A 57,671-nucleotide genomic window follows, 5' to 3' on the forward strand; every position below is an offset into this window, starting at 1 on the left:
CTTATTTAGAACAGCTTAATTTAGATACAGGCGAAACAGTTAATTTATCTATGCGTGATCATCATCATGCAGTGATGATTTATAAGCTTGAACCAACAACAGGTATGATGCGTACTCGCTCCTATATCGGTCAGCGTTTAGAACTCTATTGTTCAGCCATGGGGAAAATTTTTATGGCATATGAAAAAGGGCATACTTTAGATGATTATTGGGAGAAAAATGAAACGAATATTACACAATTAACGACCAATACAATTGTGACATCAAGTGCAATGGAGATTGAGTTAAATAAGATTCGAGAGCTGGGATATGCAATGGATAATGAAGAAAATGAAACAGGTGTAACTTGTTTAGCTTGCCCAATATTTGATATCAACGGCAACGTAGTTTACTCTGTCTCAATTTCTCTATCCACCGCACGTTTAAATCAGATTGGCAAAGAAGTATTGTTAACGCATCTTAAACAAACAACTCACGCTATTTCAAAAGAGCTGGGGGCATAGGGTCGTTATCAATTAAAAAAGACCTTTAACTCTTTGCAAGTTAAAGGTCTTGTTATTTTAAACTTATTGTAGTTCTGGTTTAATGCCCTTTATGGCTGGTGCTATAAAGGATTTTATCCGTATATGCCATTGCTACCGCAGAAACGAGAAACCCTAAATGGAGGAATAGTTGCCACATCATTGTTTTTTCATCCATATTTGCTGCATTGACAAACGTCTGCAGTAAGTGAATAGATGAAATACTGATGATAGACATGGATAATTTTACCTTCAGTACTGAGGCATTCACATGACTTAACCATTCTGGTTCATCAGGGTGGTCTTTGGTGCGTAATTTTGAAACGAAAATTTCATAGCCCCCTACAATCACCATCACCAATAAATTTGCGATCATCACTACGTCAATCAAGTTAAGGACCGCTAACATGATCATATTAGCATCCATGCTTTGTAAATTCGTCATCAACTCCCATAATGATTTCATAAATTTATATGCATAGAGTCCTTGTACAACGATTAATCCTAAATAAATAGGCAGTTGTAACCAACGGCTAGCGAAGATAATTTGGCTAATGATGTTAGGTGCATGACTTTGACGGGGTCTAGCGTATTGTTGTTTGATTTGTTGTGCTGATTGATGTTCAGGTTGTTGTTCCATATTGAATTCGTTTCAGTGAATGATAATAAGCTGTGAAAATTACCTGTTTTTATTGGAAAATTCAATTGATTTTTATGCTATCAGTAACAACCCAGATTCTTCAGCGATGTACTGATAGCTTATGTAACAATCAAATTTGTTTTAAGTCACATTGTTTAGTTTCATTAATTTGTGTGGTTGCAATAAAGGAAATCAAGGCATTTGCTGCCAGATAAATCCCCACGCCGATTAAACCAAAGTGAGCATTGATTTTTATCGCAACAATAGTAGCAACACTTGCGCCTAAAATACCTGCTAGATTGTAAGCAATGGATGCACCAGAATAGCGTACTTCTGTTGGGAATAATTCGGGCAATAAGACTGCCATTGGACCAAAAGACATCCCCATAATTATGAAACCAATGGTTAAGAAAGCAAACATATTCGTTGGTGTGGCTTCGCTTAAAAAGAGTGGTAGCGCTAGTCCAAAAATAAGTGTGGCAATGCTGACATATTGCATTAAACGGCGGCGCCCAATTTTATCCGCATAAATACCAGAGAATGCAATCGATATACCGAAAATCACAGAGGTGATCAATAAAAAAGCAGTAAAAGTACTCGCTTGCATCCCTAAGCCCATTGGGTGACCTGCTGATGAAAGTGTTGTTGGGCTTTTGGCATAGATTTGAGCAAATGCAGCCAAAATATAAAATAAGACATAGCCTGCAGTCGCTAAAAAGACACTCGTAATAAAGGGCTTGAGGTGTTGAGTAAAGACAGCTTTGATTGGGAAAGTATGGGTTTTACCTTGTTTTTCTGCTTCAAAAAAGACCGCACTTTCGTGGATTTTGGTACGCACATACCAACCGATAACCACTAATATGGCAGAGGCAATAAATGGAATACGCCACGCCCATTCTATTAACGCTTCTTGACCGAATACTTTGCCTACGGTGAAAAACGCACCATTTGCTAATAATAAACCGACTGGGGCACCAAGTTGTGGAAAAATACCATACCATGCACGTTTTTCTGGGGGGGCATTTTCAATCGCTACTAATGCTGCCCCGCCCCATTCACCACCTAAACCAATACCCTGACCAATACGACAAAGACAAAGGAGCATAGTTGCCCAAATACCAATTTGTGCATAATTAGGCAATAATCCAATGGTGACTGTTGCGATGCCCATCAGTAATAATGAGGCGATGAGCGATTTTTTACGCCCGATTTTGTCACCAAAATGCCCAAATAGCATCGCACCAAAAGGACGTGCGAAGAATGCGAGGGCTAAAGTAGACAAAGATGCAAGTTCGTTACTGACAGGATCGGCACTGTGGAAAAATTGATGGTTAAAAACCAATACCGCTGCCATCGCGTAAATATAATTATCAAAATACTCAATTGCCGTGCCAACCATTGTCGCGATGGCAACTTGACGAGGATTATTACGCATTCCCGAGTAGCTCCTGAACAGCTTTTTTGATGTTAGTTGATTGTGCGATAGCTGAAATGACAGCTACGCCATTAGCACCACGTTGACGTAGCTCTCCTGCGCTTTGGGCAGTGACTCCACCAATTGCCACGATGGGCTTATCGATCCCATTTTGGCGAATCGTGGACACAAACTCGACCCCTACAACAGGTTTTGGATCTTCTTTTGATTGGGTTGGGAAAATGGGACCTGTGCCGAAATAATCAATAAGCGGGTTAGCTTGTGCGGCAAGCCCTTGCTCAAGGGTATTGACGGAGGTACCAATAAAACATTTGCTATAACAAAGTGCGGCAACATCGGCGACTGCCATATCTGTTTGCCCAACGTGAATACCGTCAGCCCCAATTTCAATCGCCAGTTGCACGTCATCATTCACCACAAAAGGCACATTATATTGATGACAAAGATCGCGACATTTCATCGCCAATTCTTTCACTTTCGCGGGATCTTGTAAGGACTTTTTGCCTTTTTCGCGGAATTGATAACAAGTGACCCCCGCTTTTAATGCCTGTTCTAAAATACTCAATAGATTTTCAGCAGGATCTCCCCCTGTATTCGGGCAGTCTTGTGTGCCCGCGATAAAATACAGTCGCATTGCTTGTTCAATGTTGTTCATATACATCCTTTCAAAACGTTGTGTTTTTTGACCGCACTTTTGTGCAAATTCGATTTATTTTTTCACTTTGGAATAGGCCCAATGGTTTGTCGGCCCGTGTCCGTGACCAATGTTTAATGGATCACTAATCGCTGCGGTAATAAACGCCTTTGCGGTTTTTACTGCATCAACAATAGAATTATCTTTCGCTAATTCAGCCGCTAGACAAGCTGAGAAGGTACAGCCTGTACCGTGGGTATGTTTCGTTGGGAAACGTGGGCTGTCTAAGAAAAAGGTTTCGGTTGGGGTGAAAATCCAGTCACGACAAACGCTGCTTTGTGAATCTTCAGTGTGACCGCCTTTAATCACGATATTTTTTGCGCCCATTTGCTGTAATAAGGTTGCCGCCTCAAGTGCGGTCTTATCATCCACAATTTTAATGCCTGTTAAGGCTTCTGCCTCAGGTAGGTTTGGTGTAATCACTTCTGCCATTGGCACTAAATGCTGTTTCAACGCCTTCACTGCATTTTGTTGTAATAACGGTGCCCCACCTTTTGCAATCATTACGGGGTCTAATACCATTTTGCCAAACTGGTATTTTTTCAGTGCATTCGCTACACATTCGATAATTTCCGCTGTGCCTAACATACCGATTTTAAATGCCGAAATGTGGAAATCGTCCGCAATAGCTTTCAGCTGCGCTTCAATTGTTGTTAATGGAATCGAGTGAATGTCAAACACGCCCAGCGTGTTTTGTGCAGTAATGGCGGTAATCGCTGATGTGCCAAACACACCACGCATTTGGAAGGTTTTTAAGTCCGCTTGGATACCCGCACCGCCACCGCTATCAGAGCCTGCGATGGTTAAGGCTTGTGCAATATTATTCATAAGATACTCTCGCTAATTGTGAAATTTGTTCTGGGGAAATACTGGCTAATTGATCTAATAAGCCCACATAAAATTGTCCGTGTTGTGTATCGCTTAATTGTTTAGCGGCTAACTCGCCAGCTAAGGCATAAGTCGTACAACCTTCAACCATGGCATCAAAATATTCTTCAGGTTTCGCTACTGCTAAAAATGCGCCACAAACTGCACTTAATAAGCAACCTGATGCCGTAATTTTCGGGAATAGTGGTGTGCCGTTGTGAATTTGTGCGTGGCGTTTGCCATCACTTAAATAGTCCGTTTCACCGCTTATCATCACTACACAGTGATATTTTTCAGCAACAATGCGAGTAATTTCTGCGACATTAGCATTGCCGTTGCCTGCATCCACGCCTTTTGCTTGCCAATCCACATCTGCAATTGTGGCTAACTCGCCTGCATTGCCACGAATCGCGGCAAATTTCACTTCTTTTAATAACGTAGCGACAGTTTGTTTACGGAAACGGGTTGCTCCCACTCCCACGGGATCCAACACAACTGGAATACCCACTTGGTTTGCTGTTTTACCCGCTAACACCATTGCAGCGACTTCTTTCCCCATTAAGGTGCCGATATTAATCACCAATGCATTGCTAATACGTGGCACTTCCTCCATTTCTTCAATCGCAGCAGACATTAACGGCGAAGCCCCAATCGCAAGCAATCCATTGGCAGAGAAGTTCGCAGCCACCACGTTGGTGATGTTGTGGATGAGAGGGTTTTGAGATTTGATTTTTTGTAGGTATTTTGGTTTTAACATATTGGTTGTACTTCTATTTTGTGATGTTTTAGTTTTATCAGTTTAGTTCTATCGGGTTTCGCACGATGTGCGACCTACTTTTTCTTTGCTTGTGCAAAGCAAAAGTAGGCAAAAAGAAAACACACCCGACTAAGTTGCTTTTCCTCATTTCAAAGCCATTTTCTTAACGGAAAATAAGTTGTCTTCACTTCGCTACGCAACCTTATTTTCCTAAAAATGCCTTTTCCATTCGGGCAACTTACACGGGGCCTGGTTTTATCGAGTTTTTTAATTAAAAGTGCGATGACTTTTAACCGAATTTAAATTGTTCTTTAAAATCAGATTTATTTTCTTTTATTCCCTTATTTTTCGCCGTAGCGGTTGCGTTTACTTTTGAGAACAACTTTCCTTGTTTGAGCTTGCGAAGCAAGTGAGTTTGGAAAGTTAGTTCCAAAAGTTAGCAATAAGCGAAGGGAAAAGAAAAATCAGGGTCGCCTTTCTTTGCTTACTTTCTTTGGCAAAGCAAAGAAAGTAAGAAGCTATTTCACTTCTACCGCATAATCACTCAACGGTTTAACCACTTTCGTTAAGCCATTTTCTTTCAAAAATTCCGCCATTCTTTCATAACGGTGACCATCTAATGCTCTTGGTCGTAAGGCCAAACGAGGTAGAGTATCTTTCCACGCTAAACGGTTGAGGTCGTTATCTAATTCTTTTGGTTTGTATGCTACGAACGATTTCCACGCATCGTCAGGGTGGTTCATGGTGTAAATGGTAGCTTGCTCAAGTGCGGTTAAAAATTTGCTAATTTTTTCTTTTGGCATTGATGTTTTGTTTGCCACTAAAATTAACTCATCATATACTGGCACACCGTTTTCTTCTGGATAGAACGCACGACCAGGTTGTTTTTCTAATTGCATTTGGTTTAATTCAAAGTTACGGAAACCGCCGACCACAGCGTCCACTTGACCGCTAATTACAGACGGTGAAAGTGACCAGTTGACGTTCACCATTTCCACATCTTTTCCAGTCAAACCTGCGGACTTCAACATGGCTTTTAACAATGAATCTTCAAAGCCACTCACTGAATAACCAATTTTTTTGCCTTTTAAATCGGCTAGGGTTTTGATGTCACTTTTTTCTAATACAATCAACGTATTTAATGGAGTTGCTACTAACGTACCAACACGAGTGAGCGGTAAATCTTCTGCTACTTGGATTTGTAACTGTGGTTGGTAATCCACCGCTAAATCCGCTTTACCTGCCGCCACTAATTTTGGCGGTAGAGAAGGATCGGCGGGCTCAACAATTTCAACCTCTAAGCCATTTTGTTTAAAATAACCTTTTTGTTGTGCCACGATAATGGCTGCGTGATCAGGGTTCACAAACCAATCAAGTAATAAAGTTAATTTTTCTTTGGCAGATACAGAAAGGCTCACGCCCATTGCGAGCGCAACTGTAAGCGTATTTTTCACGAAGTTTTGCATGTATTTGTCTCCTTTTTTCTTGTTAGCTTAAATCTAATCCCATTTGCCAAAATGCAGATTCCATACGGGTTGCGGTATTAAAAATCTGTTGTAATTTAGCAAGTTGTGTATCGGTTAAACCTGCACATAACGCATCTAATGCTTCAATTGCATTTTGTGCAGCAGTTTGAAATTCCTCACCTGAATAAGCATCAATCCATGCCTGATACGGGTTGTTTTCGGGGCTTACACCACTTTCTACGATGTGTTTTGCAATCACTGCATAACCAATAGCGCAAGGGGCGATAGCAGTATAAAGCTCAGCTAGACCGCCAGTCATTCCAGCGTCTAACACATAACGTGTGTAAGCCACACAAGCGGCAGATTCTTCAGTGCTGAATAAAGTTTTCTCATCAATTCCCCAGTTTTCACAGAATTGAATATGTAATTGAATTTCGTGCAACAATGCGCCAATTGCCTCGTGAGCCGTTTTCATTTGGGCAAAATTTTCGGCTTTATAAATACCTAATGACAGTGCACGGTTGTATTGAAACAGGAATAAATAATCTTGTTTCAAATAGTGTTGGAAGCAGGCTTTTGGTAAGGTGCCATTTGCCATTTGTTGCACAAATGGGTGGTGGACATAATCCTGCCAATATTGCCCGGCATCGTTGATAAGTTGTTGTGTTGTTGACATTGTTGTGTTCCTTTTTGATTTTGTTTGTTCCTTTTTTTGTTTCACCAAAGAAAAGGAACCTAATTTACTAATGATGAAAGTGCGGTTGTTTTTTCAAAAATTGTTAAGCTATTCTTTTGACTGATTATTTTAAAAACCTCACCCAAGGTAGCCATTTGTTCAGTAAATAATCCACGCTGAAATACAAACACAAGCTGATAAGCATTAAAACGAATAACGCCGAGAACATTAAATCCACTTGCATTCGTGCGTTGGCGTGGAGCATTAAATAACCAAGTCCCTGTGATGAACCAACCCACTCGCCGACAATCGCCCCGATGGGTGCTACGGATACTGCAATGCGTAAGCCTGATGCAAAAGAGGGCAATGCGGCGGGTAATCTCACTTTAAATAACATCGAAAGCGGTGAGATTTGCATGGTTTTTGCCAGCTCTAGCCATTGGTTTGGCGTGTTGCGTAAGCCGTCATAACACGCAGCGGTAACAGGGAAATAAATAATCAGCACCGTCATTACGATTTTGGAAGCTAATCCATAGCCAAACCACAGCACCAATAACGGCGCGATCGCAAAAACAGGAATGGCTTGCGAGATGACTAATAAGGGTAATAAAAATGCGGATAAATGGCGCGATAAACTCAAAAGTAGAGCGGAAATCAGCCCTAATGTGACGCCTAAAAATAGCCCTAGCCCAATTTCTAATAAGGTCACTTGCGCGTGTTCCCACAATAAATCATAGCGGCTAGCAAGTTGGTTGAAGACTTCGGTTGGTGGTGGCAACATATAGCGTGGAACATCAAAAAAACTGACCGCACTTTGCCATAATCCAAGCAATAATAATGAAAGTAGCGTGACGTTAAGGAGCGTTTTGATTTGCATTATTCCGTCCCTTTCATTAACTGAGCAAGTAAATGCTGCTGCAATTGCCACAAATCATCTTGCACTAATTCACGAGGAGCCGTTCCAGTGGGGGCGATTTTCTCTGAAAGCGTCGCGGGATAATTTTGTAACACATAGATTTCATCACTTAATCGAATCGCCTCTTGTGGATCATGGGTGATCAATAAAACGGTCTTGTGTTTTAGCAACTCACAAGCGAGATTTTGCAATTGCAAACGGGTGACGGCGTCCAATGCCGAAAAAGGTTCATCCATTAAAACAATTTCTGCATCTTGCATTAATGTACGGGCAAGGGCGACACGCTGTCTTTGTCCACCAGATAAATGATAACAAGCCTTGTGTTGGTGCATATCCATTTTGACCGCAGCTAACAACTGCTGTGCTTTGGTTTGTGTTTCTAACGTTTTTGAATGGCTTAGATGTTGAGCTAATTGAACGTTATCAATGACAGACAACCAAGGATATAACGCATCTTGTTGTGCCATATAGCTGATTTTTTCATTATGTGGGAAACAAATCTCTCCTTGCGTTTTCGCCTCATTCTCAAGCCCTGCAATAGCGCGCAACAAGGTGGATTTTCCCACACCAGAAGCACCCAAAATACTTGTCCACTTTCCTTTAGGTAAAGCAAAATCAAACTCTAAGAACAAAGGTTCTTGGTTATAGGTCAATGTGAGTGAACGAATTTCAACTGCATTCATTGTATTAACAATAAATTAATTAGCGTTGAAATAGGAATAAGCGAGATAAGGAAGTTGAAAAAATCAAAGAAAATGAAAGTGTTCGCATAATTAGTTTCCTACGTCAGTATTAGCTGTATCAGGTTCACGGGTATCATCTCAGCTTTACGTTTTAACAACGTAAGGCACCCCGACTAAAGTGCGATAAGACTACCTTACTCTACTAAAAAGAGAAGATATTTGTTAAAGAAATGTGATCTTTGTCACGTTATTAATTTATATTGTGGCTATTTCTTGTCTATTTTTTCTTCAATTTTAACCACTTGCAAGCGTTCTACTTCTACATCATTGTGTAACAGTTCGACGTTTGGCATGACTTTGTTGGCTTTGGCGGAAAGGTCTTTGAAACGTTCAACTTTGCCGACTAAGCCTTGCTGACCAACTAGAGCCGTCACGGTGTTGTTATAGTGCGAACTTACAGTGGAAAGTGTGTTGCCGAGCTTGCTAAGACGTTCCGCAACGACGCAAATTTGATTGTAAATTTCTCCAGCACGAGCACTGATTTCTTTCGCTTCTGCATTGCCACGTTCGATACGCCATAAGTTTGCCACTGTGCGTAAAATTGGCATTAAAGTGGTGTGCGACACTAGAATCACATTTTTCTCATAGCCATAATTAAATAGGCTCGGATCCATTTTCATGGCTTCGATATAGGCAGGCTCAACTGCAATAAACATCAGTACAAAATTCGGGCTACGCATTCCAATCAAGTTGCTGTAATCTTTGCGCGAAAGATCATCAATGTGATTTTTAATCGCTTTGATATGTTCACGTAGTTTGCTCTGACGCAGTATTTCGTCATCAGAATTGACCGCACTTTCATAGGCTACCAACGACATTTTGCTGTCGATAATCAAATGTTTGTTATCTGGTAAATTCAAAATGAAATCAGGGTAATTGTGTTTGCCTTCGCTGTCTTTAAAATGCGCTTGTGCTTCGTAATGTTCGCCTTCAATCAAGCCCGCTAATTGTAACGCACGTTCTAATTGCACCTCACCCCAATTACCTAAGGTTTTCTTTTCACCTTTTAGCGCAGAAGCCAGATTATCCGCCTGCTGCGACATATTTAAGCCAATATCCAATACTTTTTTGATTTCCGCTTCTAAACCCGCATTGCCTTTTACTGACTCAGAATGAATTTCATTCACGCGTTTTTGAAAACCCTCAATTTGCTCACGAAATGGCTTGAGCAAACTGTCCAATGCGGTTTGATTGCTTTGGCTAAAGCTACGGCTTTTTTCTTCTAAAATACGGTTGGCGAGATTTTGAAATTCTGTGCTTAGTTGTTGCTTACTTTGCTCAATATTTTGTTGTTGCTCGGCAAAGTTTTTTTCTTTTTCCGCCAGTGTGGTTTTTAGCTCGGTAAATTCTTGTGACAGTGCGGTCAATTTTTCCACTAATTCACGATTCTCTTGCTCTTTGCGATAGAAATTGCTTTGGCTATGTTCAAGTTGTTTTTCTAAACTTTCCGCTTGCGCAGAAGCAATGCCAAAGCGTTCTTTAAGTGCGGTGATTTTTTCTGAAATTTCATTATGACGTGCTTGTTCTTCATCAAGTTCTTTTTGCAAATAACCTAACTTTTCATCACGTTCAATCAAACGTACTTGCAACCCTTCCGCATTAGTTTGATATTTCACCACTGCTTGTTCAAGTTGGCTTTTGGTTTGTTGCAATGCTTCAAATTTGCTTAATAATTGATTGAAATCTTCGATGGTTTTATTGAGATCTTGTTGCAATTCTTGGCTGTCACGTTTACGACGCGCGCTGATAAACAATAAAATGACACAACAAAAAGTCAGTGCACCAATAATCAGTAGGGATTGTGATGCGGTCAGTTCAAATAGCATAAAGTCTTTCCATAAGTTTAACGAAGAATTAAAGTATAAAGGAAAGTGGCGGATTTATCCTAACAGGTTATAATCTTTTTTATTTATCAGGTTGGTTTATGTCTCATTCCCAATTTTACCTTGCCTCAAGTAGCCCACGTCGTGCACAGATTTTGCAAAATCTCGGCTTTAAATTTGACGTGTTTTGCTGCGATATTGATGAAACGCCGCTACCGAATGAAAAGGGCGCGGATTATGTATTGCGTATGGCGATTGAGAAAAATCACGCTGCACGCCAAAAGTGGCAACAGGAAAAACTTGCGAAAAATGTACCGCACTTGCCCTTTCTTTCTGCGGATACCTCAGTGATTTTAGATGATAACATTTTAGGCAAGCCACAAAATGAAACTGATGCAGCACAGATGTTGCGTGCGTTGTCAGGCAGAGCACATCAAGTGATTACGGCGATTTGTGTTGCGAATGATCAGCAAATGAAAACAGCAGTGCAAATCAGCAAAGTTCACTTCAAACCCTTAACGGAGAAAGAAATTCAAAGCTATATTGCAACAGGCGAACCGATGGATAAAGCAGGTGCTTATGGGATTCAGCAATTAGGCGGTGCGTTTATTGAGCATATTGACGGCAGTTTTACGGGTGTAATGGGGTTGCCAGTGTTTGAAAGCGTGGCATTATTGAAGGCGTTTGGGGTAGAATTGTTTTAATTTAACTGAGGAGCACCAATGAGCGAACGCCTTTTTCAACATACAAAACAAGAAGAACATTGCCCTGTTTGCAACGCTTTATTGCAAGTCAAACAAGGTAAAAAAGGCTTGTTTTTAGGTTGTAGCGCGTACCCTGCTTGTGATTATTTAAGACCTTTACAATCACATTCTGAAAGCAAAATTCTGAAAGTGTTAGAACAGCAATGTCCAGAATGTCAGCATCCATTGGTATTAAAACAAGGACATTTTGGTATGTTTATTGGCTGCAGCAATTACCCAGAATGTCATTTTGTAGTCCATGATGAACCAGAGGAGCAGGTGCAAGAAACGGTTCCTTGTCCTGAATGCCAAAAAGGCGAATTGGTGGCACGTCGTGGGCGTCAAGGCAAAGTGTTTTATGGTTGTAATCGCTATCCTCAATGTAAATTTACGTTACCTAGTAAGCCGTATTTAGTGGCTTGTCCTGCGTGTGAAAGCCCAGTTTGTACATTGAAAAAAGAAACGGAAACTCACCGCACTTTTCAATGTGTGAACAAAAGCTGTCGCCATATTTTTGACTCGGAAATTTAATTTTAATGAATATTGAACAAATCGTTGCACAACTTAAACAAAATGACGTTGTGGCTTATCCCACAGAAGCTGTATTTGGTTTAGGTTGTAACCCAAATAGCGAAAGTGCGGTGCAAAAATTATTAGTGCTGAAACAACGTCCAATTGAGAAAGGGCTGATTTTGGTTGCGCCTCATTTAGACTTTTTATTGCCCTTTATTGAGACCGCAAATTTTGATGGGCAACACTGGCAACGCTTGCAGATACAATATGATAGCCCAATCACTTGGGTCGTGCCCGCAAAAAGTAGTACGCCAAAATTTTTAACTGGACAATTCGACAGCATTGCGGTGCGTTTATGTCAGCACGATGGGGTGAAGCAACTCTGTGAGCAAGCGGGTTTTGCGTTAACCTCAACTAGTGCCAATCTCACCACTTTGCCACCTTGCCGTAGCGCACAAGAAGTGCGAGCGCAATTTGGTGAGGATTTTCCTGTGTTAGATTTACCCGTTGGCAGTGCGACGAATCCGTCTGAAATCCGCGATCTTTTTACTCATCAACTCTTTAGGCAAGGTTAAACTATGGATACATATGCGGTGTGGGGTAACCCAATTGCACAAAGCAAGTCACCACAAATTCACAAAATTTTTGCTGAGCAAACTCAACAGCAAATGGAATATGTGGCAATGCTCGGCGATGAACAAGATTTTGAACAGCAGTTGCGTGTCTTTTTTGATAAAGGAGCGCAAGGCTGCAATATCACTGCCCCCTTTAAGGAGCGAGCTTTTCAGTTAGCAGATATTCACAGCGAACGTTGTTTGACAGCTGAAGCTTGTAACACTTTGAAAAAGTTAGATGACGGACGTTTATATGCTGATAATACGGATGGTGCGGGCTTAGTCAGTGATTTACAACGTTTAGGTTGGCTCAAACCTGAGCAAACACTTCTGATTTTAGGCGCAGGTGGGGCAACAAAAGGTGTGTTACTGCCCCTATTACAAGCTAAACAACATATTGTGTTAGCCAACCGCACACTAAATAAAGCGGAAGATTTAGCACAAAAATTTGCCCAATATGGCAAGATCGAGGCTGTTGAATTGGTCGATATTCCCGTGCAAAAATTTGATTTAATCATTAATGCGACGTCCTCGGGCTTACACGGACAGACCGTCAACGTCAATCCAGAAATTTTGCAAAAAGCCACCGCACTTTACGATATGCAATACGCCAAGGATATCGACACGCCATTTATTGCACTTTGTAAGCGGTTAGGTAAGCAAAACATCAGCGATGGCTTTGGTATGCTTGTTGCACAAGCTGCACATTCTTTTGAATTGTGGCGAGGAGTGATGCCAGAGTTTGCGGCGTTACTCAATGAGAAGCTCGTCTGAAACAAAGATAAAAAATACTGCATTTAATGTGCAGTATTTTTTTATCTAAATCGTTCAGTTTATAAACCTGGTGCTTTCCATAGTGAAGTTGTTAATCCACTATCGACCAGTTGTAATTGTTTAGCATAAACATCTGCCCATTTTGCCTTATGAGCTTTATAGAGTTCATGATTGTCTAAATTTGGCTGATGTTGCCGCTCAAATTTGACTAATTTTTTCCCTGCCTCACTTAATGATGGGTAAATACCCACGCCAACACCAGCCGCAATCGCACAACCGAGCGCGGTTGCTTCTTTTACCACTGGAATATTGACTACAAGCCCTGTTACATCAGATAGGATTTGGCTCCACAGTTTACCTTTGGCACCGCCACCAGCAAAAACAATCGATGTAAGTTTAACGCCAGAGAATTTTTCTACTTGATCAAGATTGCATGAAGAAACGATTGCGGCATTTTCTTCTAAGGCGCGGAAGAGGACAGGCTTATTACATTTTTCAGGATCAATAGATAAGTTGATAAAAGAGGGAGCAGCGTGGTACCAAGATTTAAAATGCATTGCATCTGAGAAAATTGGAATTACGCCATTAGCACCCGCGGGCACGCGTTCTGCCATTTGTTCTAATAAAGTATAAGCATCTGTACCTAGGCGTTCAGCTAACAATTTTTCTTCTGCACAAAAGGCATCTCTAAACCAGCGCATAGTTAAGCCAGTAAAAAAGCTGATTGATTCTGCCTGTACTAATGGGGCAATGACATGTGGGTTGATACGCACATTCATTTCAGGATCAGTTACTGCTTTTGGTAAATTGACCACTTGTTGCCAGAATGTACCGCCAATCACTGCGGCTTGTGAAGGTTCTGTGATCCCTAAGCCAATACAACCTAGTTGTACATCGCCACCGCCTACTACAACAGGTGTACCTGCTTTTAACCCCGTTTGCTGGGCGACAAGTGCGGTCACTTTTCCTAAAATTTCACCTGTTTCTTTTACTGGTGTGAGGATATCTGAATTTAACCCAGCCATATCTAGGAGTTCAGGTGACCATTGACGTGTTTTTAAATTCAGCATGCCAGTTGTGCCTGCATTAGACGGTTCAACAGCCAATTCACCACTTAGCATGAAGCCAAGCCAATCGCTGATCATTGTCATTGCTTTAGTTTGGCGGTAAATATCACTGCGGTGATGGGCTAACCAAAGTAAGCGAGGGACGGCACTTAAGGCAAGTGTTTGACCTGAAATGGTATAAAGCTGTTGTTCAAACGTATAGTTATACAGCGTTTTTAATTCATTAACTTCTTCTGTTGCACGTGCATCGACATTACCACAAGCCCAAATTGGCTCTTTATTTTCGTTATATAACACTATGCCTTCACGCATTGAGCAAGTAGAAATAGCAGCAATGTGTTCTGCTGGAATTTGCGATTTTTGTAATGCTTGTCGGATGCAATCACAAGCTAATTGCCAGTTGTTGTTTAAATCAAATTCCATCGACCCAGGGATGTTTGGATCAGAAAGGTGAGTCCATTCGCGTTGGGCAGCAACGATTTGATTTCCTTCGAGATCAAAAATCACTGCTCGTACACTACCCGTGCCCGCATCAAGTGCCATAAGATATTGATTGCTCATTGTATTCTCCTTTAAGTGAAGGAAGGAAAATGAGCTCTAACCGCATTAGACTAACGCCGCTAATATCATCCGAGCCGTTTTTTCTTCCGTTACTAATGAATTAATATGTTGTCCATAAAGTGCGCTTAAGATGGCTTCTACTTTATCTTCTCCACCTGCAATACCAATAACATGAGGAATTTTTTTCAAATTATCGAGAGAAACACTGATCAGTTCTTCATGTAGCGGCATATCAGGTTGGAGAGATCCGTCTTTTTGCATGAAATAACCGAGAATGTCACCAACGGCACCTTGTTCGCGAATTAAATGTTGCTTTTCTTCAGTAATGTAGCCTGTGCGTAATAAGGTGGCTTGTCCCTTTTGTCGAGTCGCGCCAATACCAACAATAGCAGCATCTGCATTGCAAGCCGCAAGCATAATGTCCCTGACGCAAGCTTCACGTTTAAACAATTTTGCAGCCTCAATTGAGGAGGCACGCAATGGAGCTGGAATAATACTGACAGAACAAGAACCATCAAGCTGTCCAATCCCCTTCATATAAGCACCCACTCCACCAGATAAAGTAATGAGTTTGATATTATTATGCGTAATAAACTCATTACTGTGCTTGATGGTTTGCATAATGGTTTCACCAAAACCAATTGCTAGTAGCTGATTAGGTTTGAGCATTGACATCAACATCTGTGCTGCACCGACACCTAATCGTTGATTAATTTCATTTTTTTCTAATGCGGGCAAAATACGAATATGTTTAAGTTGAAAGCGTTCTTTCAGCGCCTCTTCTAACTCAAGACAACCTGTAAAACGAGAGTTAATTTGTACTTTTATAATGCCTTGTTGGCGTCCTTTTTCTAACAAACGTGATACTTTTAAACGTGGCAACCCTAATTTTTCACCAATTTCACCTTGTGTTAAGTTATCGTGATAATAGAACCAAGCAATACGCGCTAATAATTCTTCTTCTGTCATGACTTGGGTAACATCACTGTTATGATCAAATTTATTCTCATTCATAGTCGTTCTCTAAATTGTCTAAGGCATTATTCATTTGTTTAATTTTATTATCAACTGTTCATTTTAGTTTTTTGTTTAATTGTGAAGAAGATCACTTTTTTCTAATAAATGAACTATTTTGTTTATTTTAACACAAGTTTTAATCTATTTTTGTGATCTTGATCGCGGAAATATTGTGAATGAAAGATTAATATAATTAACAAATGATAAATTAAAAAATCATTTGTTCAATTTTGAGGAAGAGATTAACTATGCAATCTGACAATTTAGAGCACACATGTTTATTAGATGCGCGTAATATCAGTAAATCTTTCTCTGGGGTTGAAGTACTGAAAGCAATTGATTTCTCATTGTATGCAGGCGAAGTCCATGCCCTTTTAGGCGGAAATGGTGCAGGTAAATCCACATTGATGAAAATCATTGCGGGTATTCAGCCTCAGGATAGTGGTGAATTGATTATTAAAGGCAAACATCAAACAGGTCTATCACCCAATAAAGCACATCAACTGGGCATTTATCTTGTCCCTCAAGAGCCGTTGTTATTTCCAAATTTGACAGTAAAAGAAAATATTTTATTTGGTTTAACACAGGGGATTGAAAATGAACAAAAACTTACTGCACTTTTAAGTGAGCTCAATTCCCATTTAAAACTGGATATGCAAGCAGGATTACTTGAGGTTGCTGATCAACAGATTGTTGAGATTATGCGTGGCTTGATGCGTAATGCAGATATTTTAATTTTAGACGAACCTACCGCCTCTCTTACACCTGCAGAAACAGATAATTTTTTCAAAAAAATTCACTCTTTACAGACAAAAGGAGTGGGGATTGTTTTTATTTCGCATAAGTTACCCGAAGTTTGGCAAATTTCACAGCGTATCAGTGTGATGCGTGATGGTTATATTGCGTTAGCAGGTAAAACAGAAAATCTTAATCGTGATGAAGTGATTAGTGCTATTACACCCAAAGCCAAATCCACACAGTTATCTGATTCACAGAAATTATGGTTAGAGCTACCAGGTCATAATCGAGTGAAATCGACAGAAAAACCGATTTTAACGCTAAAAAATTTGACAGGTGAAGGCTTTAAAGACGTTTCTTTGCAAATTTACCCTGGTGAGATTTTAGGTTTGGCGGGTGTGGTTGGTGCTGGTCGTACTGAACTTGCCGAAACAATTTATGGGTTACGCCAAAAAAAATGTGGTGAGATTTTATTTGATGATCAAGAAATTAGCCAAATGAGTATTAAAGAGCGCTTGCAGCAGGGGATTGTCTATTTACCTGAAGATCGACAAGCATCTGGCTTATATTTAGATGCTCCTTTGACATGGAATGCCTGTGGATTGACTTATAACAATATGGGCTTTTGGATTAATAGTGCAAAAGAAAGTGCGATTTTAGAACGCTATCATCGTGCAATTGGTATTAAATTTAGTGATGAGCAACAAGCTGCCCGAACGCTATCGGGAGGTAATCAACAAAAAGTATTGATTGCAAAATGTTTAGAAGCGAATCCAGCGTTACTCATTGTAGATGAACCAACTCGTGGTGTAGATGTTGGTGCTCGGGCAGATATTTATCAGCTAATTCAGAGTGTTGCAAAACAAAATGTTGCAGTGCTGTTTATTTCTTCTGATTTAGAAGAAATCGAGAAAATGTCTCAGCGTGTGTTAGTGATGCATGATGGGCATGTAAGCGATTCACTAGTGGGTGAGGCAATTAATACAAATAACATTATGAATATGGCATTTGGCGGCACAAGCGTATAAGGAGAGCAATACATGTGGAAATTTATACAAGATAACCGTGAACTGACGATTGTATTTGCGATTGCTCTGCTTTTTTTGTTATTAGGATTTGGTGGAAATGGCTTTCATATACAAACATTAGCCATGATTTTTAACTCTGCACAAATTGTTATTTTATTAGCCATTGGTGCAACTTTCGTGATTTTAACCCGAAATATTGATGTATCAGTAGGATCAACAATGGGATTGTGTGCTGTCATTGCAGGCAGTTTATTAAACGCAGGTTTTGGTGCAAGTGCTTTTATCATTACATTATGTTGTGGTTTTTTGGCAGGGTGCTTCAATGGTGTACTTGTCACATTATTACGTATCCCAGCCATTGTTGCGACCTTAGGTACATTAGGTTTATACAAAGGCATTATGTTGCTGATTACTGGGGGGAAATGGATTGAGGGGTTACCGCAAGATCTTAAAACGCTTTCATCACCAGCATTTTTAGGTATTTCACCGATTGGTTGGCTTCTATTGGGGTTGATTGGGTTGACTTATTTTTTCTTAACTAAAATCAAACAAGGGCGTGATTTTTATGCTGTTGGAGATAACTTGCAAGGTGCATTACAACTGGGGGTACGCGTAGATCGTGTTCGTATCGCTGCATTTGCTATTAATGGTACGATGGCAGCCTTAGCGGGTATTGTGTTTGCATCACAAATTGGTTTTGTACCAAATTCAACAGGTAATGGCTTAGAAATGAAAGCAATTGCGGCTTGTGTATTAGGTGGTATTAGCTTGCTTGGTGGCGCAGGGAATATTATTGGTGCAGTGCTTGGCGCTTATTTTTTGATTCAGATTGACTCTATTTTAGTGTTATTAAAAGTCCCAGCTTATTGGAATAACTTTGTAGCAGGTTTGGTCTTACTCATCGTGTTAGTTTTTGATGGACGGATACGTGTGATGATTAGCAAAAATATCAAGCTACAACGTTATGCTCGTTTCTTAAAAGATGATGCAAATACAATGAAATAAGGAGAAAGAAGGATGCTTAATGTAAAGAAATACAGTTGGGAAATAGCCTTATTTTGTTTAGTTATCATTGAAATTTTAGGTTTTGGTCTGTTCAATCCTCGCATGTTGGATTTAAACGTCTTGCTTTACAGCACTAGTGATTTTATTTATATCGGCATGTTAGCCCTCCCTTTAACAATGATCATTGTTTCTGGTGGTATGGATATATCTTTTGGTTCGACAGTTGGGCTGTGTGCGATTTTATTGGGGGTTTTATTTAAGGCAGATGTCCCCTTGATGTTAGCGATTTCACTCACTTTTGTCGCGGGGATTGTATGTGGTGTGATTAATGCCAGTTTAATTCTGTACACCAAAGTCAATCCATTAGTGATTACTTTAGGGACGATGTATCTTTTTGGTGGTGGTGCGTTGCTATTGTCGGGGTTTGCGGGTGCAACAGGCTATGAAGGTATTGGTGGTTTTCCTGAAAGTTTATTAGAGTTTGCGAATCAAACTTTGTTTGGTATTCCAACACCGATTATTTACTTTTTAATCATGACAGTCGTGTTTTGGTTATTGATGCATAGAACTACTGTTGGTCGGAGCATTTTCTTAATTGGTCAAAGTGAGCGTACTTCGCGCTATAGTGCAGTGCCTATTAACCGTACGCTTTATATTATTTATGCCGCGATTGGTATTATCGCAGCGTTTGTTGCGATTCTTTTAGTGTCTTATTTCGGCTCAGCCCGTTCTGATCTTGGCAGTTCTTTATTAATGCCTGTCTTGACGGCAGTTGTACTGGGTGGCGCCAATATTTATGGTGGCTCAGGTTCTATTATTGGCACAGCAATTGCTGCACTTCTGATTGGATATTTGCAACAAGGTCTGCAAATGGTCGGTGTTTCAAATGAAATATCCAGTGCATTATCAGGTGCGTTACTTATTATCGTTTTAATCGGGAAATCGATTAGTTTGCACTACAGTGCCATTGTGCAATGGATTCATCGAAAAACGAGAAGTGAGTCAAATCATTAATGTTCAGATCCAAAATGAAGGAGAATTAATTATGAAAAATCAATTAAAAGCTACCGCACTTGCTATTGCTGTTGGGCTATCAACGTTAGCAACAGCACAAGCAGCTGATCGTATTGCTTTCATTCCGAAGTTAGTAGGTGTTGGATTTTTCACCAGTGGTGGACAAGGTGCAACTGAAATGGGTAAAACATTAGGTGTAGATGTGACTTATGATGGTCCAACAGAGCCAAGTGTGTCTAACCAAGTACAATTAATTAATAACTTTGTTAACCAAGGTTATAACGCAATTGTTGTTTCAGCCGTCTCACCAGATGGTTTGTGTTCTACTTTACAACGTGCGATGAAACGTGGTGTGAAAGTCTTGACTTGGGATTCTGATACAAAACCTGAATGTCGTAGTCATTATATTAATCAGGGTACACCAGAACAATTAGGCTCAATGTTAGTAGAAATGGCGTCTAGCCAAATTAGCAAACCAAAAGCGAAAGTAGCGTTCTTCTACTCAAGCCCAACGGTAACCGACCAAAACCAATGGGTTAAAGAAGCGAAAGCTAAAATTGCAAAAGATCACCCAGAATGGGAGATTGTTACTACTCAGTTTGGTTATAACGATGCGATTAAATCTTTACAAACAGCAGAAGGTATTTTAAAAGCCTACCCAGATCTTGATGCAATTATTGCGCCAGATGCTAATGCCTTACCTGCGGCAGCACAAGCAGCAGAAAATTTGAAAGTGAATAATGTTGTTATCGTTGGGTTCAGTACACCGAATGTGATGCGTCCATATGTGAAACGTGGCACAGTGAAACAATTCGGATTATGGGATGTTGTACAACAAGGTAAAATTTCAATTGCTGTTGCAAATGATTTATTAAAAGGTAAAGCATTAAATGTTGGTGATAAAGTAGATGTACAAGGTATTGGTACAGTAGAAGTATCGCCAAACAAAGTTCAAGGTTATGAATATGAAGCAAAAGGTAATGGAATCATTTTATTACCAGAGCGTGTCGTGTTCACAAAAGAGAATATTGATAACTACAATTTCTAATTGAGGAGAAGTAAATGGCAGATTTAGATGATATCAAAGACGGTAAAGATTTTGGTTTAGATCGACCGCAACAGCATAAAGCCTTTTATTTAAAAGGATCAGGCGCACTTGATTGGGGAATGCAATCTCGTTTAGCGGATATTTTTAATCCGAAAACAGGCAAAACAATCATGCTAGCTTTTGACCATGGTTATTTCCAAGGACCTACTACAGGCTTAGAGCGTATTGATTTACATATTGCGCCATTATTTGAATATACTGATGTATTAATGTGTACACGAGGTATTTTGCGTAGTGTTGTGCCACCTGAAACACGTAAACCTGTTGTGTTAAGAGCTTCTGGTGCAAACTCGATCTTAACTGAGTTATCGAATGAAGCAGTTGCAGTTTCTGTCGAAGATGCATTACGTCTAAATGTCTCTGCAATGGCGGCACAGGTCTATATCGGTTCAGACTATGAGCATCAATCGATTAAAAATATTATTCAATTGGTGGACCAAGGAACACGTTATGGTATGCCAACGATGGCTGTGACAGGTGTCGGTAAAGATATGGCTCGTGACCAACGATATTTCTCACTGGCGACACGTATTGCAGCAGAAATGGGAGCTCATATTATTAAAACTTATTATGTGGATAAAGGTTTTGAGCGTATTACGGCAGGTTGTCCAGTTCCAATCGTCATTGCTGGTGGTAAGAAATTACCAGAACGCGATGCGTTAGAAATGTGCTATCAAGCGATTGATCAAGGTGCATTAGGAGTGGATATGGGACGTAATATTTTTCAATCTGATGCGCCAATTGCCATGTTAAAAGCAGTACATGCAGTGGTACATGGTGGTGAAACCGCAGAAAAAGCATATCAACTTTATCTTGATGAGAAAAATAGCTAGTTCATAAAATGAAAGAGCGGTTGAAATGGAGAAAAAACTGACCGCTCTTTTTCACTCATTTTCCTTCATTTAGGGAGTCAACTATGTTTGCAATGTTAGTGGAAATTAATATTAAAGAAGGTAAAGAGCAAGAGTTTCTAGAAGTTTTTGCACGAAACCATATTGGTACAAGACAAGAACCTGGTAATTTACGTTTTGATGTATTGCGTGATCCAGAAATCAGAACTCGCTTTTATGCTTATGAAGTTTATGTTAATGAGCAAGCTTTAGAAGCACATCGTCAAACGCCGCATTATCACCGTTGTGTTGCAGAACTAGAACCCATCATGACTGGTGCAAGAAGTAAAAAAATTTTTGAGTGGGTGATGCCAGAGAATATAGCGAATGAATGTGAATAAACAACAACTAATTCAGCAATTAAGAAAGCAACCAATTAGTGTCGGTGTTTTAGCATCTGATTGGTTGAAATTCCCTGAAACTTTAACCACATTAGCACAACATGATTTACATTTATTGCACTTCGATATAGGTGATGGTCAGTTTTCCCCTTTTTTTACTGTAGGCCCTATTGCAGTTAAGCAATTTGCTTCACCTTTTATTAAAGATGTACATTTAATGGTCAAAGATCCTTTGCATGTTGCGAGAGATTGTGCGAAAGCAGGGGCGAATATTATTACACTACAAGTGGAACAAGTGGATACGCTCGCTGAAACGATTGCTTATCTTCACGAAAATTATCCTGATGTGTTGATTGGATTAACACTTTGTCCAGAAACACCATTGGAGTCGTTACAGCCTTATTTGGAGAAAGTTGATTTAATTCAACTACTCACATTGGATCCTAGAACAGGTATAAAAGCGTCAACAGATGTCGTTATTGAGCGAATTTTAGCATTAACGAAAATGTTAGGAAGCGTTCGTGATGAGAAATTGATTGCTGTAGATGGCTCAATGAACTTAACACTTGCCACGCAGCTTTATCCATTTGATATTGATTGGATTGTATCTGGTAGCGCTTTATTTAGCCAAACAGATTTAAACCGCACTTTAGCTGAATGGCGAACTGCTTTTTCTCAATAAATTTAATAATCAAAAACACCGCATTAGTCTGCGGTGTTTTTTTCTATTTATAACGTCGTTTTAATCGAATCAATCCTTCGCTTATGAATAAGAGCATGGAGATCATTAAACAAATAAAGAGTGGAATAGTTTCGCTATCCAGTTGCTCGCCAATTAAAAATGATACAAATAGCATCATAATAGGTTCAGCATAGCCTAATAAGCCGAGCACGTTAATAGGCAGTAAGCTACTGGCAACAATATAAGTATTGAGTGCAACACCACTGATTAAACCAAGTAAAACCAGTAACCATAAAATATTTGGGTTGACTTGTTGTACTGTATTGAGATCAACTTGTAAGGCGAAATAGATACAAACTGGCAATAATAAGCTCATTTCGATACAAAAACCTGCAAGATCGTTAATTTTGAGTATTTTACGCGTAGCAAAATAAGTGCTGTAACCGAAACTGACTAAAAGAGCCTCCCACGAAAGTCCACCTTTTAAAATAATATTGGAAAATACACCAATAGCCGCAATGACAACAGCAAAAAATTTAATCCTTGAGATATATTCTTTGAAGATAACACGTCCAGTTAGGACCATGACTAAAGGTAAGAGTAAGTAACCAAAAGACACGCTTAGCGCACTGCCGTTATTGGGTGCCCATAGAAATAACCAGATTTGAATCCCCATCATCGCCGAGTTAAATAAAAAGCCTAAAATTAGCAGAGGTTGTTGTTTAATACGTTCAAAATAATGTAGAAGTGCTTGTTTTTGTTTAAATAAAAACACAGCAGCAATGACGAAAGGTAGAGTAAAAATAATACGAAACCCGAAGATATCCTCGCCCCCAAGTGGCTGTAAAAGGGTGGAAAAATAATATAAATAGCCGAATAACACTGAGGCTGATAAAGATAAAATTATCCCTTTTAACATAGACTTATCCTAGAGCAATATAAAATTAACGTGTTGTTAACAACTTTACTCCAACACTTGCCAAAATGCACGCACTAATGGTTTAGCTAAGCATTTTTTTTGTACACAAATACCTAATTCAAAAGGTTGTGCTGGTGGATTTAAATGTAATATTGAAATTTGGCTATTCATTGGACTGTTTTTAATCACAACATCAGGTAACATCGCAACACCACAACCGAGAGCAACCATTGGCATAATTGCCTCATGTCCAGCGACAGTAGCATAAATTCTAGGATGTTTAATTTTTTGTTGTTTAAACCATTCGTCGATACGCTGCCGAGCGGGCCCCTCAACAGGTAAAATAAACGGAACTTGTTGCCAGTCAATCGGTGTTTTTTGTAACAATTGTGTCGCAGGACAGGCGATGCGAGGGGCAATGAGTGACAGACTAATATCATCAATATAATGAAATTCGACACTGCTTGGTAAATTTTTTGGTCGACCAGCCAGCGCAAGATCAACTTGTTGTGTTTGTACTTGTTGTAATGCAGAGGCTGGATCGCCAGTAGTAAGCTGAATCTCGACTTTAGGATAACGCGCTCGAAATTTTTCTAGTATATTTGGTAAATGGCTATAAGCTGCAGTGACGGAGCAGAAGATTTTCAGTTCACCACAGAGTACTTCGGTCGGATTATCGCGCAGTTGTTGTTTTATTTGTAGCCATTCTGCCCAACTTTGTTGTGCGAAGGGAAGGAATTGTTCACCTGCTTCTGTAAGGACAACTTGGCGATTATCGCGAAGGAATAACGTTTGTCCTAACTGCTCCTCCATGCGTTGAATTTGGCGCGAGAGTGTAGAAGGTGACATATGGTTTTGTGTCGCTGTTCTAGCGAAGTTTTTTGTTTCACAAAGGTGCAGAAACAGTTTGAGATCGTTGAAGTTCAAGGTGTAAGTTTCCCAAAATATCGTATTAAATAGTTCTTATGTTGCAATAATTGCAATATAAAATACCAATAATATCAATTTACGCAATGATAAAAATCACTATAATCAAAACAAAGTACAAATAATATGCAAATACAACATCATACCAATACACAAACAACATCAAATTTAAGGACATAACAATGGCTAACTATTTCAACACATTAAATTTACGCCAACAATTAGATCAATTGGGGCGTTGCCGCTTTATGGATCGTAATGAATTTGCTAATGAAGCAGATTATTTAAAAGGCAAAAAAATTGTTATCGTCGGTTGTGGTGCACAAGGACTGAATCAAGGATTAAATATGCGTGATTCAGGTTTAGACATTAGTTATGCTTTACGTCCTGAGGCGATTGAAGAAAAGCGTGCCTCATTCCAACGTGCAACAGAAAACGGCTTTAAAGTAGGTACTTATCAAGAATTAATTCCAACTGCTGATTTAGTCGTAAATTTAACGCCAGATAAACAGCACTCAAAGGTTGTAGCAGATGTGATGCCATTAATGAAACAAGGTGCTGCACTGGGTTATTCTCACGGTTTAAATATCGTGGAAGTGGGCGAGCAAATCCGCAAGGATATCACAGTTGTAATGGTGGCACCAAAATGTCCAGGTACAGAAGTGCGAGAAGAATATAAACGTGGCTTTGGTGTACCAACATTGATCGCAGTACATCCTGAAAACGATCCAAATGGTGATGGTTTAGAAATTGCTAAAGCTTGGGCGGCTGCAACAGGTGGTCATCGTGCAGGTGTGCTAGAGTCTTCATTTGTTGCTGAAGTGAAATCTGACCTAATGGGTGAGCAAACTATTCTGTGCGGTATGTTACAAGCGGGCTCAATTGTGTGTTATGACAAATTAGTTGCAGATGGAAAAGATCCTGCTTATGCAGGTAAATTAATCCAATATGGTTGGGAAACGATTACAGAAGCTTTAAAACAAGGCGGTATTACTTTAATGATGGATCGTTTATCGAATTCAGCTAAATTACGTGCGTTTGAGCTTTCAGAACTCATTAAAGAAAAACTCGCGTTTTTATTTGAAAAACATATGGATGACATTATTAGCGGTGAGTTTTCCTCAACCATGATGGCAGACTGGGCAAATGGTGATGTGAACCTTTTAAAATGGCGTGAAGAAACGGGAAAAACAGCATTTGAGAATGCACCAAAATACGAAGGTAAAATTAGTGAACAAGAGTATTTTGACCATGGTGTATTAATGGTTGCAATGGTAAAAGCGGGCGTTGAACTTGCTTTTGATACTATGGTAGCCAGTGGTATTTATGAGGAGTCAGCCTATTATGAATCATTACACGAACTGCCATTAATTGCGAATACGATTGCACGTAAGCGTTTATATGAAATGAATGTGGTAATTTCTGACACTGCTGAATATGGTAATTACTTATTTGCTAATGTTGCGACACCGATTTTAGCAAAGGAAATTATACCAATGTTAGCACGTGGTGATTTAGGTGAACCGACTCCAACAGTTGAAATTGATAATATTACTCTACGTGATGTGAATGATGCGATTCGGAATCATCCGATTGAAATTGTGGGACAGGAATTACGCGGTTATATGACGGATATGAAACGTATTTCGTCAAATTAATTGAGTCTATTTAGGTATAAAAAACCAGTCATGAATATGACTGGTTTTATTATATCAATATTTCACAAAATCAGACCGCACTTTAACTTATAATAGTCTTATTGTTCTTCTCGTTTGACTTCGTCCCAAAGCAAATCCATTTCCATAAGTGAACTGTCCGCAAATGTTTTATTATTCTGTTTGAGTTTTCTTTCTACAGCACGAAAACGTTGCTCAAATTTGTGGTTAGCTTTGCGTAAGCTTTCTTCGGGTTGGCAATGTAAATGGCGACTGAGATTTACGACAGCGAATAGTAAATCTCCGATTTCCTCTTCAATTTTAGCTTGCTGCCTAGGTGATTTTTCTATTTCTTGCTGAACTTCATTTAATTCTTCTTTAATTTTTTCGATGACATGAGTTGTCTCATTCCAGTCAAAACCTACTTTTGCACAGCGTTTTTGTAATTTTTCAGCTCGCATTAATGCAGGAAATGCATGGGGAATATTATCTAAAATTGATGTTTGTCCTTTGTTTTGGTTTTCTTGTGCTTTAATAGCATTCCAATTTTGTAAGGCTTCTTGCTCATTATGTGCTTTTTTATTACCAAAAACATGGGGATGACGACGAATAATTTTACTGGAAACAGTGTTCACTACGTCATCAAAAGTAAAATGCTCATCTTCAGTAGCTAACTGGCTAAAGAAAATGACTTGTAATAGAAGGTCTCCAAGCTCTTCTTTTAAATCTTGCATATTGTTTTGTTGAATAGCTTCGATGACCTCATAAGTTTCTTCAGTTAAACAAGGAATCATGGTCTGATAATTTTGTTTCAGATCCCAAGGACATCCTCCATTTGGATTGCGTAACTGAGCAATCAGTTTTACAAACTCTTGAATTGAATATGTCATTTTAAGTAGACCTTTTTTAAAAAATTGAGATTTATCATAGTATAATTTTTATTTCGTAAGTGGAATGTTAGTTTAACAGGAAAACTTCTTTAAAACGTGATCTAGTGCATACTTTTTTTTATGGAGCGGTGTTATGATAATATTACTTTATGAGTAATCCCCTCGATCAGATAAGGAGTTTATTATGTATAAACACGTATTAGTAGCAGTAGATCTTTCTGATGAAAGTCAATTTTTATTAGAAAAAGCGGCTGGCGTAGCAAGACGGAATGAGGCGAAGTTATCAATTATTCACGTTGATGTGAACTTTTCTGATCTTTATACAGGATTGATTGATGTTAATATGGCGTCAATGCAAGATCGTATTTCTTCTGAAACACAGCAAACATTAGTTCATTTAGCCGAAAATGCGAGTTATCCTGTGACTGAAAAACTAAGTGGTAGTGGTGATTTAGGTCAAGTATTAGCCGATGCTATCGAAAAATACGATGTTGACTTGCTTGTTACTGGTCATCATCAAGACTTTTGGAGTAAACTAATGTCTTCAACACGTCAAGTGATGAATAACATTTCAGTAGACATGTTAGTTGTACCTTTACGTGATGAATAAGGTCGACTTATTTGATAATTAAACTTTTGTAAAAAGTTTGTAAAAATGTAACCGCACTTTGATGAGAATGTTGAAGTGCGGTTGGTTTTTTTGTAGGCTTGAATGGGCAAAAAATCTTTATTTTTTATAGAAAAAGCCTTTTTATAAATGCCAAAAATATGCAAAAATAAGTAGACTAACTTTTAATCGTATTGTTATTAGTTATTTAAAATAATATGAAAAGCAAGGCTTATATATAAATGAAAACAACAGCAGAAATTAGACAATCTTTTCTTGATTTTTTCCAGACTAAAGGTCATCAAATTGTAGCAAGTAGCTCACTTGTTCCTGATAATGATCCGACTTTATTATTCACTAATGCAGGAATGAATCAATTTAAAGACGTTTTTTTGGGGATGGATAAACGTCCTTATTCTCGAGCAACAACTGCGCAGCGTTGTGTCCGTGCCGGTGGTAAGCATAATGACTTAGAAAATGTAGGCTATACCGCACGTCATCACACTTTTTTTGAAATGCTCGGTAATTTTAGTTTTGGCGATTATTTCAAAAAAGATGCCATTCATTTTGGTTGGGAATTTCTGACTTCACCACGTTGGTTAGGGTTACCTAAAGAGAAATTATGGGTAACAGTTTATGCAACTGATGATGAAGCTTATGATATTTGGAATAAAGAAGTAGGTGTACCCGCTGAGAGAATCGTACGTATTGGTGATAATAAAGGTGCACCATATGCTTCTGATAACTTTTGGGCGATGGGCGATACAGGTCCTTGTGGTCCTTGTACAGAGATTTTTTATGACCATGGTGATCATATTTGGGGGGGACCACCAGGCTCCCCAGAAGAGGATGGTGATCGCTATATCGAAATTTGGAATATTGTTTTTATGCAGTTTAATCGCCATTCTGATGGTACAATGGAAGCGTTACCAAAACCTTCCGTTGATACTGGAATGGGATTAGAGCGGATTAGTGCGGTATTGCAACACGTTAATTCAAACTATGAAATTGATATTTTCCAAAAATTAATTGCTAAAGTGTCGGAATTAACTGGCGAAAAAGATTTAAATAATAAATCATTACGTGTAATTGCAGATCATATTCGTTCATGCGCGTACTTAATTGCAGATGGTGTTATTCCATCAAATGAAGGTCGTGGTTATGTATTACGCCGTATTATTCGCCGTGCTGTTCGTCATGGTAATTTATTAGGTGCTAAGGAAGCATTTTTCTATAAATTAGTACCAACATTAATTGATGTGATGGCTGAAGCAGGTGTTGAAGTCAGAGAAAAACAAGCTAATGTTGAAAAATTATTGCGTTTAGAAGAAGAACAATTCGCTCGTACTTTAGAACGTGGTTTAACATTGTTAGATGAGGCTTTAGCTAATGTACAAGATGGAGTACTTTCTGGTGAAGTGGCATTTAAATTATACGACACCTATGGTTTCCCATTAGATCTCACTGCAGATGTCTGTCGTGAACGCAATATCACGATTGATGAGGCAGGTTTTGATCGTGAAATGGAAGCACAACGTTTGCGTGCACAATCGGCAAGCCAATTTGGTATGGATTACAATAATGTCATTCGCGTTGAAGGTACGACAACTTTTGAAGGCTATACTGAATCTGAATCTCTGGCAAAAGTGACCGCACTTTTTGCTGAAGGTAAGCCTGTCGATCGTATTGAAGCAGGGCAGAGTGCTGTAGTTATTTTGGAAAATACGCCATTCTATGCTGAATCGGGTGGCCAAATTGGTGATAGTGGTCGATTAGTAGGACAAGGTTTCACATTTGATGTAAAAGATACACAAAAATATGGGCAAGTTTTTGGTCATATTGGTGAATTAATGAGTGGTAGTTTAGCTATTGGCCAATCTGTTCATGCTGTAGTTGATGTGGTTCGTCGTGATCAAACTTCACTAAACCATTCGGCAACTCATTTATTACATGCTGCACTACGTCAAGTATTGGGAACTCATGTTGTTCAAAAAGGTTCGCTTGTTTCAGATGTTGCACTACGTTTTGATTTTGCACATCCAGAAGCAATCACGAAAGAACAATTAGTTGAGATTGAGCGTATTGTGAATCAACAAGTTCGAGCCAACCATATCATTCAAACAGAGCTAATGGAACTGGAAGCAGCGAAAGCAAAAGGTGCAATGGCATTATTTGGTGAGAAATATGCTGATCAAGTACGTGTTTTGACAATGGGCGATTTTTCCATTGAACTTTGTGGTGGTATTCACGCTAAACGCACGGGTGATATTGGTTTATTTAAAATTATCACGGAAACTGCGATTGCGGCAGGGATTCGGCGTATTGAAGCTATTACTGGTGAAAATGCGATTTCTTGGCTGCACCAGCAGCAAGCATTGCTTACACAAAGTGCAGATTTATTGAAATCAGATGTTAATTCTATTTTAGAAAAAATTCAGCAGCTACAAGATAAGTCGAAAAAATCTGAAAAAGAATTACAAGTCTTGAAAGAAAAAGCCGCAATGCAGGCTGGCTCTGATTTGATTAAAAATGCAGTTGAAATAAACAATGTTTCTGTCATTATTCAGAAACTTGATGGTGTTGAAGCCAAATCGCTACGTGTTATGGTTGACGATTTGAAAAATCAACTTGGCTCAGCAGTTATTGTTTTTGCCTCAGTCGTTGATGGGAAGGTAAATTTAATTGCGGGTGTGACAAATGATTTAACTGGCAAAGTAAAAGCAGGCGAGTTAGTCAATGTGTTAGCACAACAAGTTGGCGGTAAGGGTGGTGGTCGTCCTGATATGGCGATGGCTGGTGGTACACAAGTTGATAATGTAGATCAAGCATTATCTGTTGGTGCAGAATGGCTAAAAGCGAACTTGTAGTATAACACTTTCACTTTTTATTATTTTGTATATGGAGTGCAAAATAAAAAAAGTGAGTGGTTTCGATATTTAAGATAGGGATGTTGTAAGCAAACAGGAATTTTGCATAAACTATAAAAAGGTGAGGAGTTCATATGCTAATCTTAACCCGTAAAGTTGGCGAAAGCTTACTCATCGGCGATGATATTTCTATCACGATTCTAAATATACGAGGAAATCAAGTAAAAATTGGAATCAAGGCCCCTAAAGACGTTTCTGTTCATAGAGAAGAGATTTACCAACGTATTAAACAGGCATTAGATGAACCTCAACAGCCTGAATGAGCAGATATTTAATTATTTGAGATAAATTTTTAAATATTTGATAGGGACGATGAAAATATTAAAGTCCCAAAATCATTGTTGTTGGGAAGTTTTTTGAGTGATTAGATTGAGCGTTTGTTGTTTTATACAAATTTAGATGGCTCAAAGCCGATGAAAATATATAGTAATAATGTCCATGCGTTTTGATAACGTTTCAACTAGGCAAATGTTACTATAATAAAAGGAAGAAGAATGAAAGCGATTATCCCCGTTGCAGGTTTAGGCACTCGTATGCTGCCTGCTACAAAAGCGATTCCAAAAGAAATGCTCACATTGGTGGATAAACCATTAATTCAATATGTCGTTAATGAATGTGTTGCAGCAGGCATGAAAGAAATTGTGTTAGTTACACACTCTTCTAAAAATGCTATTGAAAACCATTTTGATACATCATTTGAATTAGAAACTATGCTTGAGAAACGTGTTAAACGTCAACTTTTAGATGAGGTTCGCTCAATTTGTCCAAAAGATGTGACGATTATGCATGTACGTCAAGGTAATGCAAAAGGATTGGGTCATGCTGTTTTGTGTGGTCGTCCAGTTGTTGGTAACGAACCGTTTGCCGTGATTTTACCTGACGTTCTATTGGCTGATTTTTCCGCTGATCAAAAACGTGAAAATTTAGCAGCAATGGTGAAACGCTTTGAGGAGACACAAGTCAGTCAAATTATGGTCTCGCCAGTTGCTGAGAAAGATGTAAGCAGCTATGGTATTGTTGATTGTGGTAATGTTACTCTGATGGGGGGGGACAGTGCTAAAATCAATAATATTATAGAAAAACCTAGTATTGAAAAGGCGCCTTCTAATTTAGCTGTAGTTGGGCGCTATGTGTTTTCAGCCACAATTTGGGACTTACTTGAGAAAACACCTATTGGTGTTGGTGATGAGATTCAATTAACTGATGCAATTGACATGTTAATTGAGAGAGAAACGGTTGAGGCATTCCATATGACTGGTAAGACATTTGATTGTGGTGATAAAATAGGCTATATGCAAGCATTTGTTGAATATGGTTTACAGCATGAAAAACTAGGTCAGCCCTTTAAGGCATATTTAAAACAGTTAGTTAAATCGCTTTAATATTCGATTATTTATTCTTTTAGGCATCTTTTGGATGCCTTTTTTATACTTCAGATATCTAGCTGTCTTAACGGCTAGATTGTGATTTTCGCTATTTTTTATTAAAATACCCCATAATTATTAAGTATATTGATAAGGTAAACAGAATGGCAAATTGGGATGGTAAATATATTAGTCCTTATGCAGAGCATGGGAAGAAGAGTGAGCAAGTTAAAAAAATTACTGTATCAATACCAATTAAAGTATTAGAGATTTTAACTAACGAGCGTACACGTCGCCAGATTCGTAATTTACGTCATGCAACGAATAGTGAGCTACTTTGCGAAGCATTTTTGCATGCGTTTACTGGACAACCATTACCAACAGACGAAGATTTATTAAAAGAGCGTCATGACGAAATTCCTGAAGAGGCTAAAAAAGTGATGCGTGAGTTGGGAATTGATCCAGAAAGTTGGGAATATTAAGTTGAATAAAAAAGTGCAGTTGAAATTTTTAATATTTCAACCGCACTTGTTATTTGTTTAATTAAGCTTGATCGCCAATTAAGACAGATTCTAATGCAATTTCAATCATGTCGTTGAAAGTTAATTGACGTTCTTCAGCGGAAGTTTGTTCATGAGTACGGATGTGATCTGAAACAGTACAAATGGTTAATGCTTTTGCACCGAATTCTGCTGCGACACCATAGATACCTGCTGCTTCCATTTCAACACCTAAAATACCGTATTTTTCCATCACATCAAACATTTCAACATCTGGTGTGTAGAAGAGATCAGCTGAGAACAAGTTACCAACACGTACATTTACGCCTTTTGCTTTTGCTGCTTCTACTGCTGCCATCGTCATATCAAAATCTGCGATTGCTGCAAAATCATGATCTTTAAAGCGGATACGGTTAACTTTTGAATCAGTACATGCACCAACACCAATAACAACATCACGTAATTTCACATCCATGCGTACAGCACCACAAGAGCCGACACGGATAATTTTTTTCACACCATATTCTGTAATTAACTCTTTTGTATAGATAGAGCAAGATGGAATACCCATACCATGTCCCATCACAGAAATTTTACGACCTTTATAAGTTCCTGTGTAACCTAACATATTACGTACGTTAGTCACTTCTTTTACATCTTGTAAGAAAGTTTCAGCAATATATTTAGCACGTAGTGGATCACCTGGCATTAAAACAACATCTGCAAATGCGCCTGCTGGAGCGTTAATATGTGGAGTCATAATATTTCCTCTTATGTTAAGTTGATGATAGCAATTTAACTGCTTATCGGGGTAGAACGAAAGTCGTTCTTTAGTTTATTTTCACAAAGAGTTAGCTTTATTGCTGTTGGATTGATAGAAAGCTAACCTGTTTATGCTTGAGCAAGGAGGCGTATTTATATTATGCAAACGTTTCCGTTGCCCTAATATGACAACACCACGAGCAAAGTCGTGGTGTTTCAATATATTGGTTAAATCATACCGCACTTTTTAACTTAATGCGACACCGCCTAAGCCAATAAATAAACCTGCGATTGTTGCACTCATTAAGTTTGCTAATGAGCCAGCAATTACTGCTTTGATACCTAAGCGAGCAATATCACCACGACGATTTGGCGCTAATGCACCTAAGCCACCGATTAAGATTGCGATTGAGCTGAAGTTAGCGAAACCACAAAGTGCGAAAGTGATAATAGCTTGAGTTTTATCAGTTAATTGGACCATATTAGCATTTACAGCCGCATCTTTTAAGTAGGCTGTAAAGTCTAAGTAACCAACGAATTCATTCACAGCTAATTTAGTACCGATCATACGACCAGCGATTTCAGCTTGGTTCCAATCTACACCAATTACCCAAGCAAGTGGTTTGAAGATCCAGCCTAAGATTAAACCAAGTGATAATTCTGGCATATTGAACCAGCCACCGATTCCACCAAGGATACCGTTGATTAAGGCAATTAATGCTACGAAAGCAATTAACATTGCCCCTACGTTGAGGGCTAAATTCATCCCTGATGATGCGCCACCTGCTGCTGCATCAAGTACGTTAGCTGGTTTTTCTAAATCAACTTTTTCTAAATCATCATTGAATTTTTCAGTTTGCGGATAAAGAATTTTTGCAAATAATAAACCTGCTGGTGCTGCCATAAATGAAGCCGCGATTAAATAAGGTAATGGTACGCCCATACCTGCATAACCTGCCATCACAGAGCCTGCAATTGAGGCTAAGCCACCACACATAATTGCAAATAATTCAGATTCAGTCATTTTGCTGATGTAAGGTTTTACCACTAATGGCGCTTCTGTTTGACCAACGAAAATGTTTGCTGCAGCAGACATAGATTCTGATCTTGATGTGCCTAATAAAGTTTGTAAGCCACCGCCAATGATTTTAATAATCCATTGCATTATACCGATATAGTATAAAACAGAGATTAAAGCAGAGAAGAAAACAATGATTGGTAACACGCGTAAAGCGAAAACGAAACCACCACCGCCAAATACTTCAAACATTTTATCGCTGACTAAGCCTCCAAATAAGAAGCCAATACCTTCGTTACCATAAGAGATTACTTTACTGATACCATCAGAAAGCCAAAGTAATGCATCACGACCAACAGGCACATATAAAATTAATGCACCAATTGCAATTTGAATACCCAATGCACCAAATACAGTGCGTAAATTGATGGCTTTGCGATTATTAGAAAGTAAGAACGCGATAGCTAATAATACAGCAATACCGAGAATACTGATTAATGTACTCATAATTGTAAAGTCCTTTACTAAGTTAGAATAAAAAAGAATGGTTGGTAATTTTACTGCGTTTTGGATTAAAAAGCTTGTGTTATTGGAGCATAAATCGACAAAGTAACTTAAATTTTCATCAAAGTGTGATATGGCTCTCAATTTATAGTGGAATAAGATATGCCTGAAGATTATTGGGATAATTTTCCTTTTTTATTATTATAAAGGTGATTATAGATTATCTGATTGTATTTTTATGCGAGAAAAGAGTCATATTTTACCTCAAATGCCTTGGACGGCTTCATCATTCTGGGCATTTGAACCCAAATCATGTGCTGTATTGATATTATCATTAGCCGCTTTTGGTATTGGTGAGGGATTAGTCCTGCTTTCTGATCTAGGGTCTGCACCTTGGACAGTGCTATCACAGGGTGTGTCATTAAAGCTAGGATTTAGTGTCGGATGGGCATCTTTCATAATTAGTTGTATCGTGATGTTGTTATGGCTACCTCTTAAGCTTCGTCTCGGTTTAGGCACGCTATTGAATGTTGTTGTTATAGCATTATTTTTGGGATTAACTACTGAATTTATACCAAAACCGACCGCACTTTTGGCACGTTATACTTATATTATTGTGGGTATCTTATTAATTGGGATTGGCTCTGCTTTCTATTTAACTTGCCATCAAGGCGCAGGACCAAGAGACGGTTTAATGGTTGGATTGTGCCAGCGCTTTCATTTAAGAGTAGGTATTGTGCGAACTTTCATAGAAATAGCTGTTTGTTCACTCGGTTTCCTATTGGGTGGCACTCTTGGTATTGGCACAATTTTATTTGCTATTTCAATTGGTTGGGTTGTTCAATTTATTCTTACTCGTTTATTTGCCACCCCAAGCTTGCATAATGAACGGAATAGCTTGGGATAATACATTTTGTATTGAAATTAAACTTAGATCCATTTGGTCAGCTTTATTTTGTGTTTGTGGAGAAAATGCAAGATGTTTTTTTGGTTCATTGATAGGTTGCCAGCGTAATGGTGTGGCAGAACGGCGGCTTGGATAAAACCCAATAGTGGCTATATTGAGTGCTGCACTTAAATGCAAAGGGCCTGTTGAACCCGCAATAAAAAGATCCGCACAAGCCAATGAACAAGCAAAATCAACTAAACCATGATTTTTATCATAAATGACAGTGCGTGCATCATTGATTAATTGAGCAAGTTCATGTGCTTTTTCACTTTCATTAGGTCCTGCAGTTAAGATGATATGGCAATCAAATTGTTGTAGGAGTCCTACAATTAATTCAGCATATTGTGCGAGAGACAAATTAGTGGCTGATCCACCAGAACCACTGTGTACAAAAATCCATTTTTTGTTTAAATCTAGCTGGAGTTGTTGTACTAGCATACTTTTTTGTTGCTGTATTCTGCTTGGTTCAAAAGTTAAATAAGGCGGTTTTGGCTCAATGATTGCCTGTCCCGTTTTTTGTAAAAAAGCCCGAGCCAGATCTAAATTATATTCAAACTCAGGCTTTATTGATTTTGAGCGGCGTTGTGTGACTCGATGATTGTATAAAAATTGAATCAGTTTAGTCGCAGGCGCTAAACGGAATGGGATTTTAGCTTTCCAAACTAATAGTGCATTATATTTATCAGAAAAAAAGTTAATTGCGGCATCAAATTTTTGCTCTTTTACTGCTTGTAATGTAGCGAGTTGAGCAGATTTCTCGGCGTTTTTACCTGAATCAATGATGACATCATCTAAATAAGGACAAATACGTGCTAGATCAGCTGTGTATTGAGGAACAAGAGCGGTCAATTTTAATGTAGGATTAGATTGCTTTAACATAGCAAAGGCTGGCCAAGCCAACATAAAATCGCCTAACTTATCATTACGCACGACTAACACTTTTTGCATTTTTTCTTCTCAACGTTTATTCAATTAGATAATGAAATATTTTAACTTGTTTAATTATAAAATTTAATCAAAAAATTGCTTTCTTATTATTGTATTGAATTAAGGGATGAAGGTGCTTATTTCTTGCTTTTTTTAGAAAAAAGAGTATGATCCACAGGCTTTTTGTCTATATATACAGAGAAAAAAGTAAGTTTAACTCTCAAGATAACTTCGATAATTGAGAGTTTTCTTTTTGTAATCAAACATTTAGAGGAAGGTTATGGTAACCATTCGTTTATCTCGTGGCGGAGCTAAAAAACGCCCATTCTATCAAATCGTTGTCGCAGATAGCCGTTCACCACGTGACGGTCGCTTTATTGAGCGCGTAGGCTTTTTCAATCCATTAGCAACAGGTAATGCTGAGCGTTTACGTTTAGATTTAGATCGTGTCAATACATGGTTAGAAAAAGGTGCATCTTTATCAGATCGCGTTTCTGCTTTAGTAAAAGAAGCTAAAAAAGCAGCGTAATTTGTTCTAATTTATTAGTAACAGTAGAACGAGATAGGTGATGAATATGCAACAACAAAGAATTGAAGTAGTTGGCAAATTAGGTTCAACTTATGGTATTCGAGGTTGGTTACGTATTTATTCATCAACAGAACATGCTGAAAGCATTTTTGATTACCAACCTTGGTTTTTAAAGATTAAAGGGCAATGGCAACCAACAGAATTAGAAAGCTGGCGCTATCACAATAATGACTTGATCGTGAAGTTAAAAAACATAGATGATCGTGAAGTCGCTCAAACCTTAGCAAATATTGAAATCGGCGTGGATTTAGCAGTTTTTCCAACGCTTGAAGAAGGAGATTACTATTGGCATGATTTAATCGGCTGTAGTGTAGTGAATCTGGAGGGCTATGTGATGGGTACTGTGACAGAAATGATGGAAACAGGTTCTAACGATGTATTAGTTGTACGAGCAAATGCCAAAGATGCTTTTGGGAAACAAGAACGGTTAATTCCGTTTTTGTATGAACAAGTAGTTAAAAGAGTTGATCTCACCACAAAGACTATTGAAGTGGATTGGGACGCTGGTTTCTAACCTCAGGTACGCTGTTTAGCTTGAGCTGTTGCATTTTGATATATAAGGATAACTTATGTTAATTGGGATTATTAGTCTATTCCCCGAAATGTTTCAAGCAATTACAGAATTTGGCGTAACAGGTAGAGCTGTTAAACAAAATCTCTTACAAGTACAATGTTGGAATCCAAGGGATTTCACGCATGATAAACATAAGACTGTGGACGACCGCCCTTATGGTGGTGGTCCTGGTATGTTAATGATGGTACAACCGCTACGCGATGCAATTAAAGCTGCGAAAACGGAAGTAGGAGAAGAAGCGAAAGTGATTTATCTTTCGCCACAAGGACGCAGACTTGATCAGGCTGGAGTAAAAATTCTCGCAGAAAATCAAAAAATGATTTTATTGTGTGGGCGTTATGAAGGCATTGATGAACGACTGATTGAAACAGAAGTTGATGAAGAGTGGTCTGTTGGGGATTATGTGCTCACAGGTGGTGAATTGCCAGCAATGACATTAATTGATGCTGTTGCAAGATTTATCCCTGGTGTGCTTGGTAAACAAGCCTCCGCAGAAGAAGATTCTTTTGCAGAAGGTTTATTAGATTGCCCACATTATACTCGTCCTGAAATATTAGATGGCTTGTCTGTTCCACCCGTGCTGATGTCGGGAAATCATGAGCAAATTCGTCAATGGCGATTAAAAAAATCCCTTGAGCGAACATGGTTACGACGCCCTGAGCTATTAGAAAGCCTAGCTCTGACTGACGAACAACGTAAACTGTTGATGCAAGTTAAAGCAGAACACAGTTAAATATCAGTTCAATCTAGGATTAAAAGGTTAATTATTATGAGTAACATCATTAAACAACTTGAACAAGAACAATTAAAACAAAATTTACCAAGCTTCCGCCCTGGTGATACTTTAGAAGTTAAAGTATGGGTTGTTGAAGGTAGCAAACGTCGTTTGCAAGCATTCGAAGGCGTGGTTATTGCAATTCGTAACCGTGGCTTGCATTCAGCATTTACGTTACGTAAAATTTCTAACGGTGTTGGAGTTGAGCGTGTATTCCAAACACATTCTCCTATCGTTGATAGTATTACAGTAAAACGTAAAGGTGCAGTACGTAAAGCGAAACTTTACTACTTACGTGAGCGTTCAGGTAAATCTGCACGTATTAAAGAACGTTTGGGCGACTAATTCGCTCATGGAAAGGCTTGGGATACCAAGCCTTTTTTCTTTGCTTATTCATAAAAAAGTGCGGTTTATTTTATAAAATTTTTTCTTAATCGTTTAATAATATCACTTTAACATATTAAGGTAATAGTTTGAGCTGATTATGAGAAAGTCATTAGCATCACATTCAATTCTTTTTACTTTGCCTGATTTTAGCTGAAAAACATTTCATCATTTTATTTTGTGATCCCCATCAATAAACTATTATTTTTTAATTCCTAAATTAATTTTAAACACGCATACTACGTCTGAGATTTTTTATGGTCGAATATGATTGCTATTAAAAAATCCTGTTGATGAGTGCTTAAAATATAAGAAGGTAAACTGTGTGTTCATAGCGTTAGTGGGGTGTATCATTTAACGAAGAAGCATTGTGTTTATATATGAAAGATAATGACACAAAACTTTTAAGAGTTTATTTATAAACCTGAAAGTAAAAGCACAGACATATATTTTAACTGATAGATTGATTCTTTTTTGTAGGCTAATGTCAATTTAATCATTGTTACTCTCTATTTAATATTTTATTTCTGAGGATAAGATTATGGAAGAATTAAAGGCAGTTATTGCGCTTGCTGGTATTATCATAGCAGTCTATTTATTAATAAAAAAATATGAAACGCGCACTGTATTAATCGGTGTAGGATTATTGATGTCTATTGCAACACTTAACCCAATGGGGGCACTCGATGCTTTTGCTAAAAGTATGACATCAAGTGGTTTGATCATGGCAATTTGTTCGAGTATGGGTTTCGCGTATGTGATGAAATATACTCAATGTGATACACACTTAGTGCATTTATTAACAAAGCCATTAAGTGGGTTAAAGTTTTTCTTAATTCCTATTGCCACGATTATTACATTCTTTATCAATATTGCTATTCCTTCTGCAGCAGGTTGTGCAGCAGCAGTAGGCGCCACACTCATTCCTGTGTTAAAAAGCTCAGGCGTACGTCCAGCAACAGCAGGGGCTGCAATCTTGGCTGGGACTTTTGGATCTATGATGAGTCCAGGATCTTCTCACTCAGCAATGTTAAGTGAAATGTCAGGTTTAACAGTAACACAAGTTAACTTATCTCATGCACCTTATACTATGATTGCAGGTACAATCGGAGCAGTGATGCTAACGATTTTAGCGATTGCTTTCAAAGATTATGGTGAAGAACATCGTCAAGCTTATTTAGCTGAAAATAAAGAAAATGAGCAAAATGCAGAAGGTATGAAAGTGAATATACTTTATGCATTAGCCCCATTAGTGCCTTTGGTGATTTTAGTCATTGGTGGTACTTCTTTACAAAAAGTACCTGGTTTAGAGTGGACTAAAATGGGTGTGCCACAAGCAATGTTGATTGGTTCATTATATGCGGTGCTTATGACACGTATTTCACCAGTAAAAATTACTAACGAATTTTTTAATGGTATGGGTAATTCTTATGCCAATGTATTAGGTATTATCATTGCGGCAAGTGTTTTTGTTGCAGGTCTAAAATCAACAGGTGCAATTGATACTGCGATTGAGTTTCTCAAACATTCAAATGAATTTGTTCGTTGGGGGGCGACAATTGGACCATTCTTAATGGGAATTGTGACAGGATCGGGTGATGCTGCGGCAATTGCTTTCAATACCGCTGTTACACCACATGCTGTCGAATTAGGCTATACTCATGTGAATCTAGGGATGGCAGCGGCAATTTCAGGTGCAATTGGACGTACAGCTTCTCCGATTGCAGGAGTCACAATTGTATGTGCTGGTCTAGCGATGGTTAGTCCTGTTGAGATGGTGAAACGTACCGCACCAGGGATGGTTTTAGCAATATTATTCTTAGCCTTGTTTATGTTGTAAGTATAAAGAGGAGAAGCTTAATGAGTATAAAACTTGAGCCGCTTGTTGAATGGCGCCGTGAATTTCATCGTTTTCCTGAAATTGGTTGGTCTGAGTTTTGGACAACTAGTCGTATTGCAGATTATCTTGAAGAAATGGGCTTTGAGATCTTACTGGGTGATAAGATTATTAATCCTGAGTTTGTACGTGGTCGTCAGCAAGCTGTTGTAGAAAAAGGGTTAGAAAAAGCCATAGCTTATGGTGCAAAACAAAAATGGCTTGATCAAATGGATGGTTATACTGGTTGTGTAGCCATATTAGATACAGGTAGAGCAGGTAAAACAGTTGCATTGCGCTTTGATATTGATTGTGTCAATGTGACAGAGACGCCAGATGCGCAACATGTCCCTAACCAATATGGCTTTGCTTCCCTCAATGAGGGTTTTATGCATGCTTGTGGGCATGATGCACATATTACAATCGGTTTAGGTACGGCTAAATGGCTGTCAGAAAATAAAGATAAGCTCAGTGGTAAAGTAAAAATTGTCTTCCAGCCTGCAGAAGAGGGTGTGCGTGGTGCTGCGGCAATTGCAGCAAGTGGCGTGATTGATGATGCAGATTATTTTGTTAGTTCACATATTAGTTTTTGTGCTGATACAGGAACTGTTATTTCTAACCCTAAAAACTTTTTATCAACTACAAAAATTGATATTCGTTATCAAGGTAAACCTGCCCATGCTGGTGCAGCACCACATTTAGGGCGTAATGCTCTGTTAGCTGCGGCACACGCAGTAACTCAACTGCATGGTATCTCTCGTCATGGCGATGGAATGACCCGTATTAATGTTGGTGTCCTTAAAGCTGGCGAGGGACGAAATGTGATTCCTGCAACAGCACAGATTCAATTAGAAGTACGTGGTGAAAATAAAGCTATCAATGAATATATGGTTGAACAAGTCATGCAGATTGCTAAAGGGGTAGCAGCCAGTTTTGATGTGACTTATGAAACTGAGATCATGGGTGAAGCGGTTGATATGGTGAATGATGAGGAGTTGATTCAGCTTGTGGAAAAAATTGCTTTACAGCAAGCCGATATTAAACAAGTTAACTCAGATTACGCCTTTAATGCGAGTGAGGATGCGACAATTTTAGGACGTCGTGTACAAGAACATGGTGGAAAAGCAATTTATTTTATTCTTGGCGCAGATCGTACAGCAGGTCACCATCAAGCAGAGTTTGACTTTGATGAAACACAATTGTTAACAGGCGTCAATATCTATACCGCGTTACTGCAACATTTACTTGCTTAACTTTCATTTAAACTGAGTATTAACCAAAAAATAGCTGTTGAGATAACAGCTATTTTTATTTTAGTCTTCAATATTCTCCGTTAAAAAGCCCCCACTTTGGTGTGCCCACAATTTAGCATAAAGTCCATTTTGTTCGAGCAATTCATTATGGGTACCTTGTTCGACAATTTGACCTTTGTCTAGTACGATCAAACGATCCATTGCAGCAATAGTAGAGAGACGATGCGCAATAGCAATAACAGTTTTATTTTCCATCATTTTATCTAAGCTTTCTTGAATAGCCGCTTCTACTTCTGAATCTAATGCACTCGTTGCTTCATCTAATAATAAAATAGGTGCATCTTTTAGCATCACGCGAGCAATCGCGATACGTTGACGTTGTCCACCAGATAATTTTACACCTCGTTCACCAACATGAGCATCATAACCTGTACGACCTTTAGCATCACTTAACTGGGGAATGAAATCAGCCGCCTCTGCACGTTGTGCTGCATGAATCATTTCTTCTTCAGTTGCATTTGGTCGTCCATAAATAATATTGTCACGTACAGAACGATGAAGCAATGATGTGTCTTGGGTAACTAAACCAATCTGACTACGTAAACTTTCTTGTAATACTTCACAAATATTTTGCCCATCAATCGTAATTTTTCCTTCTTGTACCTCATAAAAACGGAGAAGCAAATTTACGATTGTTGATTTACCTGCACCAGATCGCCCAATTAGACCGATTTTCTCGCCAGGTTTAATGGTTAAGTTGAAATTTTTCAGTAATGGTTTATCAGGTGAATAAGCAAAGTTTACGTTACTAAATTGAATTTTGCCTTGATGAATGTGAATTGGTTTAGCATCAACTTTATCAATAATAGTGTGTGGTTTAGTGAGTGTTTCCATACCATCATTGACGGTACCGATATTTTCAAATAAGCGTGCAGATTCCCACATGATCCAATGTGATAAGCCATTGACGCGTAACGCCATGGCAACTGCAGTAGCAATGGCACCAACCCCGACACTGCCTTGTTGCCATAAAATAATACCTAAAATTGCAGTGCCTAATGTGAGACTAATATTAGCAGTGTAGGTGAGAATATCTAATGAGGTACCTAAGCGCATTTGTGCATGTACAGTTAGCATAAACTCTTCCATCGATCGCTTGGCATAACTGGCCTCTCGTGCTCCATGAGAGAATAATTTTACTGTTGCGATATTGGAATAAGCATCTGTAATACGTCCTGTCATTAAAGAACGTGCATCAGCTTGACGCTCGGCGGTTTTGGCAAGTTTAGGAATTAAAATACGTAAAATAGTTGCAAAGATAGCAATCCACAAAATAAAAGGGAGTAGCAGCCAATTATCAAGAGTGGCCAATACAACACCTGAGGTAATAAAATAAACCGCGACATAAACAACCATATCAGCTAAAGTCATTACAGTATCTCGTACTGCCAGTGCGGTTTGCATCACTTTTGCTGATACTCTCCCAGCAAATTCGTCTTGATAGAAAGTGAGGCTTTGCCCAAGCATTAAGCGATGGAAATTCCAACGTAAGCGCATTGGAAATACGCCTTGTAAGGTTTGTAGCCTAACAGCAGAGGTCACAAATGCCCATAAGATACTAAATAGTAATAATGCAGCCATTGCAGTGAGTAAATGGCCTTTATTTTGCCAAAGTGTAGTTGGTGTATATTCATTTAACCAATCGACTAAAATTCCCATAAAGTGAAAGACAACGCCTTCGACAATCCCAATCCCAATGTTGAGAAAAGCAAGTAAGAATATCCAACCTTTCATGCCTTCTAGGCTTGACCAAATAAAATGAACCAATCCTTTTTTTGGTGTTTTAGGTGTGTCAGATGGGTAAGGATTTAAACGATTTTCAAACCATGAATAAATTTTATCAAACATCATTATCCCTTTATTTTTGTGTGAACTGTGCGTATCTTAAACTTGATAAAAACAGACCGCACTTTAAAACAAGTTAAGTGCTTTCATTTGAGTGACTACATCAGCGACTTGAATTTGTGCCATCAAGTTTTTACCGCTAAGCTTTGTTGCCCATGGTAGTTCTGTTGAGGGCTTGCCAAACTCTTTTTGTGCATTTTGTTCATACACAGAAACGACATTAGCTAAGTTATAGTAAGGTCCCGTTCTTTGTGGGTTATGATAAGCATATAAACCAATTACATCAGTGCCTTGTGTTGTTGCTAAGTGAGCTGGACCAGAATCAGGTGCAATAACTAAATCCACTAAGCTAATTAATGCTGCTAACTGTTTTAGATTGGTTTTTCCCGATAGATCAACTGGTTGAAATTTACATAATGCAATGATTTTTTGAGTCATTTCAATCTCTCGTTTGGCTGGTGAAGAGCAAAAAATAACTTGCACATCATGTTGATTAGCAATATTTGCAATCTGGGCATAGCGCTCAACTAACCAATCTTTTTCTGCTTTACTAGAACAAGGCGAAATCAACAGCTTTTTTCTTATGGGATCAAGATATTGTTTCACAATTTGCTTATCTTGTTCGCTGATTTGTAGATGCCATTGTGGTTGTTCAATTGGGATACCTAGATAGCTGACAAATGCCATAAAACCATCTAGGACATGTGCAGTTTCTGGGTCAGTAATTTGACGATTAGTGAAAAATTGCTGCCCTTCTCTTACTCTTTTTTTGCCAAAGCCAATTTTATAAGTGGCTTTTATCCCTAAGGATATTAGTGATGCACGAAGTGCAGTTTGCATATTGAGTAATGCATCAAAATGCCGAGTTTTGAGTTGTTGCCATAGTGTAAATACACCTTTCCAGCCCGTTTTTTTATCATAAACGACTAATTCAACATTTGCGATCCCTGATAATAATTGAGCTTCTGTTTTACCGACGATCCAAGTGATTTTGGTGTTTGGCCAATAACGTTGAATTTGTTGTACTGCAGCAAGCGCATGACACACATCACCAATTGCAGATAAGCGAAGAATGCAGAGTGATTGAGGAGGAGAGCTAAAAAGAGCCATAAATAGTCCGTACAAATAAATCTTGTGTGAATTTTAACTATTTTAAAGTAGAATGTGACTATTCGCTATCTCTGATTTAAACCTATGGCAATATGCTTGAATTTAAACATAAAAATACTTTTTTTCTCTTTAATTTTAAACAGCCTAAACCCGATCAAGAATCTTTTTTTCAGGCACACTTTTGGAAAAAACAAGACCGTATAATAGGGTCAGCAAAAGGACGTGGTACGACTTGGTTTTTAAAAACAGATGATATCTTAGGGGTGAATACGGCACTACGTCATTATTATCGAGGTGGTCTCTGGGGAAAACTGAATCGTGATCGTTATCGCTTTTCGACACTTTCTACGGCACGTAGTTTTGCTGAATTTAACTTATTAAAACAATTACATGAAGCAGGGCTTGCTGTACCAAAACCGATTGGTGCGCGTGTTGAAAAAATTGCGCTAGGCTTTTATCGTGCGGATTTACTCACAGAAAAAATTGAGAATGCAGAAGATTTGACTGTTTATCTACAACATTCTACATTGGCTAGTAAAAATTGGCAGAAAATTGGTCAATTGATTCGGCAGTTACATAATTTACAAGTCTGTCACAGCGATTTAAATGCACATAATATTTTAATTCAACATGTTGCGGATGACTGTAAATTTTGGCTATTAGATTTTGATAAAAGTGGTCATCAATTAGGGGAGAGTTGGAAAACTGAGAATTTACAGCGTTTACAACGTTCTTTTATGAAAGAAGTAGAACGTCTTGGCATACAATTTACAGAGCAAAATTGGCAAGATTTGTTACAAGGCTATTACACATAAGGACATCTAAGATGTCCTTATGTGGTTTAAAAGTGCGGTCAGTTTTTTCGATTGTTTAGAGCATGAAACACTACTTCTGGCACTAATTTACTGACATCGCCATGGTGTAAATGGATTTCGCGGACCATCGTGGATGATACATAGGACCAGCGTTCTGAGGGTGGGAAAAATAAGCTCTCAACACCCTCTGTTAATAAGCGATTTAAATGTGCCAATTGCAGTTCATAATCAAAATCACTTGCACTGCGTACGCCACGAATAATGGCTGTAATTTGCCTTTCTTTTACTACATCAGCGAGTAAATCTAAGAAACCAACTACTTCTACATTAGACAAGTGCGCTACAGCTTGTTTGACTAATTTAACACGCGTTTCTAAATCAAATAAAGGGCGTTTATTTGGATTAGACGCAACTGCCACGAGTACATTTGGAAATAAACGTGCCGTGCGCTGAATGATGTCAAGATGGCCATTTGTAATCGGATCAAATGTACCAGGATAAATAACTGTTATCATAATTACTGACTTAAATAAGGTGCTAATAAATCTAATAAGCGTTGTAATGCGCCACGATTTTCAATTAAAACTTCATAACCTGCATTCCCGTAACGTGAACGCAACTCTGGAGAGTCCAAAAACTTTTCTACTGCATTCGTGATCGCCTTTGTGTTTTCATTTACTTCAAGTGCGCCTTGTACTTGAAGTAATTTAGTAAAGACCTCAGGGAAGTTAAACGTATACTTTCCACTCAGCACGGGCAGTTTAAATGCTAAAGGCTCTAATGGATTATGACCACCATGTTTGACTAAGCTACCACCAACTAGCGCAATATCTGAAATACCATAGAGTAACATTAACTCGCCCATTGTATCACCAAGTACGACTTGAGTTGTGGTTTCTGGCGCAATATTTGCACTACGACGTATATAACGAAATTTATGTTTCTCGATTAATTCCGCTACCGTATTAAAACGCTCTGGGTGGCGAGGGACGAGAATAAGCAATAAATCAGGATATTTGTTTAATAACAAACGATGACTTTCTAAAATCAACTCTTCCTCACCTTCATGAGTACTTGCTGCAATCCATACGGGGCGATCTTTTGCCCATGCTGTTTTGAGTATATTGATCTTCTGTAATAAATCACCATTAGTACTCAAATCATATTTAATATTGCCCGTGCATTTTAAACGGTCTGGATTATAACCTAGATCTAAATAACGTTTGCCACTGACATTATCTTGTGCCGCAATGAGGCTAATATTATTAAAAACAGGATGTAATGATTGTTTAAACCAGCCATAGCGTTTTGCTGAACGAGCAGATAAACGTGCATTTGCAATAATGAATGGAATATCACGTTTTTTAAGTTGTGCAATTAAGTTTGGCCAAATTTCAGTTTCAATCACAATACAGACTTTGGGCTGAATAAAATTAATAAATCTGTTGACGGCATCAGGTAAATCGTAAGGTAAATACACATGAGAAACTGTTTCTGTAAAAGCAGCCTTAACGCGATCTGACCCCGTTGGTGTGACGGTTGTCACTGTCATAGGCAAATCAGGATATTGTAATTGAATCTGCTTAATTAATGGTGTGGCAGCAATGACCTCACCTACCGACGCAGCATGAATAACAATACCATTCGGCTTTGGCGGTGTTAATCCACAGTAAAACCCGTAACGTTCATTGAGTCGTCTGCGATAATTCGGTGCTTTTACACTCCGTCCAAACATAAACACAATGACGATAGGTTGGATAAGGTATAATAAAATTGTGTAGAAAAAACGCAACATAGAATAAATATTGGGTTATGTTAAAATGTCTCACTCATTATTTAGTATAAACGTTTGCACTTAATACATAAAGGATAAAAGTATGCCAACACTTAGCGTTGCGATGATTGTTAAAAATGAAGCTGAGCATTTAGCACAATGCTTAGATACAGTTAAAGATTGGGTTGATGAAATTATTATTTTAGACTCAGGTAGCACTGATAATACACAAGAAATCGCATTAAGCTATGGAGCAAAATTCTATCAAAATATCAATTGGCCAGGATTTGGTAAACAGCGTCAATTAGCACAACAATATGTTACTAGCGATTATGTATTATGGTTAGATGCTGATGAGCGTGTAACTCCAGAACTACGTCAGTCTATTTTACATGCTGTACAAAAAAATGCAGATAATATTGTGTATAAAATTCCACGCCTAAGTGAAGTGTTTGGGCGTAAGATACGCCATTCGGGCTGGTACCCAGATTTTGTATTACGTTTATATCCAACTGCATTGACACAATATAATGATGAACCTGTGCATGAAAAAGTTATTCTACCTACACATGCAACAGTAGAAAAACTGACAGGGGATTTAGAACATTACACTTATAAAGATATGCATCATTATTTGGTCAAATCTGCGAGTTATGCCAAAGCATGGGCAGAAAAACGTGAGAAGGCAGGTAAAAAAGGCAGCTTAGTGTCTGCTTTTACGCATGCAGTTGGATGTTTTTTCAAAATGTATATTATTAAAGCAGGGTTTCTTGACGGCAAACAAGGATTCTTACTCGCTATCCTTTCCACTCATTCCACTTTTGTCAAATATGCTGACTTGTGGGTGCGAACACAGACGAAACGATAAAATAGTCTAAAAGTAAAAATTTTTTATTTGAATTAGTATAAATATAATATGTAACAAAATTGAGAAGATCGTTGTGTTAGTCAACTTTTGTAAGTTGAACGTACTATTTTGAATAGAGACAGAACGGCGAGTTTAATTTATTCATTATATTTGTCGACTCAATTATTAGCTTTATTTTATTATGTAATAAGTCACTGAACTAGGAAGTTACTTAGTATCCACGTTTAAGATATAAGTATTTAAAAACATTACTTATATTGTTTAGATTTTGATTAAAAATTTAAGGATGATTTATGATTAAATCTCAAACACTTTGGGACGTGAATTTTGCCGAATTGTATAGAAATCACTATCAACTTTCCTCAAGAGAACCAAAAACGGCACAAGATTGGGATCGTAAAGCAGAGAAAATGCATCAATCCGAATACGATTTACATAATGAATATGTGCGAGCGTTTGTGAGCCGAATGGATTTGAGTAACGCGGACACTTTATTAGATGTGGGCTGCGGTGGTGGTGCGATTTCTCTTGCCGTTGCTTCACATTTTAAAAAAGTGTATGGCTTAGATTACAGTGAAGGAATGTTGTCCGTTTTACAACAACGCGCGCAGAATTTAGGGTTGGATAACGTGCAGCCTATTCGCAAATCTTGGGAAGAGAATTGGGACGATGTGCCAGAATGTGATATCTGTGTGTCATCACGTTCTTCAATGGTGGCTGATTTAGATAAAGCATTGGATAAGCTGAATGCCAAAGCAAGAAAAGCAGTTTATATGACGATGATTGTCGAAAAAGACTTTATCGCACGCGACATTTTGCAATATATTGGCAGAGATTCGGTGGGATTCCCGAATTATATGTATGCGCTGAATTTGTTACATCAAAAAGGCTATTACGCTTCTGTGGATTTTATTACTGCTGAATGCAGTTTAATTAAGCCTGAAAAAATCGATGAGCACAGTTTTATCCAATCAGTACAGTGGTCGATTGGCGAGTTAACCGAACAAGAAATGGCAAAACTCAAAGACTATTACGCCAAACACCCAAATATCACTTCTGCACGTGGAGATTTTAAAACTTGGGCGTTTGTGAGTTGGAAAAAATAGAAAAACAGACCGCACTTTAGGTAATAAAAAAGCAGATCATTTGATCTGCTTTTTGTTTTAAGAGATTAAATTAGTTTTTTGCTTTTGCAGCTGCTTTTACGATCACGGCAAATGCTGGTGCTTTTAATGATGCGCCACCAACTAATGCACCGTCGATGTCTGGTTGAGTGAATAACTCAGCCGCATTTGCATCATTTACAGAACCACCATATTGGATAATAACTTGTTCTGCGACGGCTTGATCTTTCTTCGCAATGTGGCTACGGATAAAGGCGTGAACTGCTTGTGCTTGCGCTGGAGTGGCTGATTTACCAGTACCGATTGCCCAAATGGGTTCGTATGCGATTACTGCACCGTTAAATGCTTCAGCGCCTAATGTATTCAACACTGCATCAATTTGACGTGCGCACACTTCTTCTGTTTTGCCTGCTTCGTTTTCCGCTTCGCTTTCACCGATACATAATACTGGCACTAAACCTGCTTGTTTTAATGCCGCGAATTTTTTCGCGATAAACTCATCGCTTTCTTTATGATAGGTTCGACGCTCAGAGTGACCGATAATGATATATTTCGCACTAAAATCTTTTAACATTTCGGTTGAAATATCACCTGTAAATGCACCTTGTACGTTTACATCGACGTTTTGTGAGCCTAGTGCAATTGTACTGCCAGTCAACGCTGCCTCGGCTTCAGCTAAATACATGACAGGTGGTGCAATTGCGACATCACAACCTTTAACATCCGATAATTCTGTTTTTAAGTCTTCAATTAATTCTTTTGTGAATGCTTTGCTACCGTTTAATTTCCAGTTACCCATAACTAAAGGACGACGAGCCATAATTTTTCTCCGTATTAAATTAATAAAAAATGACCGCACTACTATATCAAATTTTTTATTTAGTTCTGTTGATTTTAGGCAAATTTGAAAAATTTTTTTGGTAAAAGATGATTATTTTGTTTTAAAAAGCTACAATTCACTGTATAGATTTAACAAAAAATGCCCGATTGTGACGAAAATGAAAATTTTTAAAGCTGAACAATGGAATTTAGACATTCTATTACCGCTCTTTGAGCAATATCGTCTTTCTCATGGAATGCTGGAAAATCCTGACCGCACTTTAGCCTTTTTGACCAATCGTATTCGTTTTAGTGAAAGCATTTTCTTTATTGCAGTGAATGAAAACCAGCACGCACTTGGTTTCATTCAGCTCTATCCCCGTCTTTCTTCTCTTCAATTACAACGTTATTGGCAATTAACCGATATTTTTGTCTCGCCTAATTCAAATTATGCAGAAGTTTATGCAGCTTTAATTGCAAAGGCAAAAGAGTTTGTACGCTACACACAATCTACGCGTTTGGTTGTTGAACAGGGACAGCAACAACAAGCTTTATTAGAGGCCGAAGGGTTCAAAATTAATCCAAAGAAAAGTCTTTTTGAGTTAAACCTATAGTATTTTCAGCTTATTTTGTTGGCAAGTCGTTTTATTTAAGTAAAAGAGAAGCAGTGAACGTTTGTGCGGTTTCATTTTAATAAGGCAGATACGACTTCTGGGATCACTTTGGGGTTTGGGATTAAAATCTGTTTATGTCGATTGAGTTCACCTTTTTCTAATACAATACTGCTTTTGGGTACTTTGAATGTTTTGCTTAAAAATTTGAGTAAATGTGCATTTGCTTGCCCATCAATAGGCGGTGCTGTAATAGTGATTTTAAGCTCATTGTCATGTAGCCCAACAATGTGATCTTTACTTGCTTTTGGTTGCAAAAAAATCCGTAATCTTAAATCTTCACCCTGTTTTTCTACTGCGAATATTGTCACTATTACAAAACACCTTTCAAATTGACCGCACTTTTAGTAGCTTGCTAATAACCAGTAAGCACCGAAAAGATCCAGTAGAACTTTGTCTAAGAAAAATAAACCAAAAACCAGTATCATCGGTGAAAAATCAATCATTCCTGTATTAGGTAAAATGCGTTGAATTGGGCTTAAAAGTGGAGAGGTTAGCTGATGGAGAACAAATTGCATTGGATTAGGGGTGCGATTAAACCAACTCATGATTGCACTAAGTAAAAGAACATAGAAAACGGCTTTTCCACATGTACGTATTAATGTGAGTAAGCCTGCTAATGCATAGTCGAGAATGTCTGCATGACTAATAAATACATTACCTACTAAATGTGCGAGGGGAAATTTGATACTAAATAATAAGAAAGCCAAAATGAGCGCGGCTAAATCAATATTCCTGAATGTAGGAATAAATGTACGCAAAGGAGATAAAACAGGTTGAGTAATTTTAACTAAGCCTTGTGAGAGTGGATTATAAAAATCCACTCTGCTAAATTGGAACCATGCACGTAAAACTAAAATAAATCCGTATACATCAATCAATGTAAAAATTAAAATTTGTAATGAGTTCATTGTATTACCTTAAATTTTATAACCAACCTTTGCGTTTAAAATACCAATATGGGGCAAATGCTGCGAGAGCCATTAAACCTAATGCCATTGGATAGCCAAATTTCAAACCGAGCTCTGGCATTACATCAAAGTTCATCCCATAATTAGAAGCAACTAATGTCGGTGGAAGGAAGATAACTGACACAACTGAGAAGATTTTAATAATGCGGTTTTGTTCAATACTGATGAAACCCATTGCTGCTTGCATTAAGAAGTTTACACGTTGGAATAAAGATTCATTATGTGGTTGTAATGATTCAATATCACGTAAAATTTCACGAGCTTGTTCAAGCTGATTTGCAGGTAAGCGTGTTTTACGAACTAAGAAGCTTAATGCTCGTTGTGTATCCATCAGACATAAACGCACTTTTGAGCTGGTGTCCTCTTGTTCGGTTAGCGTCGACAATGCCTGGTCAAAAGCCTCACCTTGTGTACCATCTAAGATTACACGACTTAATTTTTCTAAATCAGAATACACAGTTTCAATAACATCAGCCAGTTGCTCAATTTTAGTTTCAAATAAATCTAATAAAACTTCGTAAGCATTACATTCAATTAAGCGTTGATTACGTGAGCGCATACGATATAAACGGAAGGCAGGCAGTTCACGATCACGTAGTGTAAAGAGGCGGCCATCACGTACAGTAAAGGCGACGCTGGCTAAATCAGCATAATCTTCTTCGTCTTCACAATAAAAGAATGAGTGTAAGTGTAAGCCATCTTGGTCTTCAAAGAAACGAGCAGATGCTTCAATGTCCTCTAATTCGAGAAACGTTGCGAGGCTTTGTCCTAGACTATCTTGTAAAATTTCGCGTTCTTCGCTCGTCGGTTCAAGTAGATCGAGCCAGATTGCATTGTTTAGTTGTGTATTTTCATCTTCATCAATGCGAACAAGACGAGCATCTTCAAGAGTGAAAGCATTTATCATTTTGTCATACTCCTTAATTGGATTATGAACAACGCAATGAACAAAAGAAACCAAACGAAATAAGCCGTGATAGTAAAAGAATGATTAATTTTTCGTTTGATTATTGGCTATCGATATCTCGATGACCATAAAAAGATGCCGAATAAAATGGTGTTAGAAATGATCTATCAGCGAACTTCGCTGATATAAAGGCAACAGCGAAAGTTACAGTAAAAAAGCAATTCGGTATCGACTGTGACTGTCCAAAGTGTGTGTCCTCATATTACTAAATCGGGGCGAATGTTACGCTTGAAAGGATGATTCGTCAAGGGTTTCTACAGAGGATTAAAGAATTATTGTCTAATTAAAATGAAAAAGGCGAACAATGATGTTCGCCTTATCAGCTATTTATGCTTCTTTTGCAGGGTATTCCCACCAAATGTCGAATAATTGACTGATTTCGATTTGTTGCAACCCGTTTTTCTCTAACCATTCTTTTACTAAAGTGCGGTGACTTTCATCACATTTTCCAAGTGCTTCTAAGCAAACTAGACCTTCCCAATGTAAGTAACCACTTCCTTCATAAGCTAAACCATTTGGTTGGATAACTTCACGAATAAAACGATCAACTACTTCATCAATTTGTTCAATAGCAGTGCCTTCTGCAAATTGCCAATTCACTAAGAAACCTAATTCTTGGAATTCAGCAAGGTGCATTTTTTTACGTTGTCTTCTGTTACGTTTGATCGCCATTTTCGATTCTCCTCTCTGTTGGCTGATAAATGTTTAAAAGTGCGGTGTGTTTTTTTACTTTTTAGTGAAATATAAATCCCACACACCATGCCCTAAACGATGCCCTCGTTGTTCAAATTTCGTAAGTGGGCGAGATTCAGGGCGAGGAATATAATCATTGGTTATTGATGTATTTTCTAACTCATTGGCTTGTCGTAATATGTCCAACATATGCTCAGCATAGTTTTCCCAATCGGTAGCCATATGGATAAACCCGCCTTGAACAAGCTTTTGACTGATTTTTGCTACAAATGGTGTCTGTACAATGCGACGTTTATGATGTTTTGCCTTGTGCCAAGGATCTGGAAAGAATAATTGTAAGCCAGTAAGGCTATTATCTGGAATGCAATCACATAAAATTTCGGTTGCATCATGACAAATAACGCGCAAATTTTTTACTTCTTTTTTCACTGCATTCGCAATACAGGCACCAACACCTGGTGTATGCACCTCAATACCTAAGTAATTGAAATGAGGATTTTGATGTGCCATTTCAACTAAAGAATGTCCCATACCAAAACCAATTTCTAAAATAACAGGGTTATCATTACCATAAATTGTTTGAAAATTAAAAAGTTGAATTTGGTGTTCTAAGCCGTAAAAGTGCCAATGTTGATTCATTGCGTTTTTTTGAAACTCACTGAGGCGACCAGTGCGTAATACAAAACTACGGATTTTACGTTTGTAACGCCCATCTTCAGTAAATTCAGCAATTTCAACTGTTTTGCGCTTTTGATCAGCAAAAGTGGTTGTTTGGGTTAATTCTTGTTTATTAAATGACATGTTTTTTGTTTATAATGACTGGATTTGCTGCGAATTATACGGCTTTTGCTGAAAAATACCAAGATTGTGTGGTTGTATAGTGAGTTTTATTTTCTATTTATGTTGGAGAAGGATTCTGAATATGTCGTCAAAATATCCAAAAACAATGATTTATTTACACTGGTTCACTTTGCTTTGTGTTTTAGTCGCTTATTTTACAGGGGATTATCCACCTGCGGATGGTGTAATAGGAGAGATTCATGTTTTTAGTGGTCTACTATTGATCTTATTATTTATGATTCGTATCCCACTGCGTCTTCTGTATCGTAATGTATTACCAAAACGTAATTTGTCACCTTTACAACATATCGCAGCACATTCAGTGCAAATGCTGTTATATATTTTTATGTTATTGACACCCATTTTAGGCTATCTAACATTAACTGCTGATGTTGATGACTTCATGTTATTAGGTGTTACATTACCCTATTTTAGTGTTGATATTTCTTTAGGTAAGGCACATCAAATTGTAGCTAATGGTTTTATTGTGTTAGCTGGATTACATGCTATTGCAGCATTATTTCATCACTTTATATTAAAAGATAGCGTATTAAAAAGTATGTCGCCACATTAATTATGTAGATAAAAAGCAGTTTATTTGATTCCGCCTGTATTTTGTTATCAGCTTAGCTTGTGATTATAAGGTAAATCATCTACAGTAGATTTTTATTTTGTATCACGGCGCAAGAAACAACATACTTTTCATTTTTAGTGCACTTTATTTGTATTCATTATGTTAGCTTTATCCTCTCCCGATGCCCCTTTTGCACATGCTGTACTGAATTGGTATGCAAAATTTGGGCGTAAACATTTGCCTTGGCAACAAAATAAAAGTTTATACGGTGTTTGGTTGTCTGAAGTGATGTTGCAACAAACACAAGTGGCAACGGTGATACCATACTTTGAACGTTTTGTGAAAACTTTTCCAAATGTGACTGCACTCGCTAATGCACCTTTAGACGAAGTATTACATTTATGGACTGGGCTTGGTTATTATGCGCGAGCGAGAAATTTACATAAAGCAGCACAAACTATTAGAGATCAATATGAGGGCAATTTCCCGACAGATTTTGAACAAGTATGGGGATTAACTGGAGTAGGCAGAAGTACAGCTGGTGCGGTGTTATCTTCTTGCTTGAATGCGCCCTATCCTATTTTAGATGGGAATGTGAAACGTGTACTTTCTCGTTATTTCGCAATTTCTGGTTGGCCAGGTGAAAAAAAAGTAGAGGAGCAACTCTGGCAACTAAGTGCTCAAGTAACGCCAACGGAACAAGTTGCAGATTTTAATCAAGCTATGATGGATATTGGTGCTATGGTTTGTACACGTACTAAACCAAAATGTGACCTGTGTCCGTTAAAAGCAACTTGCCAAGCAAATTTACAGCAAAATTGGCAAAATTATCCTGGTAAAAAGCCCAAAAAAACACTCCCTGAACGTAGTAGCTATTTTTTGATTTTAAATGCAAAAGGTAAGGTCGCATTAGAACAACGCGAAAATTCTGGTATTTGGGGAGGGTTGTATTGTTTTCCACAATTTGAAAATAAAGTCGATTTGTTGGCTTTTTTGCATAAGCAAGGTGTTGCTTATTATCAAGAATGGTCGAGCTTTCGCCACACTTTCAGTCATTTTCATTTAGATATTTATCCTATTTATGCGGATGTGGATATGCAAGAACGTCTCCAAGACCGCTCTGATTGGAAAAAAGTTGGGGAAAATAAAAGAGAATATGAATCAACTGTATTAAGTGAGGTCAAATATTGGTATGATCCGCAAAATCCAACGCAAATTGGACTGGCGGCGCCAGTAAAGAGTTTATTAATGCAATTTATAAGGAATTATTATGGCTAGAACCGTATTCTGTGAATACCTCAAACAAGAGGCTGAGGGGTTAGATTTTCAGTTATATCCTGGTGAGTTAGGTAAACGTATTTTTGATTCGATCAGCAAACAAGCATGGGGTGAGTGGATGAAAAAGCAAACTATGCTAGTGAATGAGAAAAAATTAAATATGATGAATGCGGAGCATAGAAAATTACTGGAACAAGAAATGGTCAGTTTCTTATTTGAAGGTAAAGATGTTCATATTGAAGGCTATGTGCCACCAACGGAATAATGAACGATGAAAAAGTATATTATTTGTGCATTAATACCTTTTTTATTTGCCTGTGGTAGCACATCATCTTATAAAAGCTCAGAATTTGATGAAGCATTTGCAAAGGATACACGTGGGTTAGATATTTTAACTGGGCAATTTTCCCATAATATTGATCGTATTTGGGGAGTCAATGAATTACTTGTAGCAAGTCGTAAAGACTATGTGAAATATACAGATCGTTTTTATACACGTAGTCATGTTAGCTTTGATGAAGGTTTAATTACTGTTGAAACACAAACAGATATTCGTCATCTCCATAATGCAATTGTACATATTTTATTGATGGGCTCAGATGCAAATGGTATTGATCTTTTTGCTTCAGGTGATGTGCCGATCAGTTCGCGCCCTTTTTTAGTTGGACAGGTAATTGATCATTTAGGTGGTTCAATTACAAATACAACTATTGCAGGTAATTTTGCTTCCTATTTAGTGCAGAATAAGCTGCAAACACGCCGTTTAAGTAATGGTCATACTGTACAATATGTTGTGATTCCTATGATCGCTAACCATGTGGCAGTACGTGCACAAAAGTATTTGCCTTTAGTGCGTAAAATGGCGCGTCGTTACAATATGGATGAAAGCTTAATTTTAGGTATTATGCAAACAGAATCAAGTTTTAATCCCTATGCAATTAGCTATGCAAATGCAATTGGTTTGATGCAAGTCGTACCTACGACAGCTGGTCGAGATATTTTCAAAATGAAAGGAAGAGGTGGTCAACCATCAAAATCCTATTTATTTGACCCAGAAAAGAATATTGATGCGGGTGTATCGTATTTATGGTTGTTACAAAATAAATATTTGGATGGTATCACGAATCCGACATCAAAGCGTTTTGCCATGATTTCTGCTTATAATAGTGGCGCTGGTGCTGTATTACGTGTATTTGATCAAGATCGAGACATGGCTATTGCTAAGATCA

The 57,671-nt window shown here is 38.2% G+C and carries 61 protein-coding genes and 1 riboswitch (2 of these 62 only partly in view); of the genes, 33 read left to right on the forward strand and 28 right to left on the reverse strand.

Annotation, left to right across the window (positions count from 1 at the left end):
• Positions 1-503, forward strand: the 3' portion of a protein-coding gene (locus tag DYE19_RS09775) for an IclR family transcriptional regulator (RefSeq protein WP_049214791.1). Its footprint begins 286 nt before the window's first position; 503 of the gene's 789 nt are visible here — the last part of the coding sequence; its start codon lies beyond the left edge, outside the window; the stop codon is at positions 501-503.
• 79 nt (positions 504-582) lie between these two features.
• Here the strand turns inward: DYE19_RS09775 and DYE19_RS09780 are convergent, their stop codons facing one another.
• The 10 genes from DYE19_RS09780 to DYE19_RS09825 form a co-directional block, all read right to left on the reverse strand.
• Positions 583-1,161, reverse strand: coding sequence for a TIGR00645 family protein (locus tag DYE19_RS09780; RefSeq protein ID WP_115323408.1), 579 nt, complete (start codon positions 1,159-1,161; stop codon positions 583-585).
• Between the two features lie 130 nt (positions 1,162-1,291).
• The gene (locus DYE19_RS09785) at positions 1,292-2,596 is read right to left on the reverse strand and encodes an MFS transporter (RefSeq protein ID WP_115323409.1); all 1,305 of its coding nucleotides are present in this window, start codon (positions 2,594-2,596) and stop codon (positions 1,292-1,294) included.
• Entirely contained in the window at positions 2,589-3,251 is a 663-nt protein-coding gene (gene thiE, locus DYE19_RS09790; RefSeq protein ID WP_115323410.1) for a thiamine phosphate synthase, read from the reverse strand. The genes DYE19_RS09785 and thiE overlap by 8 nt, the downstream gene beginning before the upstream one ends.
• Before the next feature lie 54 nt (positions 3,252-3,305).
• Entirely contained in the window at positions 3,306-4,118 is an 813-nt protein-coding gene (thiD, locus tag DYE19_RS09795) for a bifunctional hydroxymethylpyrimidine kinase/phosphomethylpyrimidine kinase (protein ID WP_115323411.1), read from the reverse strand.
• Positions 4,111-4,914 (reverse strand): hydroxyethylthiazole kinase, encoded by an 804-nt coding sequence (thiM, locus tag DYE19_RS09800; protein ID WP_115323412.1) that lies wholly within the window; start codon positions 4,912-4,914, stop codon positions 4,111-4,113. The genes thiD and thiM overlap by 8 nt, the downstream gene beginning before the upstream one ends.
• A gap of 518 nt (positions 4,915-5,432) precedes the next feature.
• Entirely contained in the window at positions 5,433-6,380 is a 948-nt protein-coding gene (locus DYE19_RS09805; RefSeq protein ID WP_115323413.1) for an ABC transporter substrate-binding protein, read from the reverse strand.
• A 22-nt stretch (positions 6,381-6,402) separates the two neighbouring features.
• Positions 6,403-7,056, reverse strand: a complete 654-nt coding sequence (gene tenA / locus DYE19_RS09810) for a thiaminase II (RefSeq protein WP_115323414.1) — start codon at positions 7,054-7,056, stop codon at positions 6,403-6,405.
• Between the two features lie 124 nt (positions 7,057-7,180).
• Positions 7,181-7,933: an ABC transporter permease gene (locus tag DYE19_RS09815; RefSeq protein ID WP_049214799.1), complete on the reverse strand. Its 753-nt coding sequence runs from the start codon at positions 7,931-7,933 to the stop codon at positions 7,181-7,183.
• The gene (locus DYE19_RS09820) at positions 7,933-8,655 is read right to left on the reverse strand and encodes an ABC transporter ATP-binding protein (protein WP_115323415.1); all 723 of its coding nucleotides are present in this window, start codon (positions 8,653-8,655) and stop codon (positions 7,933-7,935) included. Before DYE19_RS09820 ends, DYE19_RS09815 begins: the two co-directional genes overlap by 1 nt.
• A gap of 78 nt (positions 8,656-8,733) precedes the next feature.
• Positions 8,734-8,837, reverse strand: a riboswitch (TPP riboswitch).
• 84 nt (positions 8,838-8,921) lie between these two features.
• Positions 8,922-10,541 (reverse strand): DNA recombination protein RmuC, encoded by a 1,620-nt coding sequence (locus tag DYE19_RS09825; protein ID WP_115323416.1) that lies wholly within the window; start codon positions 10,539-10,541, stop codon positions 8,922-8,924.
• Between the two features lie 98 nt (positions 10,542-10,639).
• Between DYE19_RS09825 and DYE19_RS09830 the strand changes: the two genes are divergently transcribed.
• The 4 genes from DYE19_RS09830 to aroE are packed head-to-tail and all read left to right on the forward strand — an operon-like array spanning position 10,640 to position 13,182.
• The gene (locus DYE19_RS09830; RefSeq protein WP_115323417.1) at positions 10,640-11,242 is read left to right on the forward strand and encodes a Maf family protein; all 603 of its coding nucleotides are present in this window, start codon (positions 10,640-10,642) and stop codon (positions 11,240-11,242) included.
• An 18-nt stretch (positions 11,243-11,260) separates the two neighbouring features.
• Positions 11,261-11,812: a DNA topoisomerase family protein gene (locus DYE19_RS09835; RefSeq protein ID WP_115323418.1), complete on the forward strand. Its 552-nt coding sequence runs from the start codon at positions 11,261-11,263 to the stop codon at positions 11,810-11,812.
• Positions 11,813-11,817: 5 nt separating this feature from the next.
• Positions 11,818-12,369, forward strand: a complete 552-nt coding sequence (gene tsaC / locus DYE19_RS09840; protein WP_115323419.1) for an L-threonylcarbamoyladenylate synthase type 1 TsaC — start codon at positions 11,818-11,820, stop codon at positions 12,367-12,369.
• Positions 12,370-12,372: 3 nt separating this feature from the next.
• Positions 12,373-13,182 carry a shikimate dehydrogenase gene (gene aroE, locus DYE19_RS09845; protein WP_115323420.1) on the forward strand — a complete coding sequence of 270 codons (810 nt, stop codon included), beginning with the start codon at positions 12,373-12,375 and terminating at the stop codon, positions 13,180-13,182.
• Between the two features lie 59 nt (positions 13,183-13,241).
• Here aroE and lsrK read toward each other — a convergent pair whose 3' ends face one another.
• Positions 13,242-14,810 (reverse strand): autoinducer-2 kinase, encoded by a 1,569-nt coding sequence (gene lsrK / locus DYE19_RS09850; RefSeq protein ID WP_115323421.1) that lies wholly within the window; start codon positions 14,808-14,810, stop codon positions 13,242-13,244.
• 45 nt (positions 14,811-14,855) lie between these two features.
• Positions 14,856-15,824 (reverse strand): transcriptional regulator LsrR, encoded by a 969-nt coding sequence (lsrR, locus tag DYE19_RS09855; RefSeq protein ID WP_115323422.1) that lies wholly within the window; start codon positions 15,822-15,824, stop codon positions 14,856-14,858.
• A gap of 251 nt (positions 15,825-16,075) precedes the next feature.
• Here lsrR and lsrA point away from each other — a divergent pair, with 251 nt between their 5' ends.
• From lsrA to DYE19_RS09890, 7 genes are all read left to right on the forward strand, one after another.
• Positions 16,076-17,593 carry an autoinducer 2 ABC transporter ATP-binding protein LsrA gene (lsrA, locus tag DYE19_RS09860; protein ID WP_115323423.1) on the forward strand — a complete coding sequence of 506 codons (1,518 nt, stop codon included), beginning with the start codon at positions 16,076-16,078 and terminating at the stop codon, positions 17,591-17,593.
• Between the two features lie 12 nt (positions 17,594-17,605).
• On the forward strand, positions 17,606-18,598 hold the full coding sequence (lsrC, locus tag DYE19_RS09865) for an autoinducer 2 ABC transporter permease LsrC (protein ID WP_115323424.1): 993 nt from the start codon (positions 17,606-17,608) through the stop codon (positions 18,596-18,598).
• Positions 18,599-18,610: 12 nt separating this feature from the next.
• Entirely contained in the window at positions 18,611-19,612 is a 1,002-nt protein-coding gene (lsrD, locus tag DYE19_RS09870; protein WP_115323425.1) for an autoinducer 2 ABC transporter permease LsrD, read from the forward strand.
• Positions 19,613-19,643: 31 nt separating this feature from the next.
• Entirely contained in the window at positions 19,644-20,660 is a 1,017-nt protein-coding gene (gene lsrB, locus DYE19_RS09875) for an autoinducer 2 ABC transporter substrate-binding protein LsrB (RefSeq protein ID WP_115323426.1), read from the forward strand.
• 14 nt (positions 20,661-20,674) lie between these two features.
• Positions 20,675-21,553 (forward strand): 3-hydroxy-5-phosphonooxypentane-2,4-dione thiolase, encoded by an 879-nt coding sequence (gene lsrF / locus DYE19_RS09880; protein ID WP_115323427.1) that lies wholly within the window; start codon positions 20,675-20,677, stop codon positions 21,551-21,553.
• Between the two features lie 83 nt (positions 21,554-21,636).
• Positions 21,637-21,951: a (4S)-4-hydroxy-5-phosphonooxypentane-2,3-dione isomerase gene (lsrG, locus tag DYE19_RS09885; protein ID WP_115323428.1), complete on the forward strand. Its 315-nt coding sequence runs from the start codon at positions 21,637-21,639 to the stop codon at positions 21,949-21,951.
• A complete protein-coding gene (locus tag DYE19_RS09890; RefSeq protein WP_115323429.1) occupies positions 21,938-22,633 on the forward strand; it encodes a beta/alpha barrel domain-containing protein in 696 nt (231 codons plus the stop codon). The genes lsrG and DYE19_RS09890 overlap by 14 nt, the downstream gene beginning before the upstream one ends.
• 43 nt (positions 22,634-22,676) lie before the next feature.
• On the opposite strand, the gene rarD is transcribed toward DYE19_RS09890, so the two are convergent.
• Both rarD and ilvY read right to left on the reverse strand, forming a co-directional pair.
• Positions 22,677-23,552, reverse strand: a complete 876-nt coding sequence (rarD, locus tag DYE19_RS09895) for an EamA family transporter RarD (RefSeq protein ID WP_115323430.1) — start codon at positions 23,550-23,552, stop codon at positions 22,677-22,679.
• Between the two features lie 45 nt (positions 23,553-23,597).
• Positions 23,598-24,479: an HTH-type transcriptional activator IlvY gene (gene ilvY / locus DYE19_RS09900; protein ID WP_049214807.1), complete on the reverse strand. Its 882-nt coding sequence runs from the start codon at positions 24,477-24,479 to the stop codon at positions 23,598-23,600.
• A gap of 182 nt (positions 24,480-24,661) precedes the next feature.
• Here ilvY and ilvC point away from each other — a divergent pair, with 182 nt between their 5' ends.
• The gene (gene ilvC, locus DYE19_RS09905; RefSeq protein ID WP_115323431.1) at positions 24,662-26,137 is read left to right on the forward strand and encodes a ketol-acid reductoisomerase; all 1,476 of its coding nucleotides are present in this window, start codon (positions 24,662-24,664) and stop codon (positions 26,135-26,137) included.
• A 98-nt stretch (positions 26,138-26,235) separates the two neighbouring features.
• On the opposite strand, the gene mazG is transcribed toward ilvC, so the two are convergent.
• The gene (mazG, locus tag DYE19_RS09910; protein WP_049214809.1) at positions 26,236-27,024 is read right to left on the reverse strand and encodes a nucleoside triphosphate pyrophosphohydrolase; all 789 of its coding nucleotides are present in this window, start codon (positions 27,022-27,024) and stop codon (positions 26,236-26,238) included.
• Positions 27,025-27,208: 184 nt separating this feature from the next.
• Between mazG and uspA the strand changes: the two genes are divergently transcribed.
• The 5 genes from uspA to metJ all read left to right on the forward strand — a co-directional run bounded on the left by uspA (position 27,209) and on the right by metJ (position 32,404).
• Positions 27,209-27,634, forward strand: a complete 426-nt coding sequence (gene uspA, locus DYE19_RS09915) for a universal stress protein UspA (protein WP_049214810.1) — start codon at positions 27,209-27,211, stop codon at positions 27,632-27,634.
• 239 nt (positions 27,635-27,873) lie between these two features.
• Positions 27,874-30,498: an alanine--tRNA ligase gene (gene alaS / locus DYE19_RS09920; RefSeq protein WP_115323432.1), complete on the forward strand. Its 2,625-nt coding sequence runs from the start codon at positions 27,874-27,876 to the stop codon at positions 30,496-30,498.
• A 134-nt stretch (positions 30,499-30,632) separates the two neighbouring features.
• Positions 30,633-30,821 (forward strand): carbon storage regulator CsrA, encoded by a 189-nt coding sequence (gene csrA / locus DYE19_RS09925; RefSeq protein WP_049214812.1) that lies wholly within the window; start codon positions 30,633-30,635, stop codon positions 30,819-30,821.
• A gap of 231 nt (positions 30,822-31,052) precedes the next feature.
• The gene (galU, locus tag DYE19_RS09930; protein ID WP_115323433.1) at positions 31,053-31,940 is read left to right on the forward strand and encodes a UTP--glucose-1-phosphate uridylyltransferase GalU; all 888 of its coding nucleotides are present in this window, start codon (positions 31,053-31,055) and stop codon (positions 31,938-31,940) included.
• 146 nt (positions 31,941-32,086) lie between these two features.
• Positions 32,087-32,404: a met regulon transcriptional regulator MetJ gene (metJ, locus tag DYE19_RS09935; protein ID WP_049214814.1), complete on the forward strand. Its 318-nt coding sequence runs from the start codon at positions 32,087-32,089 to the stop codon at positions 32,402-32,404.
• Positions 32,405-32,465: 61 nt separating this feature from the next.
• Here the strand turns inward: metJ and deoD are convergent, their stop codons facing one another.
• Entirely contained in the window at positions 32,466-33,182 is a 717-nt protein-coding gene (gene deoD, locus DYE19_RS09940) for a purine-nucleoside phosphorylase (RefSeq protein ID WP_049214815.1), read from the reverse strand.
• Positions 33,183-33,431: 249 nt separating this feature from the next.
• The gene (locus tag DYE19_RS09945) at positions 33,432-34,709 is read right to left on the reverse strand and encodes a NupC/NupG family nucleoside CNT transporter (RefSeq protein WP_115323434.1); all 1,278 of its coding nucleotides are present in this window, start codon (positions 34,707-34,709) and stop codon (positions 33,432-33,434) included.
• A gap of 235 nt (positions 34,710-34,944) precedes the next feature.
• Between DYE19_RS09945 and yczE the strand changes: the two genes are divergently transcribed.
• Entirely contained in the window at positions 34,945-35,613 is a 669-nt protein-coding gene (gene yczE, locus DYE19_RS09950) for a membrane protein YczE (protein ID WP_115323435.1), read from the forward strand.
• On the opposite strand, the gene DYE19_RS09955 is transcribed toward yczE, so the two are convergent.
• Positions 35,566-36,603: a glycosyltransferase family 9 protein gene (locus DYE19_RS09955; protein WP_115323436.1), complete on the reverse strand. Its 1,038-nt coding sequence runs from the start codon at positions 36,601-36,603 to the stop codon at positions 35,566-35,568. The genes yczE and DYE19_RS09955 overlap by 48 nt on opposite strands.
• A 259-nt stretch (positions 36,604-36,862) precedes the next feature.
• Between DYE19_RS09955 and rpsP the strand changes: the two genes are divergently transcribed.
• The 6 genes from rpsP to DYE19_RS09985 all read left to right on the forward strand — a co-directional run bounded on the left by rpsP (position 36,863) and on the right by DYE19_RS09985 (position 42,033).
• Entirely contained in the window at positions 36,863-37,111 is a 249-nt protein-coding gene (gene rpsP / locus DYE19_RS09960; RefSeq protein ID WP_049214819.1) for a 30S ribosomal protein S16, read from the forward strand.
• A gap of 46 nt (positions 37,112-37,157) precedes the next feature.
• Positions 37,158-37,685 (forward strand): ribosome maturation factor RimM, encoded by a 528-nt coding sequence (rimM, locus tag DYE19_RS09965; protein WP_049214820.1) that lies wholly within the window; start codon positions 37,158-37,160, stop codon positions 37,683-37,685.
• A 55-nt stretch (positions 37,686-37,740) separates the two neighbouring features.
• The gene (gene trmD / locus DYE19_RS09970; RefSeq protein WP_115323437.1) at positions 37,741-38,478 is read left to right on the forward strand and encodes a tRNA (guanosine(37)-N1)-methyltransferase TrmD; all 738 of its coding nucleotides are present in this window, start codon (positions 37,741-37,743) and stop codon (positions 38,476-38,478) included.
• Positions 38,479-38,514: 36 nt separating this feature from the next.
• Positions 38,515-38,865, forward strand: a complete 351-nt coding sequence (gene rplS, locus DYE19_RS09975; RefSeq protein ID WP_049214822.1) for a 50S ribosomal protein L19 — start codon at positions 38,515-38,517, stop codon at positions 38,863-38,865.
• A gap of 580 nt (positions 38,866-39,445) precedes the next feature.
• On the forward strand, positions 39,446-40,744 hold the full coding sequence (gene dcuC / locus DYE19_RS09980; RefSeq protein ID WP_115323438.1) for a C4-dicarboxylate transporter DcuC: 1,299 nt from the start codon (positions 39,446-39,448) through the stop codon (positions 40,742-40,744).
• Between the two features lie 20 nt (positions 40,745-40,764).
• Positions 40,765-42,033, forward strand: a complete 1,269-nt coding sequence (locus DYE19_RS09985; RefSeq protein WP_115323439.1) for a M20 family metallo-hydrolase — start codon at positions 40,765-40,767, stop codon at positions 42,031-42,033.
• A 60-nt stretch (positions 42,034-42,093) separates the two neighbouring features.
• Here DYE19_RS09985 and DYE19_RS09990 read toward each other — a convergent pair whose 3' ends face one another.
• Together DYE19_RS09990 and DYE19_RS09995 are read right to left on the reverse strand one after the other, a co-directional pair.
• Positions 42,094-43,941, reverse strand: coding sequence for an ABC transporter ATP-binding protein (locus tag DYE19_RS09990; RefSeq protein ID WP_115323440.1), 1,848 nt, complete (start codon positions 43,939-43,941; stop codon positions 42,094-42,096).
• Positions 43,942-44,004: 63 nt separating this feature from the next.
• Complete coding sequence (locus DYE19_RS09995; protein WP_115323441.1) at positions 44,005-45,048, reverse strand: glycosyltransferase family 9 protein; 1,044 nt, start codon at positions 45,046-45,048, stop codon at positions 44,005-44,007.
• A 92-nt stretch (positions 45,049-45,140) separates the two neighbouring features.
• Between DYE19_RS09995 and DYE19_RS10000 the strand changes: the two genes are divergently transcribed.
• The gene (locus DYE19_RS10000) at positions 45,141-45,863 is read left to right on the forward strand and encodes a 3-deoxy-D-manno-octulosonic acid kinase (protein WP_115323442.1); all 723 of its coding nucleotides are present in this window, start codon (positions 45,141-45,143) and stop codon (positions 45,861-45,863) included.
• A gap of 38 nt (positions 45,864-45,901) precedes the next feature.
• On the opposite strand, the gene coaD is transcribed toward DYE19_RS10000, so the two are convergent.
• On the reverse strand, positions 45,902-46,378 hold the full coding sequence (coaD, locus tag DYE19_RS10005) for a pantetheine-phosphate adenylyltransferase (protein WP_115323443.1): 477 nt from the start codon (positions 46,376-46,378) through the stop codon (positions 45,902-45,904).
• A gap of 2 nt (positions 46,379-46,380) precedes the next feature.
• On the reverse strand, positions 46,381-47,658 hold the full coding sequence (gene waaA, locus DYE19_RS10010; protein ID WP_115323444.1) for a lipid IV(A) 3-deoxy-D-manno-octulosonic acid transferase: 1,278 nt from the start codon (positions 47,656-47,658) through the stop codon (positions 46,381-46,383).
• 82 nt (positions 47,659-47,740) lie between these two features.
• Between waaA and DYE19_RS10015 the strand changes: the two genes are divergently transcribed.
• The gene (locus DYE19_RS10015) at positions 47,741-48,505 is read left to right on the forward strand and encodes a glycosyltransferase family 2 protein (RefSeq protein ID WP_115323445.1); all 765 of its coding nucleotides are present in this window, start codon (positions 47,741-47,743) and stop codon (positions 48,503-48,505) included.
• A gap of 293 nt (positions 48,506-48,798) precedes the next feature.
• Entirely contained in the window at positions 48,799-49,611 is an 813-nt protein-coding gene (locus tag DYE19_RS10020; RefSeq protein WP_115322262.1) for a class I SAM-dependent methyltransferase, read from the forward strand.
• A 70-nt stretch (positions 49,612-49,681) separates the two neighbouring features.
• Here the strand turns inward: DYE19_RS10020 and tpiA are convergent, their stop codons facing one another.
• The gene (gene tpiA, locus DYE19_RS10025) at positions 49,682-50,449 is read right to left on the reverse strand and encodes a triose-phosphate isomerase (RefSeq protein ID WP_115322261.1); all 768 of its coding nucleotides are present in this window, start codon (positions 50,447-50,449) and stop codon (positions 49,682-49,684) included.
• Between the two features lie 178 nt (positions 50,450-50,627).
• Here tpiA and DYE19_RS10030 point away from each other — a divergent pair, with 178 nt between their 5' ends.
• A complete protein-coding gene (locus tag DYE19_RS10030; protein WP_115322266.1) occupies positions 50,628-51,062 on the forward strand; it encodes a GNAT family N-acetyltransferase in 435 nt (144 codons plus the stop codon).
• A gap of 71 nt (positions 51,063-51,133) precedes the next feature.
• Here the strand turns inward: DYE19_RS10030 and yggU are convergent, their stop codons facing one another.
• The 5 genes from yggU to trmB all read right to left on the reverse strand — a co-directional run bounded on the left by yggU (position 51,134) and on the right by trmB (position 54,551).
• Entirely contained in the window at positions 51,134-51,424 is a 291-nt protein-coding gene (yggU, locus tag DYE19_RS10035; protein ID WP_115322263.1) for a DUF167 family protein YggU, read from the reverse strand.
• 39 nt (positions 51,425-51,463) lie between these two features.
• The gene (locus tag DYE19_RS10040) at positions 51,464-52,030 is read right to left on the reverse strand and encodes a YggT family protein (RefSeq protein WP_049214834.1); all 567 of its coding nucleotides are present in this window, start codon (positions 52,028-52,030) and stop codon (positions 51,464-51,466) included.
• A gap of 16 nt (positions 52,031-52,046) precedes the next feature.
• Entirely contained in the window at positions 52,047-52,997 is a 951-nt protein-coding gene (gene corA, locus DYE19_RS10045) for a magnesium/cobalt transporter CorA (RefSeq protein WP_049214835.1), read from the reverse strand.
• Positions 52,998-53,384: 387 nt separating this feature from the next.
• On the reverse strand, positions 53,385-53,729 hold the full coding sequence (locus DYE19_RS10050) for a YggL family protein (RefSeq protein WP_049214836.1): 345 nt from the start codon (positions 53,727-53,729) through the stop codon (positions 53,385-53,387).
• A gap of 54 nt (positions 53,730-53,783) precedes the next feature.
• Positions 53,784-54,551 (reverse strand): tRNA (guanosine(46)-N7)-methyltransferase TrmB, encoded by a 768-nt coding sequence (trmB, locus tag DYE19_RS10055; protein ID WP_115323446.1) that lies wholly within the window; start codon positions 54,549-54,551, stop codon positions 53,784-53,786.
• Between the two features lie 121 nt (positions 54,552-54,672).
• On the opposite strand from trmB, the gene DYE19_RS10060 reads away from it, so the two are divergent.
• The 4 genes from DYE19_RS10060 to mltC form a co-directional block, all read left to right on the forward strand.
• Complete coding sequence (locus tag DYE19_RS10060) at positions 54,673-55,164, forward strand: cytochrome b (protein WP_115323447.1); 492 nt, start codon at positions 54,673-54,675, stop codon at positions 55,162-55,164.
• A 159-nt stretch (positions 55,165-55,323) separates the two neighbouring features.
• Positions 55,324-56,442: an A/G-specific adenine glycosylase gene (gene mutY / locus DYE19_RS10065; protein WP_115323448.1), complete on the forward strand. Its 1,119-nt coding sequence runs from the start codon at positions 55,324-55,326 to the stop codon at positions 56,440-56,442.
• Entirely contained in the window at positions 56,435-56,707 is a 273-nt protein-coding gene (locus tag DYE19_RS10070; RefSeq protein WP_049214840.1) for an oxidative damage protection protein, read from the forward strand. Before mutY ends, DYE19_RS10070 begins: the two co-directional genes overlap by 8 nt.
• 6 nt (positions 56,708-56,713) lie before the next feature.
• A protein-coding gene (gene mltC, locus DYE19_RS10075; protein ID WP_115323449.1) for a membrane-bound lytic murein transglycosylase MltC crosses the window boundary here: on the forward strand, positions 56,714-57,671 show its 5' portion. 119 nt of this gene lie beyond the right edge of the window; only the first 958 of its 1,077 coding nucleotides appear in the window; its start codon is at positions 56,714-56,716; the stop codon falls past the right edge of the window.

Source organism: Pasteurella canis (assembly GCF_900454865.1).
Taxonomy (GTDB): domain Bacteria; phylum Pseudomonadota; class Gammaproteobacteria; order Enterobacterales; family Pasteurellaceae; genus Pasteurella; species Pasteurella canis.

Coding starts and splice junctions, on each gene's coding strand:
- lsrR (WP_115323422.1), bottom strand. CDS start 15,824: ATGAATGAGAATAAATTTGATCATAACAGTGATGTTACCCAAGTCATG.
- DYE19_RS09820 (WP_115323415.1), bottom strand. CDS start 8,655: ATGAATGCAGTTGAAATTCGTTCACTCACATTGACCTATAACCAAGAA.
- DYE19_RS10000 (WP_115323442.1), top strand. CDS start 45,141: ATGCTTGAATTTAAACATAAAAATACTTTTTTTCTCTTTAATTTTAAA.
- trmD (WP_115323437.1), top strand. CDS start 37,741: ATGTTAATTGGGATTATTAGTCTATTCCCCGAAATGTTTCAAGCAATT.
- DYE19_RS10060 (WP_115323447.1), top strand. CDS start 54,673: ATGTCGTCAAAATATCCAAAAACAATGATTTATTTACACTGGTTCACT.
- DYE19_RS09835 (WP_115323418.1), top strand. CDS start 11,261: ATGAGCGAACGCCTTTTTCAACATACAAAACAAGAAGAACATTGCCCT.
- coaD (WP_115323443.1), bottom strand. CDS start 46,378: ATGATAACAGTTATTTATCCTGGTACATTTGATCCGATTACAAATGGC.
- DYE19_RS09995 (WP_115323441.1), bottom strand. CDS start 45,048: ATGGCTCTTTTTAGCTCTCCTCCTCAATCACTCTGCATTCTTCGCTTA.
- lsrD (WP_115323425.1), top strand. CDS start 18,611: ATGCTTAATGTAAAGAAATACAGTTGGGAAATAGCCTTATTTTGTTTA.
- alaS (WP_115323432.1), top strand. CDS start 27,874: ATGAAAACAACAGCAGAAATTAGACAATCTTTTCTTGATTTTTTCCAG.
- DYE19_RS10015 (WP_115323445.1), top strand. CDS start 47,741: ATGCCAACACTTAGCGTTGCGATGATTGTTAAAAATGAAGCTGAGCAT.
- DYE19_RS10050 (WP_049214836.1), bottom strand. CDS start 53,729: ATGGCGATCAAACGTAACAGAAGACAACGTAAAAAAATGCACCTTGCT.
- DYE19_RS09990 (WP_115323440.1), bottom strand. CDS start 43,941: ATGTTTGATAAAATTTATTCATGGTTTGAAAATCGTTTAAATCCTTAC.
- thiM (WP_115323412.1), bottom strand. CDS start 4,914: ATGTTAAAACCAAAATACCTACAAAAAATCAAATCTCAAAACCCTCTC.
- csrA (WP_049214812.1), top strand. CDS start 30,633: ATGCTAATCTTAACCCGTAAAGTTGGCGAAAGCTTACTCATCGGCGAT.
- lsrA (WP_115323423.1), top strand. CDS start 16,076: ATGCAATCTGACAATTTAGAGCACACATGTTTATTAGATGCGCGTAAT.
- lsrG (WP_115323428.1), top strand. CDS start 21,637: ATGTTTGCAATGTTAGTGGAAATTAATATTAAAGAAGGTAAAGAGCAA.
- lsrK (WP_115323421.1), bottom strand. CDS start 14,810: ATGAGCAATCAATATCTTATGGCACTTGATGCGGGCACGGGTAGTGTA.
- thiD (WP_115323411.1), bottom strand. CDS start 4,118: ATGAATAATATTGCACAAGCCTTAACCATCGCAGGCTCTGATAGCGGT.
- DYE19_RS09955 (WP_115323436.1), bottom strand. CDS start 36,603: ATGCAAAAAGTGTTAGTCGTGCGTAATGATAAGTTAGGCGATTTTATG.
- DYE19_RS09985 (WP_115323439.1), top strand. CDS start 40,765: ATGAGTATAAAACTTGAGCCGCTTGTTGAATGGCGCCGTGAATTTCAT.
- DYE19_RS10070 (WP_049214840.1), top strand. CDS start 56,435: ATGGCTAGAACCGTATTCTGTGAATACCTCAAACAAGAGGCTGAGGGG.
- mazG (WP_049214809.1), bottom strand. CDS start 27,024: ATGACATATTCAATTCAAGAGTTTGTAAAACTGATTGCTCAGTTACGC.
- DYE19_RS09815 (WP_049214799.1), bottom strand. CDS start 7,933: ATGCAAATCAAAACGCTCCTTAACGTCACGCTACTTTCATTATTATTG.
- dcuC (WP_115323438.1), top strand. CDS start 39,446: ATGGAAGAATTAAAGGCAGTTATTGCGCTTGCTGGTATTATCATAGCA.
- uspA (WP_049214810.1), top strand. CDS start 27,209: ATGTATAAACACGTATTAGTAGCAGTAGATCTTTCTGATGAAAGTCAA.
- DYE19_RS09785 (WP_115323409.1), bottom strand. CDS start 2,596: ATGCGTAATAATCCTCGTCAAGTTGCCATCGCGACAATGGTTGGCACG.
- tsaC (WP_115323419.1), top strand. CDS start 11,818: ATGAATATTGAACAAATCGTTGCACAACTTAAACAAAATGACGTTGTG.
- metJ (WP_049214814.1), top strand. CDS start 32,087: ATGGCAAATTGGGATGGTAAATATATTAGTCCTTATGCAGAGCATGGG.
- rplS (WP_049214822.1), top strand. CDS start 38,515: ATGAGTAACATCATTAAACAACTTGAACAAGAACAATTAAAACAAAAT.
- rpsP (WP_049214819.1), top strand. CDS start 36,863: ATGGTAACCATTCGTTTATCTCGTGGCGGAGCTAAAAAACGCCCATTC.
- DYE19_RS10040 (WP_049214834.1), bottom strand. CDS start 52,030: ATGAACTCATTACAAATTTTAATTTTTACATTGATTGATGTATACGGA.
- DYE19_RS10030 (WP_115322266.1), top strand. CDS start 50,628: ATGAAAATTTTTAAAGCTGAACAATGGAATTTAGACATTCTATTACCG.
- ilvC (WP_115323431.1), top strand. CDS start 24,662: ATGGCTAACTATTTCAACACATTAAATTTACGCCAACAATTAGATCAA.
- yczE (WP_115323435.1), top strand. CDS start 34,945: ATGCGAGAAAAGAGTCATATTTTACCTCAAATGCCTTGGACGGCTTCA.
- deoD (WP_049214815.1), bottom strand. CDS start 33,182: ATGACTCCACATATTAACGCTCCAGCAGGCGCATTTGCAGATGTTGTT.
- lsrF (WP_115323427.1), top strand. CDS start 20,675: ATGGCAGATTTAGATGATATCAAAGACGGTAAAGATTTTGGTTTAGAT.
- aroE (WP_115323420.1), top strand. CDS start 12,373: ATGGATACATATGCGGTGTGGGGTAACCCAATTGCACAAAGCAAGTCA.
- lsrC (WP_115323424.1), top strand. CDS start 17,606: ATGTGGAAATTTATACAAGATAACCGTGAACTGACGATTGTATTTGCG.
- DYE19_RS10020 (WP_115322262.1), top strand. CDS start 48,799: ATGATTAAATCTCAAACACTTTGGGACGTGAATTTTGCCGAATTGTAT.
- rimM (WP_049214820.1), top strand. CDS start 37,158: ATGCAACAACAAAGAATTGAAGTAGTTGGCAAATTAGGTTCAACTTAT.
- tenA (WP_115323414.1), bottom strand. CDS start 7,056: ATGTCAACAACACAACAACTTATCAACGATGCCGGGCAATATTGGCAG.
- DYE19_RS09830 (WP_115323417.1), top strand. CDS start 10,640: ATGTCTCATTCCCAATTTTACCTTGCCTCAAGTAGCCCACGTCGTGCA.
- lsrB (WP_115323426.1), top strand. CDS start 19,644: ATGAAAAATCAATTAAAAGCTACCGCACTTGCTATTGCTGTTGGGCTA.
- trmB (WP_115323446.1), bottom strand. CDS start 54,551: ATGTCATTTAATAAACAAGAATTAACCCAAACAACCACTTTTGCTGAT.
- galU (WP_115323433.1), top strand. CDS start 31,053: ATGAAAGCGATTATCCCCGTTGCAGGTTTAGGCACTCGTATGCTGCCT.
- corA (WP_049214835.1), bottom strand. CDS start 52,997: ATGATAAATGCTTTCACTCTTGAAGATGCTCGTCTTGTTCGCATTGAT.
- tpiA (WP_115322261.1), bottom strand. CDS start 50,449: ATGGCTCGTCGTCCTTTAGTTATGGGTAACTGGAAATTAAACGGTAGC.
- DYE19_RS09780 (WP_115323408.1), bottom strand. CDS start 1,161: ATGGAACAACAACCTGAACATCAATCAGCACAACAAATCAAACAACAA.
- thiE (WP_115323410.1), bottom strand. CDS start 3,251: ATGAACAACATTGAACAAGCAATGCGACTGTATTTTATCGCGGGCACA.
- DYE19_RS09890 (WP_115323429.1), top strand. CDS start 21,938: ATGAATGTGAATAAACAACAACTAATTCAGCAATTAAGAAAGCAACCA.
- DYE19_RS09825 (WP_115323416.1), bottom strand. CDS start 10,541: ATGCTATTTGAACTGACCGCATCACAATCCCTACTGATTATTGGTGCA.
- mutY (WP_115323448.1), top strand. CDS start 55,324: ATGTTAGCTTTATCCTCTCCCGATGCCCCTTTTGCACATGCTGTACTG.
- waaA (WP_115323444.1), bottom strand. CDS start 47,658: ATGTTGCGTTTTTTCTACACAATTTTATTATACCTTATCCAACCTATC.
- DYE19_RS09945 (WP_115323434.1), bottom strand. CDS start 34,709: ATGAGTACATTAATCAGTATTCTCGGTATTGCTGTATTATTAGCTATC.
- DYE19_RS09805 (WP_115323413.1), bottom strand. CDS start 6,380: ATGCAAAACTTCGTGAAAAATACGCTTACAGTTGCGCTCGCAATGGGC.
- rarD (WP_115323430.1), bottom strand. CDS start 23,552: ATGTTAAAAGGGATAATTTTATCTTTATCAGCCTCAGTGTTATTCGGC.